Source organism: Serratia sp. HMSC15F11, assembly GCF_001808215.1.
GTDB lineage: Bacteria > Pseudomonadota > Gammaproteobacteria > Enterobacterales > Enterobacteriaceae > Serratia > Serratia nevei.
Genome location: NZ_KV792486.1, coordinates 147071 through 202627, shown reverse-complemented (window position 1 = coordinate 202627; position 55557 = coordinate 147071). Strand labels below are relative to the sequence as shown.

Genomic DNA, 55557 nt, shown 5'->3' with positions numbered 1-55557 from the left:
TTGAGTGCGTGCACCATGCCGCGCAGATCCTTGCGATCGATCATTGCCTTGTTGGAGCGCATGCGGCCCTTGGTCTGGGCCCACTCCATCGCTTTATTGTTGTGCGGGCGGTACATCGCCATCATCGGCTGGCACAGGCCCATAGCCCGGCCGCCCAGCTCCAGCGACATGAAGTGCACGCCGATCACCAGCACGCCGCGATCGTCGCGCTGCGCCATTTTGAGGTGGTTGATACCGGAGACGTTGAACCAGCGCTTGACGCGTTTATCCGACCAGAACCAGGCCATGCCGGTTTCCAACAGGCCCATGCCGAGGGACTCGAAGTTGCCTACCACCTTACGCTCGCGCTGCGCTTCGTCCATCTCGGGGAAGCACAGCTCGAGGTTGCGACGGGTGATGGTGACGCGGCGCTTGAGAAAACGCATCGAGGTGCGTCCCATCCATACGCCAAGGCGGTTAAGCAGCGGGTAGGGGAGTTGCACCAGCAGGAACAACAAGGCCAGACCGAACCAGGTCAGCCAGTAGCGCGGGTGCAGCAAGGAAAGTTGAAATCTCTTTTGGCGTTTCATAGCAGCTCGTTTATGCGTTAGGGGGTAGCAACCTGTAGCGCATAAAGGATCCACTCGATAGCGATACGACTACTCAGACACCCGGGGAAGGCCAGGGTTTAGTCAGAATTCCATAATTGACTAAACATTTACATTCGAAGGGCGGTTTGCGCTGCTATCAGGCTTCGGAGGGATAGCTGTTGGCCAGCGGAGGCGGCTCTAGGAATGCATATGCTAGCACAGGGTACGGGGTGTGGCGGAAGAGGGGCATGCGAATATTCTCATTCGCGTTGCCCCTAAGTTGAAGATTGGCGCGTTTTATAGGCTGGGAATGATAATCGCGGCGAAGATTGCAGCGATCACCAGCCATTTCAGCAGGTAGTAACCGCGGCGGTTACGCGCTTTCAGACGCTGACCGGCATCGCGCACCGCGTTGACGTATTTGAAAATGCGGTTGATGCCGCCGGTGCGGTCCTGATCGTCGTTCGGCGAGCTGGCCGCCGACATCAGCGTTGAACCGACCCAGTGGTTGACCGCCTGCGCCCAGCGCCATTTCATCGGCCGTTCGACGTCGCAAAACAGAATGATGCGCGTCTGGTCGGTGGCGTTCTGCGCCCAGTGCACGTAGGTTTCGTCGAAGATCACCGCCTCGCCGTCGCGCCAGCTGTGGGGCTCGCCGTCCACTTCGATGAAGCAGCGATCGTCGTTGGGGGTCATCAGCCCCAGGTGATAGCGCACCGAGCCGGCGTAAGGATCGCGGTGTTTACCCAAATGGCTGCCGGGCGGCAGCTCGGCGAACATCGCCGCCTTGACCGACGGGATGCGGTTGAGCAGCTCGACGGTTTTCGGGCACAGCGTCTGCGCCGAAGGGTGACTGTCGCTGTACCATTTCAGATAGAAACGCTTCCAGCCGCGTTTGAAGAAGGTGTTGAAGCCGGCATCGTTGTGCGACTGCGCTTTTTTGATGTGATCCTGCAGGCGCACCGCTTCTTCGCGGATCACCTGCCAGTTGTCGGTCAGCGTCTGCAGCTCCGGGAAGCCTTTTTCGTCGAAATAGGGCTGTTTGGCGGGCAAACGGGAGAAGCCGGTCATAAACATGTTGATCGGCCCCATAAAGGTGGAGTGATCGAACAGTTGGCGGGTAACCTTTTGTTTCTCTTTGCCGCGGGAGTGCGCGTAGAGGAAGCTGACGATGAAAATGCCGATAATGATCGCGGCAACCATAGAATCCATCCCTGCTAATGCTTGTTAAAAATTCATACAAATTATAGTTTTGTGACAGGAAAAATTTAACGTTTTCGTGCTTTTTTACCAGGATTCTCTCGAACGGCATAAAAGAATGAGAAATTTATTTTTAATAAAATTTTATGTCGATTTTTTTGGTTTTAGTCCTATTCTTAAATCGTTCAATGGGCGTTTCATGCCATCTTGTTTCATGACGAATGGCACGTATCTGAGAAAAGAGGGACTTATGAAGAAATCAATCATTGCCTTGTCTGCACTGCTGCTCGCTTCCCCGGTGTTCGCCGCTGAGACCGCGACCGACACCGCCGCTCATGCCAGCAACGAGGTCGTTGCCGAAGCGCACAAAGGGGCGGATACCGCCAAAGAAAAGCTGCACCAGTCTCAGGACAAGGGTGAAGAGCTGAAGCTGAAAGCCAAGCACGCCGCCGAAGGCAAGAGCGACAGCGTCGGCAGCAAAGTGAGCGAGGGCTCGCAAAAGGCCTGGCACTCCACCAAACAGGGTACGGAGAAGGCTTGGGATAAGACCAAGCAAGGGGCGGAAAGTCTCAAGAACAAAGCGACCGAATAAGGTCTCCGCTTTACCCCAAGGGCCGCGCTGCGGCCTTTTTTATTGCCCGCAAACCGGGTATGCCCCAAAAGAAAAAGGCGCCGCCTCTTGCAAGGTTGCGCCTTTTCAACACGTTAACTGACTAGTATCAGTTCATGCCGTATTTTTTCAGCTTCTTACGCAGCGTGCCGCGGTTGATGCCCATCATCAGGGCTGCGCGGGTCTGGTTGCCACGGGTGTATTGCATCACCATGTCCAACAGTGGCTGTTCAACTTCAGCCAGTACCAGCTCATACAGGTCATTTACGTCTTGACCGTTCAGTTGAGCAAAATAGTTCTTCAGTGCTTGTTTAACCGAGTCACGCAGAGGCTTTTGAGTCACCTGATCTTGTGAGTTAACGGTAGAAACGGTCAGTACGTCAGAATTTACGCGTTGTTCGAACATAGTTCTGTCAGCTCTTTTTTTACGCTAAGATTTTCGAAATATGCCTCCAACGCCTCCAGCTGTTCGCTGGCATCCTCTATGGCGTTGAATGTGCGCCGAAACTGGTCATTCGGAGCGTGTTCCTGGAGATACCAGGACACGTGCTTACGAGCAATCCGGAATCCCTTGCCTTGGCCATAGAAGCCGTGCAATTCCCGAATGTGCCCAATCAACAAGCGCTTCACCTCGCCAAGCGGCAGCGGCGGCAGCAGCTCTCCAGTGTCCAGATAATGCTGGATTTCCCGGAAGATCCAGGGTCTCCCCTGAGCAGCGCGGCCTATCATCAGGGCGTCGGCCCCGGTGTAGTCGAGCACTGCTCTGGCTTTATGCGGGTCAGTAATATCCCCATTCGCGATAATCGGAATGGAAACACTCTGCTTAACTGCCCGAATGCTGTCGTATTCCGCGTCGCCGTTAAACAGACAGGCGCGGGTTCGGCCGTGAATCGTCAGGGCCTGAATACCACAGTCTTCGGCCAGTTGGGCAATCTCTACACAGTTACGATGCTCTGGCGCCCAGCCGGTGCGAATCTTCAGCGTTACCGGCACATCCACCGCGTCAACCACCGCGTGGAGGATCCGTTTTACCAGATCCGGGTACTGCAACAAGGCGGACCCGGCAAGCTTCCGGTTCACTTTTTTGGCAGGGCATCCCATATTGATGTCGATGATCTGCGCGCCGCTGGCCACGTTGATACGCGCGGCGGCGGCCATATCATCAGGATCGCATCCGGCAATCTGCACGGAGCGGATCCCTGGTTCATCGCTATGCACCATACGCAGACGCGACTTATCCGTCCGCCACACCTCCGGGTTGGAGGAGAGCATTTCGGATACAGCCATCCCAGCACCCATTGCATGACAGAGGGTTCTGAACGGGCGATCTGTAATACCGGCCATCGGGGCCGCAATCAGGCAATTAGTAAGCTGGTGGTGTCCAATGCGCATAGACAAAGAGTGACCATACTGTGTCCGCAAGGGCGCGTATATTACGCATTTTTGCGCCGAGATGAAAGGCCAAACTTTAACCAATTGGCCCGATATTAGGACGAAAAATGCGCTACGCGGTGATTCATAAAAATATTATATATATTTTACAATAAGTTGACGAAAAGTGCTTATTTTGTGTGCGGCAAAATATTCGCCTTTGCGCAGAATATTATCTGCATTCACCCGCGTTTTTTGCCGAGATAGCCTGTCTGGAAGGCGCATTGTCAGGGCGATCCGTCGTTGAGCGGCGAAAAATTGCATAAAATTTTGTCTCGCCCGCAGGCCGATCGCCAGGCAAAAAAAATCCACCGGCGCAGGGCCGGTGGATGAGGGGGCAATAGACCGTGACGCTTACTTGCGGCGGCCGGTGATGCGACACCACTCTTCACGCTCGGCGACCGGGTCGAGCGTGAACTTCTCTTCGTAGGCTTGCGCAACGCTGCTGGCCTGGCTGGCCAGCACGCCGGACAGCCCCAGATGACCACCGGCCTTCGGCAGGCAACCGATCAGCGGCGCCAGCTCGCGCAGCGGGCCGGCGAGGATGTTGGCGACCACCACGTCAGCCAGCAGGTCTGCCGGCTGGTCTTTCGGCAGATACAGCTCCAGACGCTCTGAAACGCCGTTACGCTGCGCGTTGTCGCGGCTGGCCTGAATGGCCTGGGGATCGATATCGATGCCGATAGCGCGCGCTGCACCCAGCTTCAGGGCGGCGATTGCCAGGATGCCGGAACCGCAACCGAAGTCGATAACGGTTTTGCCGGCCAGATCGAGGCCGTCCAGCCACTGCAGGCACAGCGCCGTGGTCGGGTGGGTACCGGTGCCGAATGCCAGGCCCGGATCGAGCATCACGTTGACTGCGTCGGGATCCGGCACGTCACGCCAGCTCGGGCAGATCCACAAGCGCTCGCCGAAGCGCATCGGGTGGAAGTTGTCCATCCACTCGCGCTCCCAGTCCTTGTCTTCCAGCTGTTCTATCTTGTGACGGAAACCGGCGCCCAGCAGCGGGTGCTGTTCCAGCATCGCCACCACCTCGGCCATATCGGTTTCCGCGTCGTACAGACCGATCACGTCGGTATCGCCCCACAGCAGGGTTTCACCCGGCAAGGGTTCGAACACCGGGTTGTCGTGGGTGTCCTGGAAGGTCACCGACACGGCGCCGCTTTCCACCAGCGCGTCGCTCAGGTCTTCCGCCTGGCTGCCGGTGGTGTTCAGTTTGAGTTGGATCCAAGGCATAGCAATTCTCTTCAAGAGGGTAATGATGACGCCGCCCGGCGCTTTTCGCCGACGACGTTACCGAGATAAAACGCCAACAGGCTGAGCAACAGCGAAGGCACGATAGGGTGCAGCCCCGCCGGCTGCAGGTTGAAGCTGGCCAATAGCGTATAGCATACCGCACCCGACACCATTGAGCTAAGCGCTCCCTGAGCATTGGCGCGTTCCCAATACAGGCCCAGCACCAACGGCCACAGGAACACCGCCTCCAGCCCACCGAAAGCCAGCAGGTTGAGCCAGATGATCATCTCCGGCGGCCGCCAGGCCGCCAGCAGCACCAGCAGGCCAAGGATCAGCGTGGTCAGGCTGGAGAAGCGCTTGATCAACCGCTCGTTGTGGATCTGCTGCGGCCGCACGCCCAGGTAGAGATCCTTGATGATGGTGGCGGAGGATTGCAGCAGCTGGGCGTTGATGGTCGACATGATCGCCGCCATCGGCGCCGCCAAAAAGATCCCGGCGGCGTACGGCGGCAGCACGGTGATCATCAGCGTCGGGATCACCTGATCGGGGATCTTGAGATCCGGCAACACCGCGCGGCCGAGTGCGCCGGCCAGGTGCATGCCGAACATCAGCACCGCCACCACCACGGTGCCGAGCAGAATGCCGCGATGCACAGCCTTGCTGTCCTTGTAGGAAATACAGCGCACGGCGGTGTGCGGCAGGCCGATCACCCCGAAGCACACCAGGATCCAGAACGACGCCATAAACGGCAGGCTGAGGATCTGATCGCCGCCCTGCGGCGACACCAGCGCCGGATCGATCTGCTGCAGCTTGTGCACCGCGCTGTCCAGTCCGCCGGCGGCGTGGATCACCGCCACCAGCAGCAGTACGGTGCCGAGCAGCATCACCAGCCCCTGCATCGCGTCGTTCAGCACGCTGGCGCGGAAGCCGCCGAAGGCGGTGTACAGCGCGATGCTGATGCCGAAGATCAGCAGGCCGGTGTCGTAAGGAATGCCGGCGGCGGTCTCCAGCAGGCGGGCGCCGCCGATAAACTGCACCGTCATGGCGCCGAGAAACGCCACCAGCAGGCTGAGGCTGGCCAGCCACACCAGCAGGCGGCTTTGGTAGCGGCCATACAGCATGTCATTGAGGGTGATGGCGTTGTAGCGCCGCGCCAGGATGGCGAATTTCTTGCCCAGCACCCCGAGCGACAGCCACACCGCCGGCAGCTGAATCATCGCCAGCAGCACCCAGCCCAGGCCATATTTGTAGGCGGCGCCGGGGCCGCCGATAAACGAACTGGCGCTGATGTAGGTGGCGGTCAGGGTCATCGCCAGCACAAAGCCGCCCATCGAACGGTTGCCGAGGAAGTATTCGCTGAGAAAATTCCCGCTCTGGCGGCGGCTGTAGGCGTACACCGACAGGCCGAACACCAGCAGCAGGTAGGCGACCAGCGGCAGGATCACTTCAGTTTGCATCGCGGTCCTCCAGCGAAATGTCGTGGAACACCGTGCGCACCATCAGCCAGCACAGGCCGATGAACAGCAGCGGCACCAGCAGGCAGGCCATTTCGAACCAGTGCGGCAGGCCGGTGACGCCGATAGCGCTGTCCGGCAGGTAGGCCGCCAGCCCCCAGGTCAGCAGGTAGAGCAGCGTCAGCCCCAGCGCCCAACGCGCTTCGCGGTGCGCCTGGATAAAACGTTTGTCCATCCGTGTCTCCCATAGGTTTACGGTGATGGATTCATCAAAGGTAGGGAATTTTACGGCATGACGGCGTTTTGCCAAGCCGTTACTGGCGGCAACGCCAAAGAAAAAGGCCGGTGATTAACCGGCCTTTCGTCAGACGATGCTGCGTGGCTGCCTTAGGTTTCCTGCAGACCCAGCTTCTTCTCCAGATAGTGGATATTGGTGCCACCGTGCTGGAAGTTTTCGTCGTTCATGATCTTCTGCTGCAGCTCAACGTTGGTTTTGATGCCGTCGATGATCAGTTCAGCCAGGGCGTTCTTCATGCGGGCAATCGCCACGTCACGGTTTTCGCCGAAGGTGATCAGTTTGCCGATCATGGAGTCATAGTACGGCGGTACGGTATAACCGGCGTAGATATGAGATTCCCAACGCACGCCGAAACCGCCTGGCGCGTGGAAGCGGGTGATCTTGCCCGGGCTTGGCAGGAAGGTGTTCGGATCTTCGGCGTTGATACGGCATTCTACCGCGTGGCCGTGGATCTTCACTTCTTCCTGTTTGATCGACAGTGGTTGACCGGCAGCGATGCGCAGCTGCTCTTTGATCAGGTCCACGCCGGTGATCATTTCGGTAACCGGGTGCTCTACCTGAATACGGGTGTTCATTTCGATGAAATAGAACTCGCCGTTTTCATACAGGAACTCGAAGGTACCCGCACCGCGGTAGCCGATTTCCACGCAGGCTTTCGAGCAGCGCTCGCCGATGTAACGGCGCATTTCGCTGGTGATGCCCGGTGCCGGCGCTTCTTCGACCACTTTCTGGTGGCGGCGCTGCATGGAGCAGTCGCGCTCGGCCAGATAGATGGCGTTGCCCTGGCCGTCGGCCAATACCTGAATCTCGATGTGGCGCGGATTCTCCAGGTATTTTTCCATGTACACCATGTCGTTGTTGAAAGCCGCTTTGGCTTCCGCTTTCGTCATGTTGATGGACTGCTCAAGGTCTTTGTCGCTGCGCACGACGCGCATGCCGCGACCGCCGCCGCCGCCGGACGCCTTGATGATCACCGGATAACCGATGCGCTTGGCGAAGGCACGGTTTTTATCCATGTCGTCGGTCAGCGGGCCGTCTGAGCCAGGTACGCAAGGCACGCCGGCTTTCTTCATGGCGTTGATCGCGGAAACCTTGTCGCCCATCAGGCGGATGGTTTCGGCTTTCGGGCCGATGAAGATGAAGCCGGAGCGTTCAACCTGCTCGGCGAAGTCGGCGTTCTCGGACAGGAAGCCGTAGCCCGGGTGGATCGCCACGGCGCCGGTGATTTCCGCCGCCGAAATGATGGCCGGGATGTTCAGGTAGCTTTTTACCGATGGCGCAGGACCGATGCAGACGGTCTCGTCGGCCAGCAGCACGTGTTTCAGATCGCGGTCGGCCGCGGAGTGAACCGCAACGGTCTTGATGCCCAGTTCTTTACAGGCACGCAGGATGCGAAGCGCGATCTCGCCGCGGTTGGCGATAACAATTTTATCAAGCATGGGGGCGCCTCGTTATTCGATGACGACCAGCGGCTCGTCATATTCGACCGGCTGGCCGTTTTCCACCAGGATGGCCTTCACGACGCCGGACTTGTCCGCTTCGATCTGGTTCATCATTTTCATGGCTTCAACGATGCACAGGGTATCACCGGCGTTCACTTTCTGGCCCACTTCCACGAAGGCTTTCGCGTCCGGGCTTGGGGTGCGGTAGAAGGTGCCTACCATTGGCGAACGAACGACGTGGCCACTCATGGCCGCCGGTGCCGCCGGGGTTTCTGCCGCAGGTGCGGTAGCAACGGCGGCAGCCAGGGCCGGCTGCTGCTGTGCCGGCATCGCATAGGCCTGTTGCATGACAGGGTAAGCCTGCGCCGGTGCGGCACGGCTGATGCGAACCGATTCTTCGCCTTCAGAGATTTCCAGTTCAGAAATGCCTGATTCTTCAACCAGTTCGATCAGTTTCTTGATTTTACGAATATCCATGAGTGTGATTCCGTACTCTTTTTGTGGAGCAATTAGTGGGTTTTCGACAGACGGTTAACCGCTGCCTGTAAAGCGAAAGCGTAGCCATCCGCGCCGAGGCCGCAAATCACGCCTACCGCCACGTCTGAGAGATAGGAGTGATGGCGGAAAGGTTCGCGGGCGTGCACGTTGGACAGGTGGATCTCGATGAACGGGATCTGCACCGCCAGCAACGCATCGCGCAGCGCCACGCTGGTATGCGTGAACGCCGCCGGGTTTATCAGAATGAAATCGGTGTTGCCGCGCGCCTGATGAATGCGATCGATCAGCTGATGCTCGGCGTTGGATTGCAGATGGCTCAGGGTAATATCCAATGCGGATGCCTGGTTTTCCAATCCGTTAACAATCTCTGTCAGCGTCGTGCTGCCGTACTTCTCCGGCTCACGCGTCCCCAGCAGATTGAGATTGGGGCCGTTCAGAAGCAAAATGTGAAACTTATCCGCCATTGTGCTGGTATCTCCGGCAATAAAACCATCATCGTAGAAAATAACCCGATGTTATCGATTTGTCACCTGTTAAGGGGCCAATTCACCCTGAGAACAGAAACAAGGTCGGGCATTATAACGATATCGTAGCAATTCGCAGCTAAATACTGGTCTTATCAGCGAAGATATTCAACCCCAAATCGACGAACTCGGGGATCCGTGACAGGAATATGAGCGCTGGAACACAGAAAAAGTTCCGGCCGGCGGCGCGTGTTTTTCAACGACAATAACGCGCGCCGCCGCGTGATTCAGCGCCACCAGGCGCGGAATTTCTTGTAACGCAGGCCCAACAGCGCCACCGCCAGCAGCGCGTAGATGAACGGCTGGGGGGAAAACGTTTTGACCGACCACAGGTAGTGGATGGGGGCGAGGATCGCCGCCAGATAGACGAAGTTGTGCAACGTTTGCCATTTGGCGCCCAGTTTGCGCATCGCCCACAGCGTTGAGGTGGCCGCCAGCGCCAGCAGGATCAGCCAGGTAAGGATGCCGAGCGTCAGATAGGGTCGGTTCACCAGCTCGCTGCCCAGCAGGCCGAGGTTGCTCAGCCCCAGCTCCAGCGTGGAGTAGCTTATCAGGTGCAGCGTGCCCCAGGCAAAGCACCACAGCCCCACCAGACGGCGGCAGCGGATCAGGAGCGGCTGGCGGGCGTAGCGCGCCAGCGGGGCGATCATCAGCGTGGCCAGCAGCAGTTTCAGCGTCATCCTGCCGGTAAAATGTTGAATGTCCTTGGACGGATCGGCGCTGAACCAGCCCTGATCTACCGCCAGCACCAACCACAGAAAGGGCAAAAACGCCGCCAGATGCAGGGCGGCTTTCAGCCATTTGATATGAACAGGCGTCAGGCGCACTTAGAAATTCTCCCGCAGATCCATGCCGCGATACAGCGACGCCACCTGATCGGCATAGCCGTTGAACAGCAGCGTCGGTTGGCGTTTGACGTCGAGAATGCCGCCGGAGCCGATGAAGCGCTCGGTGGCCTGCGACCAGCGCGGATGATCGACGTGCGGGTTCACGTTGGCGTAAAAACCGTACTCGTTCGGCGCGGATTGGTTCCAGGTGGTCGGCGGCTGATCGCGCACCAAACGGATATGCACGATCGATTTGATGCCTTTGAAGCCGTATTTCCACGGTGTGATCAGCCGCAGCGGCGCGCCGTTTTGCGGCGGCAGGGTTTTGCCGTACACGCCGACGGTCAGCAACGCCAGCGGGTGCATCGCCTCGTCCAGCCGCAGCCCTTCGACGTAGGGGTACTTCAGGCCGCCACCGATAAAGCGATTTTTCTGGCCGGGCATCTGCTCCGGATCGTACAGCGTCTGGAAGGCCACGTAGCGCGCGTTGCTGTTCGGCTCGGCCAGCTTGAGAAGCTTGCCCAGTTCGAAGCCGATCCACGGCACCACCATCGACCAGGCCTCGACGCAGCGCATGCGGTAAATGCGCTGTTCCAGCGGGAAACGCTTCATCAGATCGTCGATATCCAGCGTTATCGGCTTCGCCACTTCGCCGTCGATGCGCACCTTCCAGCCTTCGGTTTTCAGCCCGCCGGCGTTGGCGGCCGGATCGGCTTTGTCGAGGCCGAATTCATAGAAGTTGTTGTAGCCGGTGACCTTGTCTTCCGGCGTCATTGCCAGCTGCGCCTGCCAGGCGGCCGGCTTGCTGAATTCCAGCGCTTTGCCCGGCGGCGCCTTGGGGCGATCGTTGCCTTTGAACCACGACAGCAGATCCGCCCGTGCGCCGGTAGGCAGCGCCAGCGTAGCGGCGGTGATGCCGAGCGCCTGCAGCACTTTGCGCCGCTGGTGGAACACGCTCTCCGGCGTGACGTCGGCCTCGGTCAATTTCGGGTGTTTGTTCATGCTTATGTTCTCCGCGACTGATTCCCGCCGCCTGCGAGCGGCTAACGGGTCCCCATGAAATAAGCATGGCGCTAAAGCCGGCCGGAAGCGAGGGGACGCGGAAAAATATGAAATTTCGCAGAAGCGGGTGAACCCCCGTTGCCGGGGGGAGAAGGTCAGCGGATTTTCACCAGGGTGCGGCCGGTGATTTGGTTGTTCAGCAGCGCGGCGGCGGTGGCCGGTGCCTGCTCGAGGGTGATTTCATGCGTGGCCTGCTGATAGAAGCTGTCCGGCAGAATACCGGCCAGCCGTTCCCAGGCGGTTTGGCGGCGGTGCAGCGGCGTATGTACCGAATCCACGCCCTGCAGACGCACGTTACGCAGAATGAACGGCATCACGGTGGTCGGCAGCTGATAACCGCCCGCCAGGCCGCAGGCGGCGACGGTGCCGTTATAGTTCATCTGCGCCAGCACCCGCGCCAGCAGTTTGTCGCCGACGGTGTCCACCGCGCCGGCCCACAGCTGTTTCTCCAGCGGGCGCGGCGTGTCGATATAGCCATCGCGCGACATCACCTCTTTGGCGCCGAGCGCTTTCAGGTAGTCGGTATTGCTGTCGCGGCCGCTGATGGCGGTCACCCGATAGCCCAACGCCGCCAGCAGGGCGATGGCGGTGCTGCCCACGCCGCCGCTGGCGCCGGTAACCAGAATATCGCCGTCGTCCGGGTGCACGCCGCCTTCCTCCAGCGCCATCACGCACAGCATGGCGGTAAGGCCGGCGGTGCCGATGATCATCGCCTTGCGTTCATCCAGGCCGTTCGGCAGCGGTACCAGCCATTCGCCCGAGACGCGCGCCTGCTCGGCCAGGCCGCCCCAGTGATGTTCACCCACGCCCCAGCCGGTGAGCACCACGCTTTGCCCCTCTTTGAAGCGATCGTCGCGGCTGTGGCGCACGGTGCCGGCGAAGTCGATGCCCGGCACCATCGGGAAGTTGCGCACGATCTTGCCTTTGCCGGTGATCGCCAGCGCATCCTTATAATTTAGGCTGGACCAGTTGATGTCGACGGTGACATCGCCTTCCGGCAACCGATCGCTGCCGATATCTTTGATTTGAGCCAGAGTTTGGTCGTCTTGTTGTTCCAATAACAGTGCACGCATGTCACTCTTCCTCTCGTTTACACTTTTCTATCAATGGCTGAATCACATTTATTTGACTATATGCATAATAAGCGGCCCAAGTCCTGATAAAGGACAAAAACGGCGCTTGCAGGTTTAATTCTTCAGCAAGGCTTGTTAGGGTTGGACGGCCCCTTTTAGCTAAAGGGTGAACACTCACTTAACCATAGCGGACAAGGCACAGGGATGCGATTTACCACCAAACTCTCTGCATTGATCACTCTGTTGGTCGCGCTGGCGATGTTTTTGATGCTGATGGGATGCTCATACAGCTTCTTTTACGTTACCCAGGATCGCCAGGAGCGTCGCTTTGATTCGCTGGTTACCTCGCTCGATCAGGCCATGTTGCACGAATCGCCGCGCGATCAGGAGAAATGGTTGCCGATCGTCATGCGCCCGCTCGGCATCGTGTCGATCCGCGTAGAGGCCGGCACCAGCCAGTTTCTCAACTATAAATTGCCGACGCTGAAAAAAGAGCCATGGGATGCGCTGAACGGCTATCGTCAGGTCTCGCGCCCCCTGTTGCAACATCCGGGCAGCACGCTGTACATCACTTACCTCGATCCCTTCGCCAGCGACGTGCGCACGTTGCAGTCCACCGCCGCCGTCACGCTGTCGATCGTCGTCATGGTGGTGGTTTTGCTGTTCAGCCTACGCTGGCTGCGTGAGCAGGCCGACGGTGAAGATCGCCTGGAACGCCGCGCGCGGCGCATTCTGAACGGCGAGCGTGAAAACGTCATGCAGGGCGACGTGCGTGAGTGGCCGGCCAACGTCAGCGGCGCGCTCGACCACCTGCTGGCCGATCTGGCGGAAGCGCGGGAAGAGCGCAGCCGGGTCGATACGCTGATCCGCGCCTTCGCCGCGCAGGACGCCAAAACCGGGCTGAATAATCGCCTGTTCTTCGATAATCAATTGACCACTCAGCTGGAAGACGAAGGTTCGCACGGCATCGTGATGATGGTGCGGCTGCCCGATTTCGAGACCCTGCGCGACACGCACGGTAGCGTGGCGGTACAGGAGCTGATGTATTCGCTGGTCAACCTGCTGTCTACCTTCGTGATGCGCTACCCCTCGGCGCTGCTGGCGCGCTATTTCCACAGCGATTTTACCGTGCTGTTGCCGCATCGAACCCTGAAGGAGGCCGACGGCATCGCGTCACAGCTGGTCAACGCCATTGATGCCTTGCCTTCCACGGCGCTGATCGATCGTGAGGCCTTCCTGCACATCGGCATCGTGGCGTACCGCAGCGGGCAAACCACGGAGCAGGTGATCGATTACGCGGAGCAGGCGACGCGCCACGCGACGCTGCAGGGCGAGAACGGCTGGTATGTGTACGACAGCCAGGTGCCGGAAAAGGGGCGCGGCAGCGTCAAGTGGCGCACGTTGCTGGAACAGGTACTGGCGCGCGGCGGCCCGCGGCTGTATCAGAAACCGGCGGTGACCGTGGCAGGCGAGGTACACCATCTTGAGATCATGAGCCGGATTTATGACGGCTCCCAGGAGTTGCTGCCGGCGGAATATATGCCGCTGGTGCAGCAGCTGGGGTTGGCGGAGAGTTACGATCGCCAACAGGTGAGCCGCATCATCCCCTTGCTGGCGCAATGGCCTGAGGAAACGCTGGCGTTTCCGCTGTGCGTCGACTCGATTTTGCAGCGTTCTTTCCAGCGCTGGCTGCGCGATACGCTGTTACAGTGCGAAAAAAGTCAGCGTAGGCGAATTCTGATTGAACTTGCGGAGGCAGATGTGTGTCAACATATCGACCGTTTGCGTCCGGTGCTGAAGTTGCTGTCAGGGCTGGGCTGCCGCCTCGCGGTGTCCAAAGCGGGTTTAACCGTGGTCAGTACGTCCTATATCAAGTCGTTGCAGGTGGAGATCGTCAAGCTCCACCCGGGGCTGGTGCGGAGTATCGATAAGCGGGACGAAAATCAGCTGTTCGTGCAGAGCCTGACGGGCGCCTGCGCGGGCACGCACGCGCAGGTGTTCGCCGCCAGCGTACGCACGCGCAACGAGTGGCAGACGCTGAAAGAGCGTGGTATCCACGGCGGGCAGGGCGACTTTTTCGCATCGCCGGAACCGATCGACGTGGGGCGTAAAAAATATTCACGTCGTTATCGTGTTTAAGCTGATTGCCGGACAAAAATTGACGTAGAATGAGCGCCGGATCCATCTGGGCCATGTCACCCGTCATTTTGGAGTTTTCTCCAATCTGCCTGCGACAACGACGCCTATTTGAGATAGGCTCTTGTCAGCTTTTATCTGGTTGACGTTGGTAGGTGCTTACCATCGGCGGCAATCAGGGAATATGTTAGATTTTATGAGCTGTGTTACGCCGTTTCGTGCGTTGACAGGGTGGTAAACTGAGCCTTTGTTCAGGGAATTCAGGCCTCATCCAATTTCCGTGCATTCGAGCAGAAACAATACAGACTATTTTTCACCGAAGTAGAACGTTTTTGCGCCTTGTCGCTGCTTCGTGTGGTTGGTAAAGTAGGCGGATTTTATTTTCCGCCCCCAGCTTGCAGGATTATCCTTTCGTTATGTTTAAGAAATTTCGTGGCATGTTTTCCAACGACTTGTCCATCGACTTGGGTACCGCCAATACCCTGATTTATGTTAAAGGGCAGGGCATCGTACTGAATGAACCTTCGGTGGTTGCCATTCGCCAGGATCGTGCCGGCTCCCCAAAGAGCGTAGCGGCCGTCGGTCATGACGCCAAACAGATGCTGGGCCGCACCCCCGGCAACATCGCGGCTATTCGCCCGATGAAAGACGGCGTGATCGCCGACTTCTTCGTGACCGAAAAAATGCTGCAGCACTTTATCAAACAGGTTCACAGCAACAGCTTCATGCGCCCAAGCCCGCGCGTGCTGGTCTGTGTACCGGTCGGCGCAACCCAGGTTGAACGCCGCGCTATCCGCGAGTCCGCCCAAGGGGCCGGCGCGCGTGAAGTGTTCCTGATTGAAGAGCCGATGGCGGCGGCGATCGGCGCAGGTCTGCCGGTTTCCGAAGCGACCGGTTCCATGGTGGTGGATATCGGTGGCGGTACCACTGAAGTGGCGGTGATCTCGCTGAACGGCGTGGTGTACTCCTCTTCCGTGCGCATCGGCGGCGACCGCTTCGATGAAGCCATCATCAATTATGTGCGCCGTAACTACGGCTCGCTGATCGGCGAAGCGACCGCCGAGCGCATCAAGCACGAAATCGGTTCTGCCTATCCGGGCGACGAAGTACGCGAAATCGAAGTCCGCGGCCGTAACCTGGCCGAAGGCGTACCGCGCGGCTTTACCCTGAACTCCAATGAAATCCTCGAAGCCCTGCAAGAGCCGCTGACCGGCATCGTCAGCGCGGTGATGGTTGCGCTGGAGCAGTGCCCGCCAGAATTGGCCTCCGACATTTCCGAACGTGGCATGGTCTTGACCGGCGGCGGCGCGCTGCTGCGTAACCTCGATCGCCTGCTGATGGAAGAAACCGGCATTCCGGTCGTGGTGGCGGAAGATCCGTTGACCTGCGTAGCGCGCGGCGGCGGCAAGGCGTTGGAAATGATCGACATGCACGGCGGCGATTTGTTCAGCGAAGAATAGTCAGCCCCTGGAAGGAGGAATCGTATCGGATGAATGCGCACAGCGAAAATCGGGTACGGTTCCTCTTTCTGTTGTCGAGGAACTCGCATAATTTATGAAGCCGATTTTTAGCAGGGGGCCTTCCCTGCAACTGCGACTTTTTTTGGCGGTGATCGCGGCCATTGGCCTGATCGTTGCCGACAGCCGGCTCGGCACGTTCGTGAAGATACGCAACTACATGGACACCGCAGTCAGCCCTTTCTATTTTCTGGCCAACGGGCCACGTAAAGTTTTGGACAGCGTGTCAGAAACGCTGGCCACCCGCCAACAGCTGGAGCTGGAAAACCGAGCTCTGCGGCAGGAACTGCTGCTGAAAAACAGCGATATTCTTCTTCTTGGCCAATTCAAGCAGGAAAACGCCCGCTTGCGCGAGCTGCTGGGTTCTCCGCTGCGCCAGGACGAACATAAGATGGTGACCCAGGTGATCTCCACCGGTTCCGATCCGTATAGCGATCAGGTGGTGATCGACAAAGGGTCGGACAACGGCGTCTATGAAGGCCAGCCGGTGATCAGTGACAAGGGCGTGGTCGGCCAGGTGGTGGCGGTGGCGAAAGTCACCAGCCGCGTGCTGCTGATCTGCGATGCCTCGCACGCGCTGCCGATCCAGGTGCTGCGCAACGATATTCGGGTGATTGCCGCAGGCAGCGGCTGCGCCGACGATCTGCAGCTGGAGCACCTGCCGAACAACACCGATATCCGCGTTGGCGATGTGCTGGTGACCTCCGGCCTCGGCGGCCGCTTCCCGGAAGGCTATCCGGTGGCGGTGGTCTCCTCGGTCAAGGTCGACAACCAGCGCGCTTACACCGTGATTCAGGCGCGGCCGACCGCCGGTCTGCAGCGCTTGCGCTACCTGCTGCTGCTGTGGGGCGCCGATCGCAACGGCGACATGCCGCTGCCGCCGGACGAAGTGCACCGCGTGGCCAATGAGCGCCTGATGCAGATGATGCCGCAGGTGCTGCCGCCTGCCGGTTCGGTCGGGCCGCAGCTGCCGGCACCGGCTACCGGCGTGGCGCCGCAAACCGCCGCTCCGGCGTCTGCCCAGTCTCAAGCTCAGCCTGCTGCGGCGGGAGGGGTGCAATGAACAGCTACCGCAGCCACGGGCGCTGGATAATCTGGCTGTCGTTCCTGGTGGCGTTGGTGCTGCAAATCATGCCGTGGCCGGAGCAAATCTACATGTTCCGGCCTTCCTGGCTGGTGTTGATCCTGATCTACTGGGTGATGGCCTTGCCGCACCGGGTCAACGTCGGCACCGGCTTCGTGCTGGGGCTGATCATGGATCTGATCCTCGGCTCCACGTTGGGCGTGCGCGCGCTGGCGCTGGGCATCATCGCCTACCTGGTGGCGTTCAAATTCCAACTGTTCCGCAATATGGCGCTGTGGCAACAGGCGCTGATCGTCGTGCTGCTGTCGCTGTCGATGGACGTGGTCGTGTTCTGGGCTGAGTTTTTAGTGATCAACGTCTCTTTCCGCCCAGAGGTGTTCTGGAGTAGTGTGGTAAACGGCATTTTGTGGCCGTGGTTGTTCCTGTTGATGCGCAAAATCCGCCGTCAGTTCGCCGTACAGTAAGGGTATCTCAATGACTTCGCTTTATCTGGCCTCCGGCTCCCCGCGTCGACGTGAACTGCTGACCCTGCTGGGCGTATCGTTCGACATTCTGCTGACGCATACCGAAGAGCAGCGCCGGGAAGGCGAAGCCGCCGAAGCCTACGTGCGCCGTTTGGCGCAGGACAAGGCCAAAGCGGGTGTGGCGTTGGCGCAGGAGGATCGGCCGGTGCTGGGCGCCGACACCATCGTGGTGCTCAACGGCCGGGTGCTGGAGAAGCCGCACGACGAAGCCCATGCGGCGGACATGCTGGCGGCTCTGTCGGGCAAACAGCATCAGGTGATGACGGCGGTGGCGATCGCCGATCGCCACGACGTGCGCTGCCAGCTGGTGGTGACCGACGTGACGTTCCGCAGCCTGTCACAACAGGATATCCGCGACTATATTGCTACGGGCGAACCGATGGATAAGGCGGGCGCCTATGGAATTCAGGGAAAGGGTGGTTGTTTCGTCAGAACGATAACCGGGAGTTATCACGCGGTGGTCGGTCTGCCGCTGGTCGAAACACATGAGCTGCTCAGTAATTTTGTCGCATTACGTGATGTAAGAACCGGTTGATGGGCGCTGCCATTATCGACCGGCTCTGAGGAGAAGGCATGACAGCTGAGCTACTGGTTAATATCACACCGTCTGAAACGCGGGTCGCCTATATCGATGGCGGCATTCTGCAAGAGATTCATATCGAACGCGAATCCAAACGCGGCATCGTCGGCAATATCTATAAAGGGCGCGTCAGCCGCGTCCTGCCGGGCATGCAGGCGGCATTCGTCGACATCGGCCTGGACAAGGCCGCCTTCCTGCACGCCTCCGACATCATGCCGCATACCGAATGCGTCGCCGGCGACGAGCGGAAAAACTTCCACGTGCGCGACATCGCCGAGCTGGTGCGCCAGGGGCAAGACCTGATGGTGCAGGTGGTGAAAGATCCGCTCGGTACCAAGGGCGCGCGCCTGACCACCGACATCACGCTGCCTTCGCGCTATCTGGTCTTCATGCCGGGCGCGGCACACGTCGGCGTTTCGCAGCGTATCGACAGCGAAGCCGAGCGCGAGCGCCTGAAATCCATCGTTGCGCCGCACTGCGACGAGCTGGGCGGTTTTATCATCCGCACCGCGGCGGAAGGCATCGGCGAGGAAGAGCTGGCGCAGGACGCCGCGTTCCTTAAACGCCTGTGGACCAAGGTAATGGAGCGCAAGAAGCGCAACCAGACCAAATACAAGCTGTACGGCGAGCTGGCGTTGGCGCAGCGCATCTTGCGCGATTTCGCCGGCGCGGCGCTGGATCGCATTCGCGTCGATTCGCGGCTGACGCACGATCTGCTGGTGGAGTTTACCGGTGAGTACATTCCGGACATTACCAACAAGCTCGAACTCTATACCGGCAGCCAGCCGATTTTCGATCTGTACGATGTGGAAAACGAGATCCAGCGTGCGCTGGAACGCAAGGTGGAGCTGAAGTCCGGCGGCTATCTGATCATCGATCAGACCGAGGCGATGACCACGGTCGACATCAACACCGGCGCCTTCGTCGGCCACCGCAACCTCGACGAAACCATCTTCAATACCAACATCGAGGCGACGCAGGCCATCGCGCGCCAGCTGCGGCTGCGTAACCTGGGCGGCATCATCATCATCGACTTTATCGATATGAACAACGAAGAGCATCGCCGCCGGGTGCTGCACTCGCTGGAGCAGGCGTTGAGTAAAGATCGGGTAAAAACCACGATCAACGGCTTCTCTCAGCTAGGCTTAGTTGAAATGACGCGTAAACGAACGCGTGAAAGCATTGAACATGTGCTCTGTCACGATTGTCCTACTTGCAATGGGCGCGGCACCGTGAAAACGGTGGAAACCGTGTGCTACGAGATCCTGCGCGAGATTGTGCGCGTGCACCATGCTTACGATTCCGATCGCTTCCTGGTGTACGCTTCGGCGGCGGTCGGCGAAGCGCTGAAGAGCGAAGAGTCGCATGCGTTGGCCGAAGTGGAGATCTTCGTCGGCAAACAGGTGAAGGTGCAGATCGAACCGTTGTACAGCCAGGAGCAGTTCGACGTCGTCATGATGTAGCCCGCCCGACATCGTAAGGGCCCGGATGCCGGGCCCGTCAGTGCATAGATATTCCCGTTGCCAGGCAGCGGAGCAAGGAGAACTGCGTGAGGCGACTGCCTGGGATTCTGTTAGCAACAGGCGCCACCCTAATCGTGATTGTGGCGCTGCTGATCAGCGGGCTGCGCCTGATGCTGCCGAAGCTGAACGACTACCGTCCCCAACTGCTGGCGCAGGTGGAGAAGCTGTCCGGCGTGCCCGTGCAGATGGATTTCCTGCAGGGCAGTTGGGAAACGTTCGGCCCACAGCTTGAAGTGCGTAACCTGAGCGTTACGCTGCCCAAAAGCGATGTGCATATTGAACGCGTGACGCTGGCGCTGGACGTGTGGCAATCGCTGCTGCACTGGCGCTGGCAGTTCCGCGATCTGACCTTCTATCAATTCCGGCTCGATCTGAACGCCACGCTGGGCGGCGACCGGCAGGGCGAAGGCCTTGAACCGGGTAAAATCAGCGATCTGATGCTGCGCCAGCTCGACCACTTCGATTTGCGCGACAGCCGTATCTCGTTCCTGACGCCCGCCGGCGCGCGCGCCGAATTCGACATTCCTCAGCTGACCTGGCTCAACGGCCGCGATCGTCACCGCGCCGAGGGGCAGATCAGCCTGTCGACGCTGAACGGCCAACACGGCGTGGTGCAGCTGCGCATGGACCTGCGCGATAATCAGGGCCTGTTGGACACCGGCACGGTTTACCTGCAGGCCGATAACATTGACATGAAACCCTGGTTTACCCGCTGGCTGCGCGCCAACACCGGGCTGGAAAGCGCCGACTTCAGCCTGGCGGCCTGGCTGCAGGTGCAGAACGGCGAGATTGCCGGCGGCCACGCGTTGCTCAAGCAGGGGGCGGCCAACTGGGATACCGGCGCCGCGCAGCACCGGCTGGACGTGGACAATCTGGCGCTGTCGCTGCGCCGCCAGGGCACCGGTTGGGAGCTCGACGTGCCGCAGCTGCGGTTGAGCACCGACGGCCAGGCCTGGCCGCAGGGCACGCTTTCCGCCCTGTGGCTGCCGGAAAATACCGAGTTTATGGGGCCGGCGCAGAATGAAGAGCTGCGGGTGCGCGCGACTAACCTTCAGCTGGAGCGCCTGTCGGCGCTGCTGCCGACCTTCTCGTTCCTCAGCCCGGACGTGCTCGATCGCTGGAACGATCTGCAGCCACAGGGGACGATGGAGGCCTTGGCGCTGGACATTCCGTTGAACCAGCCGGAAAAGAGCCGTTTCCAGGCGCTGTGGCGCGATGTCAGCTGGCAGCGTTGGGAACTGCTGCCGGGCGTCAACCACTTCTCCGGGGCGCTGAGCGGCGGTGTGGAGAACGGCCGCCTGACGCTGGGGCTGGCAGGCAGCACCTTGCCTTACGGCGATATGTTCCGTGCGCCGCTTGAAGTCAGCAGCGCGCGCGGCGCGCTGACCTGGCGTTACAACGATCGGGGTTGGGAGCTGGCGAGCCAGGGGTTGGACGTCAAGGCGAAGTCGCTGTGGGTCAACGGTGATTTCCGCTATCAGCAGCCGGCCAAGGGCGATCCGTGGCTGAACATTCTGGCGGGCATCCGCCTGTATGACGGCGCCGACGCCTGGCGCTATTTCCCGGAACCGCTGATGGGCAAGCATCTGGTGGACTACCTGAGCGGCGCCATTCAGGGCGGCCAGGTGGATAACGCCACGCTGATTTATTCCGGCGATCCGCAGCACTTCCCGTACCGTAAAAACGAGGGGCAGTTTGAAGTCTTCGTGCCGCTGCGCCACGCCACCTTCCAGTTCCAACCGGGCTGGCCGGCGCTGACCGATTTGGCGATCGACCTCGACTTCGCCAACGAGGGGCTGTGGATGCAGGCGCCGCAAACCCGGTTGGGCAAGGTGGCGGGCAAAAATATCAGCGCGGTGATCCCGGATTACCTGAAAGAGCGGCTGCTGATCGACGCCGAGGTGGCGGGCGCGGGCAGCGACGTGCACGACTACTTCATGCAGACGCCGCTGCACGATTCGCTGGGGGCGGCGCTGGATCAGCTGCAGATTGGCGGTGATGTCAGTGGGCGCTTACATCTCGATATTCCCCTGGACGGCGAGCAGGTCAGAGCGACCGGTGAAGTGGCGCTGAACAATAACTCGTTGCTGATCAAGCCGCTGGATAGCGAACTGCAAAAGCTCAGCGGCAAGTTCCGCTTCGACAACGGTAACCTGCAGAGCGACCCGCTGTCGGCCACCTGGTTCGGGCAGCCGGTGGCGGTCAACTTCTCCACGCAGGAAGGCGCTCGCGACTACAAGATTGACGTCGGCCTGAAGGGCGATTGGCAGCCGGGCAAGTTCCCCGGCCTGCCGAAAGAGGCCGCCGATGCGCTCAGCGGCAGCGCGCCCTGGCAGAGCCAGGTGGCCATCACGCTGCCGCATCAGGGCTCGGCCAGCTACGATATCGGCATCGGCGCGGATTTGAAGAAAGTGAGCAGTCACTTACCTTCACCGCTGGACAAAATGCCGGGCGAGGCGTTGCCGGTGAACGTTAAGGTCAAAGGTGGCCTGAACGGCTTCATGTTGACCGGCAGCGCGGGCAAGCAAAACCGCTTCAACAGCGAATGGAACTTCGACAAAAAACAGGTGAATCTGGCGCGTGCCGCCTGGCAAACCAACGGTGGCGGCACGCCGCCGCTGCCGGCCGGCAAGTCGATGACGCTGAACCTGCCGGCGCTGGACGGCGAGCAGTGGCTGGCGCTGCTGGCGCCGGCGCTGAAACAGGGCGGCGGCAGCGGTCAGGTGGGCGGCTTCAGTTTCCCCACTACCGTGGCGCTGACCACGCCGCAGCTGCTGTTGGGCGGCCAGGCCTGGCATAAGCTGACGCTGTCGGCCGAAAAACAGCTGGGCGCCACCGTGGTGAGCGCCAAGAGCGATGAAGTGGACGGCAGCCTGCGGGTGGCCGATCGCGGGCCGTGGCGCGCCGATATCAACTACCTGTATTACAACCCGCAGTTCGCCGAGACGAAAAACGCGGCGGGTACGCCGCCATCGGCCGAGAAAGTTTCCTTCCGCGACTGGCCTTCGCTGATGCTGCGCTGCAAGTCGTGCTGGGTGCTGGGGCAGAACTTCGGCAGGGTCGAGGCGGATCTGAGCAATCGAGGGGATACCCTGACGCTGGATCACGGCCTGATCGACACCGGCAAAGGGCGCATGAGCGCCAGCGGCCTGTGGAAGCAAAATGCGCAGGAAGAGCGCAGCTCGCTGAAAGGCAAGCTGCTCGGCGGCAAAATCGATGAAACCGCGGCCTTCTTCGGCATCACTATCCCGCTGAAAGGTGCGCCTTACGACGTGGACTTCGATCTGTACTGGCACGGCGCGCCGTGGCAGCCGCAGGTCAATACGCTGAGTGGCGCGCTGCAGGTCAAGATGGGCAAGGGGGAGATCGACAGCATGGGCGGCGGCCGCGCCGGTCAGTTGCTGCGATTGGTCAGCTTCGACGCCTTGCTGCGCAAGCTGCAGTTCGATTTCAGCGATACCTTCGGCAAAGGCTTCTACTTTGACTCCATCCGCAGCACTGCCTGGCTGAAAGATGGCATAATGCATACTGATAATCTATTGATCGACGGCCTGGCGGCGGATATCGCCATGAGTGGCCAGATCGATCTGGCGCGCCGCCGCATCGATATGGAGGCGGTGGTGGCGCCGGCGATTTCGGCGACCGTCGGCGTGGCCACGGCGTTTGTCGTCAACCCGATCGTCGGCGCGGCGGTATTTGCCGCCTCGCAGGTGCTGGGGCCGCTGTGGAGCAAGATTTCGCTGATTCGTTACCATATCAGCGGCGATCTCGACCAGCCGAAGATCAATGAGGTACTTCGTAAGGCAAAGGAGGATAAGGCGTCATGAGGAATGCTAACGTTGCGTTGTTGCAGTTGTGCAGTGGCGATCAGGTGCGCGATAACCTGGCCCAGATTGAACAGCAGATCAAACAGCTCAATGCCGGGGTAAAACTGGTCATGACGCCGGAGAACGCGCTGCTGTTCGCCAACTCTGCGGCCTACCGCCAACAGGCGGAAAAACAGGGCGACGGTCCGCTGCAAAACGCGGTGCGCGAGCTGGCGCGCCGCTATGGCGTGTGGTTGCTGGTGGGCTCGATGCCCTTGATCAGCCGCGAAAACCCGGAGCTTATCACCACCAGCAGCCTGTTGTTCGACGAACAGGGCGAGATCCGCGCCCGCTACGACAAGCTGCACATGTTCGATGTGGACATCAACGATGCGCACGGCCACTACCGCGAGTCGGATACCTACCAGCACGGGCAGCACCTGACGGTAGTGGATACGCCGGTCGGGCGTTTGGGTATGACCATATGCTACGATCTGCGCTTCCCCGCGCTGTTCCAGGCGCTGCGGGCGCAAGGGGCCGAACTGATTTCGGTGCCGGCGGCCTTTACCCGGGTCACCGGCGAGGCGCATTGGGAAATTCTGCTGCGTGCCCGGGCGATCGAGAACCAGTGCATGATCCTGGCGCCGGCGCAGGTGGGGCGCCACGGGCCGACCCGCCGCACCTGGGGCCACTCGCTGGCTGTCGACGGCTGGGGCAAGGTGCTGGCCGAGAACGCGGACGCCGTGGCGGCGCTGAAGGTGCGCGTGGACACCGCAAGCCTGAAAAATATTCGTGCGCAGATGCCGGTGCTGCAGCACAACCGATTCCAGACGTCGCTGACGGTGCCGTCTGACAAGTTATCCTCCAATCAAGAGTGAAACCATTATGAGCCTGACGTTTGTCAGTGAGCAGTTACTCGCTACCAACAAGCTGAGTCATCAAGACCTGTACAAGGTATTGGGTCAACTGGCAGAACGCCGTATCGACTACGCCGACCTCTATTTCCAGTCCAGCTATCACGAAGCTTGGGTGATCGAGGACGGCATCATCAAGGATGGCTCTTACAATATCGACCAGGGCGTCGGCGTGCGCGCCGTCAGCGGCGAGAAGACCGGCTTCGCCTATGCCGATCAGATCACCCTGAATGCGCTGCAGCAGAGCGCCCAGGCGGCGCGCAGCATCGTGCGTGAGCAGGGCGACGGGCGGGCGCACACCCTGGGCGAGATCGGTTACCGGGCGCTGTACCCGCTGCTCGATCCGCTGCAAAGCCTGCCGCGCGAAGAGAAAATCGCCCTGCTGCACCGCGTCGACAAGGTGGCGCGTGCCGCCGATGCACGGGTGCAGGAAGTGAACGCCAGCATCACCGGCGTTTACGAGCAGGTGTTGGTGGCGGCTACCGACGGCACGCTGGCGGCGGACGTTCGCCCACTGGTGCGCCTCTCCGTCAGCGTGCTGGTGGAGCAGGATGGCAAGCGTGAGCGCGGTTCCAGCGGCGGCGGCGGCCGTTTCGGCTATGACTACTTCCTGGAAACCGTCGATGGTGAGGTGCGCGCCGATGCTTACGCCAAAGAAGCGGTGCGCATGGCGCTGGTCAACCTTGGCGCAGTGGCGGCGCCGGCCGGCAATATGCCGGTGGTGCTGGGGGCCGGCTGGCCGGGCGTGCTGCTGCACGAGGCGGTGGGCCACGGCCTGGAAGGCGACTTCAACCGGCGTGGCACCTCGGTGTTCAGCGGCCATATGGGCGAGCTGGTGGCTTCCGAGCTATGTACCGTGGTGGATGACGGCACCCTGCAAGGGCGGCGCGGTTCGCTGGCGATCGACGACGAAGGCGTACCGGGCCAGTACAACGTGCTGATCGAAAACGGCGTGCTGAAAGGCTACATGCAGGACAAGCTCAACGCGCGGTTGATGGGCGTCGCGCCGACCGGCAACGGCCGCCGCGAGTCCTACGCGCATCTGCCGATGCCGCGTATGACCAACACCTATATGCTGGCGGGACAATCGACGCCGGAAGAGATCATCGCCAGCGTTGAATACGGTCTGTACGCGCCGAACTTTGGCGGCGGCCAGGTGGACATCACCTCCGGCAAGTTCGTGTTCTCCACCACCGAAGCCTACCTGATCGAGAAGGGCCGCATCACCAAACCGGTGAAAGGGGCGACGCTGATCGGCTCCGGCATTGAGGCGATGCAGCAGATCTCGATGGTCGGCAACGACTTGGCGCTCGATAAAGGCGTGGGCGTGTGTGGCAAGGAAGGCCAGAGCGTGCCGGTAGGCGTCGGCCAACCGACGCTGAAACTGGATACGCTGACCGTCGGTGGCACGGCGTAATCTTTCCTCAAGGGGCCATGCACTGGCCCCTTGTTCATTCCCCATTTTGAGTTTTTTCTCGCCCACGCAAAGAGTGCTGTGCGGCGATGATGCCGAGAAAGATGACGATGGCGTGCTTTGGTGTGTCTACCCAGCGTTGGTTGCTGTTGCTGGGCGTTCTGTCCCTGACGGGCTGCGCCCGTTCCGATGCGCTGTGGGGCGTGGTCGATAAACTCTGCATGGCCAACTATCAGCAAAAACGCAATCCGGCCCCGTGCGAGCAGATTTATATGCCGCAGGGGAAGGCCCTGGGCTTTAGCGTGCTGCAGAACCCGCGTTACCCTTATCACTTTATCCTGGTGCCGACGGCGCCGCTTTCCGGCATTGAAAGCCCGCAGCTGCTGGTTGGAGAACGGACGGACTATTTTGGCTATGCCTGGCTGATGCGTTACCGGCTGGCCGCCGAGTATGGTGGGCCGGTGCCGGACGACAGGCTGGGCATGGCGATCAACTCCGCTTATGGCCGCAGCCAGAACCAATTGCATATTCACCTGACCTGTCTGCGCGAAGATGTACGGCGCCAATTGCAGGCAGAACGCCCCTATATTCAGGAACAATGGCGACCTTTGCCGGATAAGCTGTTGCGCCACACCTACTATGCCCGCCGCGTGATGCAACCGACCGCGATGGGTATCTACCCGATTAAGGATCTTGCAGATTATTTTCATCTGTCGCCGCAGCAGCTGGCGGAGTATGGCGTGGCCGTCGTTCCGACCACGTTTGCCGGCCAACGGGGGTTTATCTTGCTGGCCTCGAAGCGCGGCTGGGACGTGGGCAACCGCGCCTCGGTAGAATCGCTGTTGGATAAAACGTGCGCGATTTTGCCGCGTGAGTCTCAAGACGGCAGGTGAGAGCAACACGCTCTCACCTCACTTTTCCTACCTGAACCGCGCATCCCGAGAAAACAGGAAAGCGGCTTCCCCCTGGCGAGCGTCGGCTTCCGCCTGAGCACCCTGGTAGCGCAAGATCATGATCAGCGTGGCATAGACGTTGGCGTCGATACGGCGCTGCAGATAGGCATTGGCCCACTGCCGATGGCCGGTCAACAGGGCATCATCACGCGTTTGGTTATAGACCAGCAGCGCGTGAGATTGCTCGTCGAAGGTTTTGCGCTCCCGGTAGATCCAGGCGGCCGGCGGCGGCATCTGCTCGATGCTGTCGATGGTAGCCAGCATGGTACGTTCCGATTGGGTGAGCGCCATGCGCCCTTGCCAGGCAAAGACCGCCATCACCAGCACGCCGATGGCCGCCATCGCCACCGGTAGGCTCAGGGCTTTGGCGAACGGCTGCGGGCGCGGCTCGCCGGTTTGGCCGTCCAGCAGCGCCAGCAGCAGCAGAAACACCAGCCAATGCGGCGTAGACAGATAGAAAGGGTATTCCAGCTGGGTGTGTACCAGCATTGGCAGCAGCACCAGAAACAGCCCGATGCGCGCACCGGCCGGCTGCTCGCGATCCCGTTGCCAGGCGCGTTTCAACAGCAGCGCGCCGGCGACGAGGACGATAACGATACCCGCCAGCGCCGGCAGGCCGCCCTCAACCCACCAGAGCAGGATTTCATTGTGCGGGTGCCCGGCGACTTCCAACACTTCTCGCCAGGGCATTGTCTGCAGACGGAAGTGCGCGAAGCTGTATTCAAAGCCGCCGTAGCCCCAGCCCAGCAGTGGTTTGGCCAGGATCATGGCGGCGACGTCATGGAGCATGGTCAGGCGCGCACCGTTGGAGAATTCGTAGTCATGTAAGACGGTACTCGTCTCCAGACCGAAACCGGTGAGCAACACCGTGGTACCGAGCGCCACGCCCAACAGCAGCGCACCGCCGGCCCAGCGGCTCACGGCCGGGTGCTGGCGGGCAAAACGCCACAGCATCAACGCCGCCGCCAGGGCACCGCCCAGCCAGGCGGCGCGCGACTGGATCAGCACCAGCAGGGCGGAGAAAGCGGCCAGCAGCGCGAGCAACGGGAGTTGCCGCCGCTGCGTCTGCGCAGAGAGAGGGGCAAGCAGCAGCCAGAGCGCCAAAGCCAGCCCGGTGGCGATAAAGCTGCCCAGCACGTTCGGTTGCTGGAAGACGCCGTAAACGCGGCTGCCGTTAGGAGATACCCAGGCCAGAGCAGGGGCGAACAGCTGCAGAGCTGCCAGCAACGCCTGAACGCCGACGGCGAACAGCAGGCCGAACAGCAACAGGTTGCGCTGCCGGGCTGTCAGGCGCAGCTGCAGACAGGCGATATAGAACAGCCAACCGCCTAGCAAACCGGCGCAGCGCCACAGGGCATCTTCGCGCCACTCGGGGCGGGTATACAGCAGCGGCAGCGCCAGCACGGCGATGCCGAGCAGCAACAGGCGTGCCGTGGGGGTAAGCGAAAGACGGGTACGGCCAAGGCAAACGGTGAAGGTCACGATCAGCGTGGTCAGTGCCATGACGCTCCAGGCCAGAATATTTTGCGGCAGCGCCAGGCCGCCGCCGCCCATGTTGGGGTGATAGACCGGCAGGAGCACCGCCATCCAGATCAGCAGCAGGGGCAACACGGCGATAGCCGGTGCGTTAACGGGGGCTTTATCGGTCATGGTTAACTCGCCATGTCTCGATATCGTTCATTGAATGCATTTTTTGAGGATTCCCTATCCTTATCCTGGGGTTTAAATTCGCTGAAGCTTCAATGCCTAAAATGCTTTATAGGAATTTAAAAGACTTCATATCGAAGTGATAAATACTTTCCCCCTGTGAGCGCGGGGACGGCTTATATAAAAAGGGGAAGCCGTATTCAGCTGCCTGAAAAAAAGGTGTTTTCTTTATTTTAAAAACAGGGGTGTCATTTTCTCAAATTTATCTCGCTCCAGTCAATTTTTAATCCATTGTTTTATTTTTGCATTTAAATCAATTTGTTGTGATTATTTTTTGCGTAATGAAACGCCGTGTGAGCGGCAACTAGCGTCTGGGCAAACAGCTGACGGAGCCAATGAGATAAGCATTTTTTTGTTAAATCATTGTTGCTAATGGCGGTGCGGCGGGCGTTATTTTATTTATCGCTGTTCATTATCTTATTTCACATTTTCTTTATCACGCCATTTTTTATTTTTATTAAGACTATTCTTGTTGCTATGGTTTTTTTTGAATTTTATTAAATTAAATTTTTTTAAGATTGTTCTGTGCTCTTGTAAATAACGGAGCGATGGTCTGCCTATCCCTGTTGCCATCATGCCAGACGGACCAACGCGCCTGTAAAAGCGCGTTAATCCATGTTTCACAGATCTCACTCCATTTCGCCAATCCGCTCCAGCGCATCTACCACCAGATCCCAGAATTTATCCTGATCCAGCTTGACCGCCACCTGGGTGTGGCAGTCCGGCGGCGGCGGCGCGCGGAAGTCCGCGACCGTCATGCCCAGCGTCAGGGTGCCGGTCAGTTCGATATCCACCGGCGCTTTGCGCACCGTCATCACGCTCGGATCGATCACGTAGGCGACTGCGCAAGGATCGTGTACCGGCGGGGCACTGAAGCCCTGCGCCTGTTGGTACATACGGCCAAAGAATGCCAGCAGTTCGCCGACGAAGGCGGCCGGCCGGGTACCGAGGGTGGCGATGCGCTCGCAGACTGCCGGCGTGGCCAAAGCCTGGTGGGTGAGATCCAGCCCGACCATGGTCAGCGGCCATTTTTCGTTAAACACGATGTGCGCCGCCTCAGGATCGATTTTGATATTGAACTCCGCCACCGCGCTCCAGTTGCCCACGTGGTAGCCGCCGCCCATCAGCACCACTTCCTTGACCCGCTCGGCAATGCGCGGCTCTTTGCGCACTGCCATGGCGATATTGGTCAGGCCGCCGGTCGGCACCAGCGTCACGCTGCCGGGCGGGTGAGCCATCACGGTATCGATGATCAGATCCACCGCGTGGCGCGAGTCCAGCTGCAGGTGGGGTTCCGGCAGCACCGGGCCATCGAGGCCGGAATCGCCGTGAATGTCGGGTGCCACTTCGATATTGCGCACCAGCGGGCGCGGGCAGCCGGCGGCGAAGGGCACGCCGGTGATATTGGCGATGCGTGCCACCGCCAGCGCGTTGCGCGTCACTTTGTCCAGCGTCTGATTGCCCACCACGGTGGTGACCGCCAGCAGGTCGATCTGCGGATTGCCCCAGGCCAGCAGCAGGGCGATGGCGTCGTCATGCCCCGGGTCACAGTCCAGTATGATTTTTTTCATGGTTATTCCTGATGCAGGGAGAGGTTCCCGCAGCATAACGCAGTGCGGCGGCGTGGGATAATGCCGATGGTGCTTTTGTTAGCGGCATCAAAGCCTTGCCACTTTTTCGATGTAATGAAACGTAAATCCTCATCGCCGGGCTTTACCCTGGAGTTTACTCCAGGGTTTACAGTGAGCTTCAGCGTCAATGTACAGAGGAGAGACGGGATGAGCTTACTGAAAAGGTTGTTGGGTCAAGGCGGTGTTAACGGCGGTCATCAGCGCGCGGGTCACCGCGGCGGGCATCATGGCAACCGCTATAACCAGCATGGCGAGCCGGGGTCGCAGTGTTCGGAATGCCAGGCGGTGAATAAACCGGGCGCACGTTATTGTCATCGCTGCGGTCAGCCATTTGCCGCGGTGAGCGCCACCTGCGGCCAGTGCGCCGCGCCGTTGCCGCCGGGCAGCCGCTTTTGCCCGCAGTGCGGCGGCGGTGTACCGTGAACCGGGGCGGTTGGACAGCCGCGCTGCTGCTGGGTGCCATGGCGCTATGGACGCTGCTGGCCTGGGGCGTGGCCGGCGTGCTGGCCTGGCTCCCGGCGTTGGCGGAGGCAGCCGGGAATGCATCGTTGCCGGTGAACGGTGCGCTGAGCCTGGTGCCGCAGACGGTGCTGGACGCCTGGCTGCCGTGGCTGAAACAGCTGGGCAGCGGGCTGGCGAGCTATTTTCCTCTGCTGCTGAACTGGGCCGGCTACGCCGTCTGGCTGCTATGGGGCCTCGGCATGCTGGCGCTGATGCTGCTGGGCGCGCTGGCGCACCGCTATTTGAGCGCCGCTCAGCGATAGCCCTGATAGACCGCCGCCACGCGTTCGAAATAGTCGGTTAGGTAGTTGATACACACCTGCACCTTCAGCGGCAGTTTGTCCTTCTCGGTATAGAGCGCGTAGATCGGCCGCGGATCCGAATGGTAGCTTTTGAACAGGATCTCGATCTCGCCGCGCTTGATCTCTTCGATCACCCACATCAGCGGGGCGTAGGCGATGCCGGCGCCGTTTTTCAGCCAACGGATCATGGTGGAGGAGTCGTTGGTGACGAAGCGCCCCTGCGGTGAAATGCGCGTGGTGATGCCCTCCGGCGACATCAGTTCAAATTCGCTGTCGGGGCGCACGCTGTACTCCAGCCAGGAAAAGTTGACCATGTCGCTCGGCTTCTGCGGCGTGCCGTGCTGGCTGAGGTAGCTTTTGGCGGCGCACACCACCATCGGCATCTGCCCCAGGCGACGGGAGAACAGGCTGGAGTCCTGCAGCGCGCCGGTGCGGATCACCAGATCCAATCCATCAGTGATCAGGTCCGGAGCAGGAATGCCGGTCACCAGGTTGACCGTCAGGCCCGGGTACTCTTTCATCATCTCGGCGGTCATGTTCGCCAGCACGTTTTGCGCCATGGTGGATGAACTGCCGATGCGCAGCGTGCCGGCAGGCGTATTGTTAAACGCATACAGCTGCTCATGCACTTCGCTGACTTCCTGCAGCATGCGTCGGCAGCCCTGATAGTAGATTTTGCCGGCCTCGGTCAGGCCGATGCTGCGCGTGCTGCGGTTCAACAGCTTGACCTGCAGCTCATTTTCCAGTTTCGAGACGGTTTGGCTGATCGATGAAACGCTCATGTCGAGTTGGCGCGCGGCCGCGGTAAACGACCCGAACTCAACCACTTTGGCGAATACCGACATCCGTTTTAATCTTTCCATTATTCACTCTGGCTTAAAAGTGATTTAGATCACAGATTGTTGATGCCTTGATAGTAAGCAGGCTAATATAACGTGGTCGGGTGAATAGACCTTACCAACGTGCGAGAGCGATCGGCGACGTAATCCTGCCGCTCCTCCGGCACCCTCGCAATCCCTGTCGTGGATGTCTGCCCCAAAGTTTAACCTTTTTTCGGGTTCGTGACCTGGACAAGCTGTCCGGTCAAGATTTGTGGCGCACGCACGCTAAAATGTAAAGAGAATGTGAATGGCGAGATGTGTCTTTCCCCGGCGTAGTGAACAATAAGGAAAAAGTGATGAGTTTGCTTCCGGTTATGGTCATCTTCGGACTGTCGTTTCCGCCGGTGTTTTTCGAGCTGCTGGTGTCGCTGGCGCTGTTTTTTCTCTTGCGCCGCCTGCTGCAGCCGACGGGGATTTACGATTTTGTCTGGCATCCGGCGCTGTTTAACACCGCGCTGTATTGCTGCTTGTTTTATCTGATTTCATGTCTTTTTGTTTGAGGTCGCTGTGAAAAATTTTTCGATAAAAATAACCCGAATCGCGATCACTTTGATTCTTGTGCTGCTGGGTATCGCCGCGGTATTTAAGGCTTGGGTGTTCTACACCGAGTCGCCGTGGACGCGTGACGCCAAGTTTACCGCCGACGTGGTGGCGATCGCGCCGGACGTCAGCGGCCTGCTGACCGACGTGCCGGTGGTGGACAACCAGCTGGTGAAGAAAGGGCAGGTGCTGTTCGTGGTCGATCGGCCGCGCTATGAGCAGGCGCTGGCGGAAGCCGGCGCCGACGTCGCCTACTATCAAGCGCTGGCGGCGGAAAAACGGCGTGAGGCCGGCCGCCGCGTGAAGCTGGGCGTGCAGGCGATGTCGCAGGAAGAAATCGACCAGTCGAACAACTCGCTGCAGACCGTGCAACACCAGCTGGCGAAGGCCGTGGCGGCGCGCGAGCTGGCGCAGCTGGATCTGGAGCGCACCACGGTGCGCGCCCCGGCCGATGGCTGGATCACCAACCTCAACGTCCACGCCGGGGAATACATCACCCGTGGATCGGTCGCGGTGGCGCTGGTGAAGAAAGATTCCTTCTACATCCTGGCGTACCTGGAAGAAACCAAGCTGAACGGCCTGAATAAGGGCGACCGTGCGGAGATCACCCCGCTCGGCAGCAACCGCATCATGCACGGCACCGTCGACAGCGTGGCGGCGGCGGTGAACAACAGCAGCAGCACAGTCAACAACAAAGGGCTGGCCTCGATCGACAGCAACCTGGAGTGGGTGCGTCTGGCGCAGCGTGTGCCGGTGAAGATCCTGCTGGACGCCAAGGACCAACAGCATCCGTACCCGGCCGGCACTACCGCCACCGTGGTGATCGTCGGCAAGAACGATCGCAATGCCGACAGCGGTTCGCCCTTTGTGCGCCTGATGCACCGGCTGCGTGAGTTCGGCTAATGAACAGCCCAACCTTTATCCGGCTGAGATTTGCCTTCAAACTCAGCTTCGCGATTGTGTTTGCGCTGTTCGTCGGCTTTCATCTCAATCTGGAAACCCCGCGCTGGTCGGCGATGACCGCCGCCATCGTCGCCGCCGGCCCGGCCTTTGCCGCCGGCGGCGAACCCTTCTCCGGCGCCATCCGCCACCGCGGCTGGCTGCGCATCATCGGCACCTTTATCGGCTGCTTCGTCGGCCTGATCATTATCATCACCACCGCCCGTGCGCCGGTGGTGATGCTGCTGCTGTGCTGTATCTGGGCCGGTTTCTGCACCTGGCTCTCTTCGCTGATCAAGGTGGAGAACTCCTACGCCTGGGGCCTGGCCGGTTATACCGCGCTGATCATCATCGTGACGGTCGCCACCAGCGAGGCCCATCTGCTGGAAGCGCCGCAGTTCGCCATCGAGCGTTGCAGCGAGATCGTGCTGGGGATCGTCAGCGCCGTATTGGCGGATCTGCTGTTCTCGCCGCGTTCGATCAAGCAGGACATCGATCGAGCGGTGGATCAGCTGTTGGTGGATCAATATCGCCTGATGCAGATGTGCATCAGTAACGCCGACAAAGAAGACATCGACCGCGCCTGGAGCAATCTGGTGAAGAGCACCACGGCGCTGGACGGCATGCGCAACAACCTGATGATGGAGTCCTCGCGCTGGCAGAAGGTCAACCGCCGGGTGAAGGCGCTGCATACCCTGTCGCTGACGCTGATCACCCAGGCTTGCGAAACCTATCTGATCCTGCTGAATCACCCGGACGCGCTGCAAGCGAGCCTGCGGGAGCAGCTGATGGTGCCGGCGGAAAACCCGCAGGAGATCCACAAGCGCATGAAGCTGTTGCGCCAGGTGCTGACCACGCATCGCTCCGAGGAAACTCTGCCGACCCTCACCGGCTGGGTCGGCGCGGCGACGCGCTACCTGCTGCTGTCGAAGGGCGTACACACCAACGGCAGCATCAGCGCGGTGGAAGAAGGCGTGTTGAGCAATGAAACCGTGGTCAAGCCGACCTCGGCAGAAGGGCACCACGCGATGATCAACGGCCTGCGCACCTTTGTGGCGACGGCGTTCGGCAGCCTGCTGTGGCTGTGGACCGGCTGGACGTCCGGCAGCGGTTTTATGGTGATCATCGCGGTGATCACCTCGCTGGCGATGCGCACCCCGGCGCCGCGCATGGTGGCGATGGATTTCGTGCTGGGCATGCTGGCGGCGATCCCGGTCGGTTCCCTGTTCTTCATGGTGATCCTGCCGGCGACGCAGCAGAGCATTTTGCTGTTGTGTCTCAGCCTCGGCCTGTTGGCGTTTTTCATCGGCATCGAGGTGCAGAAGCGGCGGCTCGGTTCGCTGGGGCTGCTGGCGGGGACGATCAACATTCTGGTGCTGAGCAACCCGATGGAGTTCAACGTCACCCAGTTTCTCGACGGGGCGCTCGGCCAGTTCCTCGGCAGCTGCGTCGGGCTGATGGTGCTGCTGCTGATCCGCGACAATTCACGCGAACGCACCGGCCGCACGCTGCTCAACCAGTTCGTCAGCAGCGCGGTGTCGGCGTTGACTACCAAGGCGGCGCGCCGTCGGCAGAACCACCTGCCGGCGCTGTATCAACAGCTTAACCAGCTGCTGATGATGTTCCCGAACGACATCGCCAAGTACCGTCTGGCGCTGAACCTGATCATCGCCCACCAGCGTATGCAGCGGGCGGAAATTCCGGTCAGCGAAGAGCTGTCGGCCTTTCACCGCCAGATCCGCAGCACCGCCGATCGGGTGGTCTCGGCCAAGAACGACGTCAAGCGCGCCTATTACTACGATCGCTTGCTGGGTGAAATGAACGAGTACCAGCAAAAGCTGGTGGACAACCAGGCGCCGCTCAGCGTCACCGGGCCGGTGAAACGCCTGGCCGACATGCTGCATCGCTATCGCCACGCCTTGATCGATTGATGCGTTCCCTTCTGTTGCGCCGCGTTGTGCGGCGCCTTCCCTGACTATACTGAAAGCAGCGCCTGGTACGGCGGCCGTCTCATAAGAGGCGGCCCGTTTTCAGAGAGACTCCGAGTGCCAGAACGGCTGGAAAGTGGCATCATTGTCATGAATGGATGAAACCTTAGCCGCCGCGAAAACGTTACTTGCCGGTCATCTTAGTTTCATCCTGGTCGACTATATACCTAACTAGCCTGGGGGAGCTGCGGCGCCTTCGGCGGCATAATTTCAGGGAATGTCATGAACAAGCGGATTCTGGTGGCGATTGTCATCGCCGTGATCATCGCCGTCTTCAGCGCGCTGCGCGGCAACGAGCACCGTGCGATCGGCGGCAACCCGGCGGTGGTGCCGGCGGGGCAGCAGCAGAGCATCGATCGGCTCACGCAGCAGCAAACGGTGGTGAGTTACCTGCAGCAGCATCAGCGGCTGCCGGATTATTACGTCACCAAGAAGCAGGCGCGCGAGCAGGGCTGGGATCCGCGTTCAGGCAACCTCTGTGCGGTATTGCCGGGCAAGGCGATTGGCGGCGATCGATTCTCTAACCGTGAAGGGCAATTGCCGACCGCCGGCGGCCGGGTCTGGCGCGAAGCGGACATCAATTATCAGTGTGGCCGGCGCGGCGCCGATCGCCTGCTGTATTCGAGCGACGGTCTGATCTTCGTCACGCGCGACCATTACAAAAACTTCATTCGTGTGGAGTGAGTTTGATGGCAAAAGTAGAGTTTGATTTTGAACAGATCCAGGATGTGCCGACCTTCTACCGCGATTTCGCGCACAAGTTTGCGCTGGACGAGGGGTTCGGCGCCAACCTCGACGCGCTGTGGGACGTGGTGACCGGCGATATCGGCCTGCCGGTGGAAATCGAATTCACCCACCTGAATGCCCGCAGCAAGCGCCGTTTCGGCGCGATCATTCTGCTGTTTGAAGAGGCGGAAGAAGAGCTGGAAGGCAGCCTGCGCTTCAATATCCGCGAAAGCAGCGGCGAGCCGGCCCATCACCGGGGATGAAACGGATTCATCCCGGGATGGCGGCGGCGCTTAGTCAGCCGCTTCGGCCAGTTCGCGCAGGTATTGGAAGATCTGGCGGTAAGCCTTAGGCGGCTTGTTGGCGGCCTTCTCTTTCTGCGCGTTGCGCACCAGTGAACGCAGCTGTTGGCGATCGGCGGCCGGATACAGATCCAGGATAGACGGAATGACGTCATCGCCTTCTTCCACCAGGCGGTCGCGCAGCGCTTCCAGTTTATGGAACAGCGAAACCTGCTGGTTGTGGCGGTTTTTCAGCTTGTCGAGCGCGGTCTGGATCGGCTCGATATCGCGGGCGCGCAGCATCTTGCCGATCAGCTGCAGCTGACGGCGGCGGCCCTCTTTCTTGATCTTTTGCGCCAGCTCGATGGCGGCACGCAGATCTTCGTCCAACGGAATGCGGTCCAGCGCGTTTTTGCCCAGATCGACCATTTCGGCCCCCAGGTCTTTCAGCGCTTCGGCATCACGTTTAATCTCACTTTTACTGACCCAGATAATCTCGTCATCGTCCTCGTTTTCATTCTCCGGGACATCGTCGAGCCAGTCTTCAGGCTGTTTGTTCATGGTAGGCTCCGTTAAAAAGAGGCTAATCCTAACAGGTTGCCGGCTTTATGCGAAATTCAACGCGGTTCCTGTTAGACTCAACGGCAGAGATCTCAGGATTTTTGCGCGCCGCCCCGCGTGCACAACTACGCCGCTCCGGCACTTTTCTCAACGATTTTCTGATTAATTATGGCAGATTGATGAAAGTAGTCACTCAAGTTGCAGAACAGCGCAAGGCGCTGGAACAGGCCGTCTCTCAGGCGCTGGAGCTGGCCCGCGCCGGTTCCGACGCGGCGGAAGTCGCGGTCACCAAATCGACCGGCATCAGCGTCAGTACCCGCTTCGGCGAGGTGGAAAACGTCGAGTTCAACAGCGATGGAGCGCTGGGCATCACCGTGTATCACCGTCAGCGCAAAGGCAGCGCCTCTTCCACCGATCTCAGCCCGGACGCCATCGCCCGCACCGTGCAGGCGGCGTTGGATATCGCGCGCTACACCTCTGAAGATCCCTGCGCCGGCCCGGCGGAGAAAGATCTGCTGGCGTTCGAGGCGCCGGATCTCGATCTGTTCCACCCGATCGAGCTGGACGCCGATCGCGGCATCGAGCTGGCGGCGCGCGCCGAGCAGGCTTCGCTGGCGGCGGACAAGCGCATCACCAACACCGAAGGCGGCAGCTTCAACAGCCACTACGGCATCAAGGTGTTCGGCAACAGCCACGGCATGCTGCAAAGCTACTGTTCCAGCCGCCACTCGCTGTCCAGCTGCGTCATTGCGGAGCAGGACGGCGATATGGAGCGAGATTACGCTTACACCATCGGCCGTGCGATGGGCGATTTGCAAAGCCCCGAGTGGGTGGGGCAGGAGTGCGCCCGCCGCACGCTGGCGCGCCTCGCGCCGCGCAAACTGTCGACCATGAAGGCGCCGGTGCTGTTCGCCTCCGAGGTAGCCACCGGGCTGTTCGGCCATCTGGTAGGCGCCATCAGCGGCAGCAGCGTTTACCGCAAGTCGACCTTCCTGTTGGACTCGCTCGGCCAGCAGATTCTGCCGGCGTGGCTGACCGTCGAGGAGCATCCGCACCTGCTGAAAGGGCTGGCGTCGACGCCGTTCGACAGCGAGGGCGTGCGCACCCAGCGGCGCGATATCGTCAAGGACGGCGTGCTGCAAACCTGGCTGATGACCAGCTACTCGGCGCGCAAGCTGGGCCTGCACAGCACCGGCCATGCCGGCGGCATCCATAACTGGCGCATTGCTGGGCAGGGCGCGGACTTCGCCGGCATGTTGAAACAGCTTGGCACCGGCCTGGTGGTGACCGAGCTGATGGGCCAGGGCGTCAGCGGCGTTACCGGCGATTACTCGCGCGGCGCCGCCGGCTTCTGGGTGGAAAACGGCGAGATCCAATACCCGGTCAGCGAGATCACCATCGCCGGCAACCTGAAAGACATGTTGCGCAATATCGTCAGCGTCGGCAGCGATATCGAAACCCGCAGCAATATCCAGTGCGGTTCGGTGCTGCTGCCGGAAATGAAGATCGCCGGTCAATGATCCTCTGCGCGGCCGGCGCCCGTCGGCCGCGCGTTATCCCGTCTCAACCTTGCTTACAAATCTCCGGTTTCGGTTTTGCCCGGCCTTGCCTATGGTAACGGTGGGTTAATTAAAACAATAAATGGAAGGTGAGCAAACATGCAGAATACCCTGAAAGCGCTGGCGGCGTTGACGCTGCTGGCGGCCAGTTCGCTGGCGGCCGCCGCCGATCTGGGCGACGATATGGACACCCTGGCGGAAAACTACAAAACGGTGCTGAATACCGATTCCGCCGCTACCCTCACACAGAGCCTGCAAAACATGCGCGCCGCCGCGCAGGACGCCAAACAGGGCACTCCGCCGAAGCTGGAGGACAAAGCCGCCGACAGTCCGGAAATGAAAGATTTCCGCCACGGGCTGGATACCCTGATCGGCCAGATCGATCAGGCGCTGGCGCTGGCCAATCAGGGCAAAGTCGCCGAAGCGAAGCAGCTGGCGCAGGGCTTCAAGCAAACCCGCGACGCCAACCACAAGAAATTCCGCTAACCCGTCAACCGTCGCGCCCGTCTTCCGTCAGATAGGAGGAGGGCGCTTGCCCCAGCACGCGGCGAAACATGGTTGAAAACGCCGCGCTGCTGTCATATCCCATTTCCATCGCCACCTGCGTTACGCTGCGCCCTTCGGCCAGCAGCGCCAGCGCCAGCACCACGCAGGCGCGCTGGCGCCATTGCGAAAACGGCAGGCCGGTCTGCGCGCGAAAGAAGCGGCTGAAGGTGCGAATGCTCATGTACAGACGAGGGGCCCACCGCTGCGCGGAGTCGTGAGCGTCGGGGTGCTGCAAAAAGGCGTGGCACAGCTCGCCCAGCCGAGGATCGGCGGGCAGCGGGATGTGCAACGGCAAGGGTTGCAGCCGGGCCAGCTCATGCAGCAGCAGCGTTGCCAGCGCTCCGTCGCGCCCGTCTTGCTCATACTCCAGCGGCATATCCACCGCCGCCATCAACAGCTGGCGCATCAGCGGGGTGACGCTGACCACCTGGCAGACCTGCGGCTGTTCAGCGGACAACGCACCCGGTTCGAGGTACAGGCTGCGGGTGGTGACACCGACCATCCTCACCGCGTGCGGCATCTGCGGCGGCAGCCACACCGCATGCTGCGGCGGGACGACCCAATTGCCTTGCTGTGTAAAAACATGCATGACGCCGGTGGCGCCGTACAGCAACTGCGCGCGCCGGTGGCTGTGCATCGGCAGCAGATGGCCCGGCGGGTAGTCGGTGCCGATGGCGATCACCGCGCGCGCTACGTGATCGATGTCGTCAATGCGGACGTTGCGCATGGGCCTCCTTTGGCGGGCAGATTGGCCGAAACGCAATGATAGTTGGCCTTTCATATAAAGCAAGCCAGTGGGTCGCGCCTTACCATCCAGTTTTCGCACCGCGATAGGACAGTTGAATATGAAAAAAGTAACGTTTAAGGACGGGCGTGCCTTTAGGGCGCATTTGCCGCCGGTGGGGCCGTTCTGCGACTTCGTGCGGGCGCACGGCCATGATTGAAACCTTGATTGTGCTGGGTGCCGGTTTTCTGACCGGCATCACCACCATTCTGTTCGGCTTCGGCGGCGGCTTTGTGGTGGTGCCTTTCGTCTATCACCTGATCTCCGCGTCGGGCGAGCAGCCCGGCCAGGCGATGCATATCGCGGTGGCGACCTCGACGGCGGTGATGATCCTCAACGCGAGTTACGCCACGCTGACCAACTGGCGCAGCGGCAACCTGCTGCGTGAAACCATCGTGCCGCTGATCTTTTTCATCGGCATCGGCGCGGCGCTGGGCGCGTTCGCCTCTTCGCTGCTGGCGGACGGCGTGATCCGCGGGCTGTTTGTGGTCTATATGGCAGTGACCATCGCCGACTGCCTGTTCCGCCGGGGTTTTTTGATCAAACCGGCGCGCGCCGAACTGTCCACCGTCACGCTGTGGGGCGGCGGGCCGCTGATCGGCGGCATCGCCACCCTGCTGGGGGTGGGCGGCAGCGTGATGACCGTGCCGCTGCTGCGTCGCCATGGTTATGACATGAAGTATTGCGTCAGCGCCGCCAACCCGCTGTCGATCCCGGTGGCGGTGATCGGGGCGCTGATGTATATCGTGTTGGGGTGGCACGAGATGAGCGGGCCGCAGTATCTGGGCTACGTCAATCTCAACATTCTGGGGTTGCTGGTGGTCGCGGGGATTGCGGGGATCGTGTTTGCCAGGCGCTGCTTGCCTAAGGTGAGCGATGCGCTGCATGCCAAAATCTACGTGCTGCTGCTGATCGCCGTGCTGATCGCTATCTGCATTTGAGACATAAAGGGCGGCCGGATGCCGCCCTGAAAACCGCTTAACGGTGGTATTCGCCCGCCGCTTCCGGCTGGTACAGCAATTCCAGCACTTCAATCCGCGCTTCTTCACCGTTCGGCAATTGCCAGGAGATCTGCTTGCCGACGTGCATGCCGAGCAGCGCTGCGCCCAGCGGCGCCATCACCGACAGCTGATCGTGGCTGTCTTTCAGCGATGCCGGGTAAACCAGCGTGCGCACGTGCTCTTCATCGGTGTGCAGATCGCGAAAACGCACGCGGCTGTTCATGGTCACCACGTTGGCCGGCATTTTCTCCGGCGGCAGGATTTCCGCGCGATCCAACTCGTCGTTCAGCGCGGCGGCGACGTCGGTGTTGGCGAAGGCCGGTTGTTCCAATAGCGCATCCAGGCGTTCCGCATCCAGCTCATTAATAGTAATGATGGGTTTGGTCATTCCACTCTCCAGTCAAATCAAAGGGCGCCAGTCTTTGCGCCCATAAATTCGGAAAAACAACACAAAGCAACACCCCCGCGCCAGAGGAGCGGGGGTGTGGGTAATGTCGATTTGTCCCATTGATAGTAGGCGGTTGGGGCGAGAAAAGAAAGAGATCCCGATCACGAAGGCTTTTATCGTCAATCGTGGCAAAAGAAACGGTTAGCCCGGTTATGTTTTTGTTATCTCATTGACTTTTTCGCCGCCGCGTCGTTTTGCGAAATGGATCCCCACGCGTCATTCGATTTCCACTTCGAACTGGAAAAAACCGGTCTACACAGAAAATCCTACCGGGGGTAGGGTAAAGACATCACAGAAAGCGGGTTATTCAGGTGATGCGCTTTACGGCTTACTGATTAATGTAGGATCTAGGGGTACTGAAAAGTGAATGATGGATCTGCTTCGATAAAAGAAATTGAAAAATCCGATGTCAGCGAAGCCGGAGCGATCGCTGCTCGGGTGTTGGCGGATATTACCGCGATGCTGAATGCTGAAAATATTTATACCAATGCGGTGCAGCAACAGATGCTGGAATCGCATATTCGCGCCATGGTGCTGCGTTCAATAACCGGTGAGCCGTTGCCGGAGGTGGATAAATCGTTGTTCGACGAAATCTCTGCCGAATCCATGCAAATGGCGGAGCGCGTGGTGAATCAGTTTGGCACATTGCCTATCGAAGAAGCCTATTTGCTGTCAGTGCACTTCGAAGTGGCGAAAGATAATAACGCATAGCGGTTAACGCATCGATTTCAATCAGGAGAATATACCATGGGTCAAATTATCGTAGTGATCGGCGATCGTCTGGGCAAAGGGCAAAAAGTTGGCCAAGGCGTTGAAAGCGCAGGCGGAAAAGCGGTGGTCATCCCCAGCGTCGCGGCGGACATGAAGCTGGGCGACGTCATGAAAGCGGAAAACGCGCAGCTGGGCATCTCTTTTTGCGGCAGCGGCGGCGCCGGCGCGATTACCGCGCAAACCAAACACGGCTACAAGGCTAAATATGGCATGCGTTCGGTGGAAGAGGGCGTGACGGCAATTAACGAAGGCTACAACGTGCTGGGCTTCGGCTTTATGGATAAAGAAGAGCTGGGCCAGAAACTGGTGGAAGCTTACGTCAAAAAACATGGCAATCCATAATGAAAGAGCAATATACCACATCGGTAAAGGTGGAGGGTAAAGGCGACAGCAAAGCGAAAGCTTTTGCTTCCGCCTTGGCTAATGTGCAGGGCGCGGTATTAAAGTCCACCAACAATATTCTGCTGCGTATCGAACCGCAGGACGTCAGCGTAGTGAAAGCGGAAGAGAAAATAACTAAAGAGAAATTTCTTTTCTTCTTTTTGCCGCGTGAAAGAAAGAGCTATGCCGTTTCTCTGGAAATAACCGTGAACGTAACCATTATCAATACCGAGAAGGTTGTCTTCGTCACGAAATAAAAACGTTAGCATAAATGAAAGGGTATACTGATGTTTTTAATCATCTTATTTAAATCGATTATTATCGGTGGGCTGGTGGGGGTCGGCGTAGGGGCCGGCGCCGCGCGCATGTTCCACGCACCGACAACACAGGGCATGGGGGCGTTTCGCACCCTGGGCGAGCTGAATTCCTGCGAGGGCGATCCGGCTTCCCACTTCTCATTCGGTCTGGGCTTCTTCTTCAACGCCTGGGCGTCTTCCGTGGCGGCGGGTTCCTTCACGCAGGACGTCGACCACCGCATCATCCCGCACTGGGGCGCGGCGGCCCTGATGGTCAAGAACCGCAATCTGGCGCAAACGCTGCACGATCCGAAAAAAATGGCTATTGCCTGCGGCATCATCGGCATGCTGGTGGTGGCGTTCCTCAATACCACCGCTTCCGCCGTGCCTGCCGCGCTGCAGGTCACCGCGATCAAGGTGCTGGTGCCGGCGGCCAACCTGCTGGTGAACACCGTGATGCCGGTGATCTTCTGGCTGGCGGCGATCGACGCCGGGCGCCGTTCCGGCTTCTGGGGCACCATCTTCGGCGGCCTGGCGCAGCTGATCATGGGCAACGCCGTACCGGGCCTGGTGCTGGGCATTCTGATCGGCAAAGGCGTGGAAGAGAGTGGCTGGAACAAGATCACCAAGATCATGATGGCGGTGATCGTGCTGCTGTTCGTGCTGAGCGGCTTCTTCCGCGGCTTCGACATGAAAGTTCTCGAGTCCTTCAGCCTCGGCGTGCCGGGCTGGCTGGACGCCATTCACAACACCCTGAGCGGTAAATAAGGAGCGGGATGATGGAAGAGCAAACCCAAAAAGGCTTCTGGTACGCCGACTGGTCATTCCCGATTTTTGTTGGCCTGCTGTCCTCCGGCGTGTTCGCCGGGACGCACATGTACTACCTGTACGGCATCGGCGCCTTTAACGAAGTGGCGTTCGTTTCCATGCTGCGGGCGGGGATGGATACCGGCGTGTATGGCGCGGTGGCGGCGTTCGGCGCCAGCTTCCTGTTCGCGCGCATCATCGAAGGCTCGCTGGTGGGTATCCTGGACATCGGTGGCGCGATCCAGACCGGCGTCGGGCTGGGCGTACCGGCGTTGCTGCTGGGGGCCGGCATCGTGTTCCCGGTCGCCAACTTCGCCGCTTCGCTGGCCACCGGCCTGATCATCGGCCTGGCGATCGGTTACGTGATCATCCTGGCGCGCAAATTCACCATCAATCAGAGCAACTCCACCTACGGGGCGGACGTGATGATGGGCGCGGGCAACTCGTCGGGCCGCTTCCTCGGGCCGTTGATCATCCTGTCGGCGATGACCGCCTCGATCCCGATCGGCATCGGTTCGCTGCTCGGCGCGCTGCTGTTCTATATCTGGGGTAAACCGATCACCGGCGGAGCGATCCTCGGCGCGATGATCCTGGGGGCGATCTTCCCGGTAGCCATTTCTTAAGAGGCCTGCGCCAGGCGCCGCCCGATGCTGCGGCGGCGCCCGGGCTAACAGGAGCAATGCGGTATGTATGACTTAGTAATCAGAGGCGCCAGACTGGCGGACGACACGCTGATCGATCTGGCGGTGAAAGACGGCAAAATAGCCTCGGTCGGGCGGTTGGCGGCGGACGTCAGCGCCGTTCGCCAGCTGGATCTGGCGGGCAACTGCCGCCTGAGCGCCGGTTGGATCGATGCGCACGTGCACTGCTATCCCGACTCGCCGATTTACCATGACGAGCCGGATCGGGTTGGCGTCGCCAGCGGCGTTACCAGCGTGGTCGATGCCGGCAGCACCGGCGCCGACGATATCGACGCCTTTTATCAGCTGACGCGCAGCGCCAAAACCAACGTTTTCGCCTTCCTCAACATCTCGCGCATCGGCCTGCTGCGGCAGAACGAGCTGGCGGAGTTGACGGACATCGACAAGCACGAGGCCGGCCAGGCCATCGCCAACCATCCCGGTTTTATCATCGGCATCAAGGCGCGCATGAGCAGCAGCGTGGTGGGCAAGAACGGCACCCGGCCGCTGGTGTTGGCCAAAGAGATCCAGCGGGAAAACCGCCAGCTGCCGCTGATGGTGCATATCGGCAACAACCCGCCGAATCTGGACGAGATCGCCGATCTGCTGACCCGTGGCGACATCATCACCCACTGCTACAACGGTAAACCGAACCGCATTCTGACGCCGGCGGGCACGCTGCGCGAGTCGATCCAGCGCGCGCTGCGGCGCGGCGTGTTGCTCGACGTGGGGCACGGCACCGCCAGCTTCAGCTTCGAGGTGGCGCGCCAGGCGATCAAGCTGGGCATTTTGCCGCATACCATCAGCTCCGATATTTACTGCCGCAACCGCATGAACGGGCCGGTGCACAGTCTGGCGACGGTGATGTCCAAATTTTTCAGCGTCGGCCTGACGCTGCCGCAGGTGATCGCCTGCGTGACGGAGAACGCCGCGTCGGCGCTGCAGCTGAGCGGCAAAGGGCGGTTGGAGCCGGGCTATGACGCCGATTTCACGCTGTTTGAACTGCGCCGCGAACCGCAGGTGTTCGCCGACGCCGAAGGGCAAACCGCCGCGGGCGAACAGCTGTTGGTGCCGCTGGCCGCGGTGGTGGCCGGGGAAATCCTATTAACCGAACAAGGGGAGGCAGCCCATGTCTTCGATTTATGAAAAATACGGTTTGAAGCAGGTGATCAACACCTCCGGCCGCATGACCATTCTTGGCGTTTCCACGCCGCGCCAGGACGTGATCGACGCCGTTGACTACGGCCTGAGTCACTATTTCGAAATCAAGGATCTGGTCAACAAGACCGGCGCCTACATCGCCGATCTGCTCAATGTGGAGGACGCGGTGATCGTTTCCTGCGCCTCGGCGGGCATCGCCCAGTCGGTGGCGGCAGCGATCGTCAAAGATAACGCCAATCTGCTGGTGAACCTGCACTCGGCGCCGATCGCCGTGCCGCGCGAGATCGTGTTGCCGCGCGGTCACAACGTCAACTTCGGCGCGCCGGTGGACACCATGGTGGCACTGGGCGGCGGCAAGGTGGTGGAGGCGGGCTACGCCAACGAATGTTCGCCGGAGCAGATTGAAGCCTGCATCACGCCGCAGACGGCGGCGATCCTGTACGTCAAATCGCACCACTGCGTGCAGAAAAGCATTTTGTCCGTCGAACAGGCGGCGGTAGTGGCGCGCAAGCATAATCTGCCGCTGATCGTCGACGCCGCGGCGGAAGAAGATCTGATGTGTTACTACCAGATGGGGGCCGATCTGGTGATCTACAGCGGCGCCAAAGCCATCGAGGGGCCGACCAGCGGTCTCGTGATCGGCAAAAAACAGTACGTCGAGTGGGTGAAGCTGCAGTCCGGCGGCATCGGCCGGGCGATGAAGGTCGGCAAAGAGGGCATCCTCGGCCTGACGCAGGCGATTGAAAGCTATCTGACGCTTGAGAAAACCACCGGGCAACAGATGGTGGAGCGGATGACGCCGTTCCTCGACGGCCTCAATACCCTGACCGGCGTCAGCGCCAAGACCGTCTGGGACAGCGCCGGCCGCGATATCGCCCGCGCCGAGATCGCCTTCGATGAAGCGGTGCTGGGGCGGTCGACCTATGACATCGTCCAGGCGCTGAAAACCGGCGATATTGCCATCTACTTCCGCGGTTACAAGGCCAACGAGGGCAAGATTGAGGTCGACGTGCGCAGCGTCGACGAGCAACAGCTGATGACCGTCTTTAGCTGTATCAAAAACCTGTTTACGGAGAAACAAGCATGAAGCTGCAGCCTAACTACTATCGCGACCGCGTCTGCCTGAACGTGTTGGCCGGCTCCAAAGCCAACGCGCAGGACATCTACGCCGCGGCGGAAGGCCATGTGCTGGTGGGCGTGCTCTCCAAGAACTACCCGGACGTCGACAGTGCGGTGACCGACATGCTGCGCTATGCGCGCCTGATTGAAAACGCGCTGTCGGTCGGCCTGGGTGCCGGCGATCCGAAACAGTCGGCGATGGTCAGCCTGATCGCTCAGCAGGTGCAGCCGCAGCACGTTAACCAGGTGTTTACCGGCGTCGGCGCCAGCCGCGCGCTGCTGGGCCAGAACGACAGCGTGGTCAACGGCCTGGTATCGCCGACCGGCCGCGTCGGCTGGGTGAAGATTTCTACCGGCCCCTTGAGTGCCGCAGCGCCTGACGGCATCGTGCCGGTGGAAACCGTCATCGCCTTGCTGAAGGACATGGGCGGTAGCTCGATCAAGTATTTCCCGATGGGCGGCCTGAAGTGCAAGGACGAATACCAGTACGTAGCCAAGGCCTGCGCCGAGCATGACTTTATGCTGGAGCCGACCGGCGGCATCGATCTGGAGAACTACGAGCCGATCGTCGAGATTGCACTGGCGGCCGGCGTGAAACGCGTGATCCCGCATATCTACAGCTCGATCATCGACGCCGCCAGCGGCGACACGCGTCCGCAGGACGTGAAAACCCTGCTGGCGATGACCAAAAAGCTGGTGGGCTGAACGCGTAATGGGATGAGGTAAGCGCTGGGAGGCGAAGGTTTTCCCCTGGCGCGGCATGTCGCGCCGTTACCTATAGCCTATAGCTTTCAAGTTGCAGCTAGGCGGCAAGCGCAGGAGCCCCAGGAGCTTACTTAAGTAAGTGACTGGGGTGAGTGCGGGCAGCCAACAACGCTGCGGCTTGAAAGATGACGGATATATACTGAGGATTACTATGCGAAACTGGCAGGCCCCAACCCGACGCACCGCGTTGTTCCTGGCGCTGCTGGCCGTGACCGGCCCGGCGCTGCATGCTGAGGATGCAATGAATTCCACGTCATCTCATTTCGCCTATATCGGCACCTACAATCCCAACGGCGAAGGCGTTTACCGGGTGCAGGTCGATCCGGCCAGCGGCGCGCTGAGCCACACTACGCTGGTCAGCAAAGTGCCGAATCCGGCGCAGTTGACGCTGGGCGCCGATGGCAAGACGCTGTATGTCGCCAGCGAAGTGGCCGATTTCAACGGCGGCAAACACGGCGGCATCACCGCTTATCGGGTCAATCCGGCCGACGGCGGCCTGACGCAGCTCAACCAGGTGGATTCGCAGGGGGCGGGGCCGGTGTATCTCTCATCGACGCCGGACGGGCGGTATCTGCTGGTGGCCAACTACGTCAGCGGCAGCGTGGCGGCTTTCCCGATCGAAGCGGACGGCAGCCTGGGCGCCGCCAGCTCGGTGCAGCAACAGCAGGGCCCGGCGGGCGCGGCCAAACCGGCGGCGGCGGTGAACGGCAGCTTCGCCATCAGCGATCACAATGGTCCGCATGCCCATATGATCGCCAGCGATCCGAGCGGTAAGTTCGCGTTCTCCACCGATCTGGGGTTGGATCGCATCTACCAATGGCGCTTTGACGCCGCGAGCGGCCGGCTGACGCCGAACGATCCGCCGTGGATCGCCGCCTCTTCCGCCGGCGCGGGGCCGCGTCACTTTGTGTTCCATCCGGACGGCGAAACCGTGCTGCTGGTGAACGAAGAGGCCTCGACGTTGACCAGCTACCGTTTTGATCGCCAAAAAGGTACTCTGAAACAACTGCATGCGGTTTCCGCGCTGCCCGCCGAGTATCAGGGCACCAGCTTCGCTTCGGGGCTGGCGCTCAGTAAGAACGGCGACACGCTGTACGTCGCCAACCGGCTGCACAACAGCATTGCCCAGTTCAGCGTGGGCGCCGGCGGTGAGTTGAGGCCGGTGGCTGAAACCTGGACGCGTGGCGATTACCCGCGTTCGCTGGCGCTGAGCCCGGATGGCCGCTATCTGTATGCGTTGAACCAGCGCAGCGATAACGTTACCCGCTTCAGCGTAAACCCGACGGACGGCAAACTCAGCTTTGTGGGCGGCTATCTGCCGATCGGCAGCCCCTCGCAAATGGCGTTCCTGCCGCCGCCGAAGTAACCCGTGGCCCGCCCGGTTCACCGGGCGGGTTGCCTGATTGACGGACACAGAATGGTGCGATTTCCTTACCCGCGTTTGGCTTACTTGTTCGATGCTTTGCAAACCGAGACTTTGCCGCAGGATGAGCTGGCGAAGCGTTTCGCCGTGTCCACCCGCACGGTGCGGGCGGACATCACCGCGCTGAACGAGATTCTGGACAAATACGGCGCGCGTTTCGTGCATAGCCGCGGGGCCGGCTATCGCCTGCAGGTCGATAACGCCTCGCTGTTCAGCGCTCTGCAGCATCAGGAGCGCCGCAAGCACGCCACCCCGCGCAGCGCGCAGGAGCGGGTGCATTATCTGCTGGTGCGTTTTTTGACCTCAGCCTTCTCCCTTAAACTGGAAGATTTGGCCGACGAGTGGTTCGTCAGCCGCGGTACGTTGCAAAACGACATGGCTGAGGTGAGAGAGCGTCTGGCGCACTATCAATTGACGATCGAAACCAAGCCGCGCTACGGTATGAAGCTGTTCGGCGCTGAGATGGCGATCCGCGCCTGTCTCACCGATCTGCTGTTCCAGCTGCAGCTGGCCGACGCCGAGAACCCGCTGCTCAACAACGAGATCCTGCTGCAGCCGCAGGTAGCGGCGTTCGCCGGATTGCTGCACCCGCTGCTGTCGCAATATGCCATTCGCCTGACGGACGAGGGCGAGCAGTACCTGATCTTCTACTGCGCGGTGGCGCTGCGGCGCATCAACGACGGCTATCCGCTGCCGGACTTCGAGGTGGAAGACGGCGACGACGCGGTGCGTCAGGTGTCGACCCGCCTGGCGGCGGAGCTGCGTTCGGCCTCCGGCAAAGAGATCTCGATGGCCGAAGAGGCCTATTTGCGGGTCAACATTGCCGCGCGGCGCGTGCAGGACGTGCAGCCGACCGAGATCAACGCCGACGATGAAGAAGCGCTGGTGGACTACATCCTGTCCTACATCAACGCACACTATAACTACAACCTGCAGGGCGACGAGCAGCTGCGGGCCGATCTGCTCACCCATATCAAGACCATGATTACGCGGGTGAAATACCAGATCAATATCCCCAATCCGCTGCTGGCCAACATCAAGCAGCACTATCCGATGGCTTACGACGTGACGCTGGCGGCGGTCTCCAGCTGGGGTAAATACACCCCCTATACCCTGAGCGAGAACGAAATTGGCTATCTGGTGCTGCACATCGGCGTGGGGCTGGAGCGGCATTACAACATCGGTTATGAACGCCACCCGCAGGTGATGCTGGTGTGCGATACCGGCAACTCGACGGTGCGCATGATCCAGGCGCAGATTGCGCGCAAGTATCCGCAGCTGGTGATGACGCGCATCGTCTCACTGCGCGATTACGAGATGCTTGCACATATCGACGAAGACTTCGTGATTTCCAACGCCCGCATCGGCGAAAAGAACAAGCCTGTGGTGGTGATGTCGCCGTTCCCGACCGATTACCAGCTGGAGCAACTGGGCAAGCTGGTGCTGGTGGATCGCACCCGACCGTACATGCTGGAGAAGTTCTTCGACGCCGAGCATTTCATGGTGCTCAACGAGCCGTTGACGCAGGCGGAGCTGTTCAGCCGGGTGTGCGGCCAGCTGGAGCAGGAGGGGTACGTCGGCGCGGACTTCTATCCGTCGCTGGTCGAACGCGAAGCGATCGTTTCCACGCTGCTGGGCGAGGGCATCGCGCTGCCGCACTCGCTGGGGCTGCTGGCCAAAAAGACCGTGGTGGTGACGCTGCTGGCGCCGCAGGGCGTCGCCTGGGGAGAAGGCGAGGTCGCGCACGTGATTTTCCTGCTGGCGATCAGCAAGAGCGACTATGAAGAGGCGATGGCGATCTACGAGCTGTTCGTCACCTTCGTGCGTGAACGCTCAATGAGCCGCCTGTTGGGCAGCGACAGCTTCGACAGCTTTAAAGCGGTAGCGCTGGACTGCCTGAGCCGGAGTTGAGGGGCATGTGAGTGATTGGGCGCAGAAGCGCCCTCAGTGACTAATCTTCATCAAACCCGGAGTTGAACAGCTCGACCACCGCCGCCAGCGCGTTGACTTCGTCGGGGCCGGTCGCTTCGACTTCGATATGCCGGCCCTGGGCGGAGTCCAGCATCAGCAGCGCGATGACGCTGCTGGCTTCGGCTTCGGTGCCGCTTTCGTTGCGCAGCATCACCTCGGCGTCGAAGCTTTGCACCAGCTCGAACAGTTTCATCGCCGGGCGCGCGTGCATGCCCAGCTTGTTTTTGATTTCAACCGTCTGTTTGACCGTCATGGTTTGCGCTTTTCCAGCGTGCGGTGGCGCGACTGCACGTTCTTGCCGCGCGAGCGGAAGTAATCGGCCAGCTGTTCCGCCACGTACACCGAGCGGTGTTTACCGCCGGTACAGCCAATGGCGACCGTCAGGTAGCTGCGGTTGTTGGTTTCCAGCATCGGCAGCCATTGCTCCAGGTAGCTGCGGGTCTGGTAGATGAAGTTGTGCACTTCGGTATGACGATCGAGGAACGACGCGACCGGCTTGTCCAGACCGGTCATCGGCCGCAGCTTCGGATCCCAGTGCGGGTTAGGCAGGAAACGCACGTCGAACACGTAGTCGGCGTCGATCGGAATGCCGTGCTTGAAGCCGAAGGATTCGAACACCATGGTCAGCTCGCGCTCACGCTTACCCAGCAGGCGGGTGCGCAGCATCTCGGCCAGTTCGTGCACCGACATTTCCGAGGTGTCGATAATCAGGTCAGCCCGCGAGCGCAGCGGTTCGAGCAGATCGCTCTCTTCGTCGATGGCGCTTTCCAGCGACAGGTTTTTGCTGGAGAGCGGATGCAGGCGGCGGGTGTCGCTGTAACGGCGGATCAGCGTGTTGCGATCGGCGTCGAGGAACAGCAGCTGCGGCGAGAAGCTGTCCGGCAGCTGAGTCATCGCGTATTCGAACACTTCCGGCGATTCCGGCATGTTGCGCACGTCGATGCTGACCGCCGCGGAGATATTGCGTTCCGCCAGCGTGTTGGCGAGCTGCGGCAGCAGCACCACCGGCAGGTTGTCAACGCAGTAAAAACCCATGTCTTCCAGCGCCCGCAAGGCGACGGATTTTCCGGAACCGGAACGGCCGCTGACAATCATCAGCACCATGTGGCAACTCCCCTGGCATCGCGGCGGCGTTCATCGCCACCGGTGGAAACTTTGTTATTCCGGCCGCAGCCGGATCCGTCATCGTGAAACAGTAGCGTTATCCGGGCTGGAAGTCACGCCGGCCGGGCCTCACTCGGTGATGATTTGGTAAAGCTCTTCGTCGCTCTGCGCGGCGCGCAGGCGGCGGCATACGGTTTTGTCAGCCAGGCGTTTGGCGACCAGCGACAGGGTATGCAAATGGGTTTTGCACTGATCGGCAGGCACCAGCAGCGCGAACAGCAGATCGACCGGCTGGTTGTCGATGGCGTCGAAAGCGATGGGTTGGTCGAGACGGATAAACACGCCAACGGCCCGCAGTGTGTCCTCTTCCAGTTTGCCGTGGGGAATGGCGATACCGTTGCCGATACCGGTGCTGCCCATGCGCTCCCGGGTGAGAACCGCGTCAAACACCACCTGCGAAGGCAGATTGAGCTGTTTGGCGGCCAGTTCGCTGATAATTTCCAAAGCCCGCTTCTTGCTGGTGCAGTGTACCGAGCTTTTGGTGCACTCGATGTTTAACACCGAGCTTAATTGCATATATTCGTTGTTCATCTCATCTTCACTTAAACCCGCGCTGCCGGGCGTACCCGGCAAGGCGGTTTTTCGTCGGTTTTAACCCTGATTACCGTTCGGCGCGCCACCCATGCGGGTCACGCGCCGAAGGGCGAGGCTGCGACGGAGGCAACCTCACGGAATGGGTTAGGGTGTCAGTGTTGCTTCAATTTGTCTTTATGTTTGTTCAATTGGCGCGCCAATTTGTCGATCAGCGTATCAATTGCGGCATACATATTCTCGTCTTCCGAGGTGGCGTGCAACTCGCCTCCATTCACGTGCACCGTTGCTTCCGCAATTTGCTGCACTTTTTCCACACTTAATACAACATACACCTGATTGATGCGATCAAAATACTGTTCGAGTTTGGCGAACTTGTTGTTCACGAACTCGCGCAACGGATCGGTGATTTCGATGTGGTGTCCGGTAATGTTGAGCTGCATAGTGTCTTCCTTCTCAATAGAGGTCAAACCAACTGTTTACGCTGGTTCGACGGCGGGATGGACAAAGACTCTCGGTACTTGGCGACGGTGCGCCGCGCCACGATGATCCCCTGATCGGAAAGCAGGGTGGCCAGCTTGCTGTCGCTGAGTGGTTTGGCGGGGTTTTCCGCCGCAATCAATTTCTTCACCAACGCGCGGATCGCCGTCGAGGAGGCTTCGCCGCCGCTGTCGGTATTCACGTGGCTGGAGAAGAAATATTTCAATTCGAAAATGCCGCGCGGGCTGTGCAGAAACTTCTGCGTGGTGACGCGCGAGATCGTCGATTCATGCATCTCCACGGCCTGGGCGATATCCGCCAACACCATGGGTTTCATAAACTCTTCGCCTTGCTCGAAGAACGCCTGCTGTTGGCTGACGATGCAGCGGGTGACCTTCAGCAGCGTCTCGTTGCGGCTCTCCAGGCTTTTAATCAGCCACTTGGCTTCCTGCAGGTTGCTGCGGATGAACTGGCCGTCGGCTTCGCTGCGGGCGTTGTTGCCCAGCGCGGCGTACTGCTGATTGATCTTCAATCGCGGTATGCTGTCGCCGTTGAGCTCGACCGTCCACGTGTTCTGCGTCTTGCGCACCAGCACGTCCGGAATTACGTACTCCGATTCGCCGGTATTGATCGACTGCCCCGGGCGCGGATCGAGCGACTGAATCAGCAGCATCGCTTCTTTCAGTGTATCTTCTTTTAGCCGGGTTGATCGCATCAGGCTGCGAAAGTCGTGGTTGGCCAACAGATCCAGATGGTCGCTGATGATCAGCCGCGCTTCGGCCAGATAAGGGGTGTCTTTAGCGTATTGGGAGAGCTGCACCAGCAGGCAATCGCGCAGATCGCGCGCGGCGACGCCGATCGGATCGAAACGCTGCACGCGCTTCAACACCGCCTCGACTTCCTCGAGGGTCACGTTCTCATCGCCCAGGCTTTCCAGAATGTCTTCCAGCGGCACGGTGAGATAACCGGTGTCGTCCACCGCGTCGACGATGGAGGTGGCGATGGCGGCGTCGGTATCGGAGAACGGCGTCAGATCCACCTGCCACATCAGGTAATCCTGCAGCGTTTGGGTAGTCTCGCCCTGATAGACCGGCAGCTCGTCGTCGCTGTAGTCGGTGCCGGTGCCGGACGGCGTGCCGGCGGTGTAGATCTCATCCCAGGTGGCGTCCAGCGGCAGCTCTTCCGGCATGTCTTTCTGTTCCAGCGCCTCGCGGGTATCGAGTCCCTCGGTCTCCTGGATTTCTTTGGCGTCGATTTCGTCGTGCAGATCGGTCTGTTCAAGCAGCGGATTGCTCTCCAGCGCCAGCTGGATCTCTTGCTGAAGCTCAAGCGTGGACAACTGCAGCAGGCGGATCGCCTGCTGGAGCTGAGGAGTCATGGCCAGCTGTTGGCTGAGCCTGAGTTGCAAACCTTGCTTCATAGTCTTCTGTCTACTTCCGTTAACGGTGTCGCCCCGCAGGGCGCGCCGGCGCTCAGAGGCGGAACTCTTCGCCCAGATAAACGCGTTTTACCTGCTCGTCGGCCAGAATAGCATCCGGCGTGCCGTGGGCAATCAGTTTGCCCTGGCTGACGATGTAGGCGCGTTCACATACGTCCAGCGTCTCGCGCACGTTGTGGTCGGTGATCAGCACGCCCAGGCCGCTGTCACGCAGGTGCTCGATGATTTTTTTGATGTCGATAACGGAAATCGGATCCACCCCGGCGAAGGGTTCGTCCAGCAGAATGAATTTCGGGTTGGCCGCCAGCGCGCGGGCGATTTCGACGCGGCGGCGTTCACCGCCGGACAGCGCCTGGCCGAGGCTGTCGCGCAGATGGGAGATGTGGAACTCTTCCATCAGCTCTTTGGCGCGGTCTTCGCGTTGTTCGCTGGTGAGGTCGGGGCGAATCTCCAGCACCGCCATCAGGTTGTCGTACACGCTCAGGCGGCGGAAGATCGACGCTTCCTGCGGCAGGTAACCGATGCCGCGGCGCGCGCGGGCGTGCAGCGGCAGCAGGCTGATGTCTTCTTCGTCGATCACGATGCGCCCGGCGTCGCGCGGCACGATGCCGACCACCATGTAGAAGGTGGTGGTTTTACCGGCGCCGTTCGGCCCGAGCAGGCCGACGATCTCGCCGGATTTCACTTTCAGGCTGACGTCTTCGACAACTTTACGGCCCTTGTAGGCTTTCGCCAGGTTTTCTGCGATGAGTGTTGCCATAAGTGATTAGTTACTCTTTTTTTGCCCGTTTTTGTCTTGCAACTGCGACGGTACCAGAACCGTTGTCACGCGTTTGCCTTTATCGCTGAACGCCTGCATTTGCTGCTGTTGCACCAGATAGGTGATGCGATCGCCTTTCACGTTGCTGTCGAGCTGCTCCAGATAGGCGTTGCCCGTCAGGGTCACCAGCTGGGTCGCCACGTCGTAACGCACTTTCTGCGCGTGGCCTTTGACCGGCTTGCCGCTGTCCTGCATCTGGTAGAAGGTTACCGGGTTGCCGAACGCTTCAATATAGGTCTTATTCTGATCTCCGCCCGGACGGGTGACCACCACCTTGTCGGCGCGAATATCGATGGTGCCTTGCTTGATCACCACGTTGTCGGTGAAGGTACTGACGTTGCTTTGCATGTCCAACGACTGCTTGAGCGAGTCGATGCTCACCGGCTGGCTGGAGTCGGATTTCAGCGCCAGAGCGGGGGCGCTGGCGGCCAAAACTAAGCTGCCGAGCAACAGGTTACGGAGTTGGTTTTTGGTTCTGAATTTCATAGTTGGTCTTAACCTTATCAATCAGCTCAGCGGTTTTGGTCCGCAGGTTCCCACGCATTTTCATGCCGTTAGAGGTAAAATTGGTCCCGTAAAGCGTGACTTCGTCATCGGAGGTGACGTCCTGGGTGACCAGGTTTACCTGAGCGTTGTCCGTCTTAATTTTTTCCAGCTGTGAGGTGGTGGTCAGGCTGTTT

At 60.2% G+C, this 55557-nt stretch carries 59 protein-coding genes (1 of these 59 running past the window's edge); 31 read left to right on the top strand and 28 right to left on the bottom strand.

Going from position 1 to position 55557, the window contains the following annotated elements; all coding sequences use genetic code 11:
* Positions 1-569, bottom strand: partial view of a kdo(2)-lipid IV(A) palmitoleoyltransferase gene (lpxP, locus tag HMPREF3138_RS17880; RefSeq protein ID WP_038879756.1) — the 5' portion only. Its footprint begins 352 nt before the window's first position; the window shows 569 of its 921 coding nt (coding positions 1-569); its start codon is at positions 567-569; its stop codon lies off the left edge, out of view.
* 297 nt (positions 570-866) lie between these two features.
* Positions 867-1772, bottom strand: a complete 906-nt coding sequence (gene lpxO / locus HMPREF3138_RS17875; protein WP_038879755.1) for a lipid A hydroxylase LpxO — start codon at positions 1770-1772, stop codon at positions 867-869.
* Between the two features lie 247 nt (positions 1773-2019).
* Between lpxO and HMPREF3138_RS17870 the strand changes: the two genes are divergently transcribed.
* Complete coding sequence (locus HMPREF3138_RS17870; protein ID WP_016930249.1) at positions 2020-2361, top strand: hypothetical protein; 342 nt, start codon at positions 2020-2022, stop codon at positions 2359-2361.
* A 127-nt stretch (positions 2362-2488) separates the two neighbouring features.
* On the opposite strand, the gene fis is transcribed toward HMPREF3138_RS17870, so the two are convergent.
* The 11 genes from fis to HMPREF3138_RS17815 form a co-directional block, all read right to left on the bottom strand.
* A complete protein-coding gene (gene fis / locus HMPREF3138_RS17865) occupies positions 2489-2785 on the bottom strand; it encodes a DNA-binding transcriptional regulator Fis (protein ID WP_000462905.1) in 297 nt (98 codons plus the stop codon).
* Positions 2767-3771, bottom strand: coding sequence for a tRNA dihydrouridine synthase DusB (gene dusB, locus HMPREF3138_RS17860; RefSeq protein ID WP_004936856.1), 1005 nt, complete (start codon positions 3769-3771; stop codon positions 2767-2769). Before dusB ends, fis begins: the two co-directional genes overlap by 19 nt.
* Positions 3772-4164: 393 nt before the next feature.
* Positions 4165-5046 (bottom strand): 50S ribosomal protein L11 methyltransferase, encoded by an 882-nt coding sequence (gene prmA, locus HMPREF3138_RS17855; RefSeq protein WP_033636181.1) that lies wholly within the window; start codon positions 5044-5046, stop codon positions 4165-4167.
* A gap of 11 nt (positions 5047-5057) precedes the next feature.
* A complete protein-coding gene (gene panF, locus HMPREF3138_RS17850; RefSeq protein WP_038879752.1) occupies positions 5058-6503 on the bottom strand; it encodes a sodium/pantothenate symporter in 1446 nt (481 codons plus the stop codon).
* The gene (locus tag HMPREF3138_RS17845) at positions 6493-6735 is read right to left on the bottom strand and encodes a YhdT family protein (protein ID WP_038879749.1); all 243 of its coding nucleotides are present in this window, start codon (positions 6733-6735) and stop codon (positions 6493-6495) included. Before HMPREF3138_RS17845 ends, panF begins: the two co-directional genes overlap by 11 nt.
* 152 nt (positions 6736-6887) lie before the next feature.
* The gene (gene accC / locus HMPREF3138_RS17840) at positions 6888-8237 is read right to left on the bottom strand and encodes an acetyl-CoA carboxylase biotin carboxylase subunit (protein WP_004936886.1); all 1350 of its coding nucleotides are present in this window, start codon (positions 8235-8237) and stop codon (positions 6888-6890) included.
* A 12-nt stretch (positions 8238-8249) separates the two neighbouring features.
* Positions 8250-8717: an acetyl-CoA carboxylase biotin carboxyl carrier protein gene (gene accB, locus HMPREF3138_RS17835; RefSeq protein WP_038879746.1), complete on the bottom strand. Its 468-nt coding sequence runs from the start codon at positions 8715-8717 to the stop codon at positions 8250-8252.
* A 32-nt stretch (positions 8718-8749) separates the two neighbouring features.
* Complete coding sequence (gene aroQ / locus HMPREF3138_RS17830) at positions 8750-9202, bottom strand: type II 3-dehydroquinate dehydratase (protein WP_004936891.1); 453 nt, start codon at positions 9200-9202, stop codon at positions 8750-8752.
* 287 nt (positions 9203-9489) lie between these two features.
* Entirely contained in the window at positions 9490-10089 is a 600-nt protein-coding gene (gene msrQ, locus HMPREF3138_RS17825) for a protein-methionine-sulfoxide reductase heme-binding subunit MsrQ (RefSeq protein WP_004936895.1), read from the bottom strand.
* Positions 10090-11091 (bottom strand): protein-methionine-sulfoxide reductase catalytic subunit MsrP, encoded by a 1002-nt coding sequence (gene msrP, locus HMPREF3138_RS17820; protein ID WP_038879742.1) that lies wholly within the window; start codon positions 11089-11091, stop codon positions 10090-10092.
* Positions 11092-11246: 155 nt separating this feature from the next.
* Positions 11247-12224 (bottom strand): acrylyl-CoA reductase (NADPH), encoded by a 978-nt coding sequence (locus HMPREF3138_RS17815; protein ID WP_038879739.1) that lies wholly within the window; start codon positions 12222-12224, stop codon positions 11247-11249.
* Positions 12225-12428: 204 nt separating this feature from the next.
* On the opposite strand from HMPREF3138_RS17815, the gene csrD reads away from it, so the two are divergent.
* The 10 genes from csrD to HMPREF3138_RS17765 all read left to right on the top strand — a co-directional run bounded on the left by csrD (position 12429) and on the right by HMPREF3138_RS17765 (position 26615).
* Entirely contained in the window at positions 12429-14363 is a 1935-nt protein-coding gene (gene csrD, locus HMPREF3138_RS17810; RefSeq protein ID WP_038879736.1) for an RNase E specificity factor CsrD, read from the top strand.
* 413 nt (positions 14364-14776) lie between these two features.
* The gene (gene mreB / locus HMPREF3138_RS17805; protein WP_003855260.1) at positions 14777-15820 is read left to right on the top strand and encodes a rod shape-determining protein MreB; all 1044 of its coding nucleotides are present in this window, start codon (positions 14777-14779) and stop codon (positions 15818-15820) included.
* 94 nt (positions 15821-15914) lie between these two features.
* Positions 15915-16940 (top strand): rod shape-determining protein MreC, encoded by a 1026-nt coding sequence (gene mreC / locus HMPREF3138_RS17800; protein WP_070559199.1) that lies wholly within the window; start codon positions 15915-15917, stop codon positions 16938-16940.
* Entirely contained in the window at positions 16937-17425 is a 489-nt protein-coding gene (gene mreD / locus HMPREF3138_RS17795) for a rod shape-determining protein MreD (protein ID WP_004936918.1), read from the top strand. Before mreC ends, mreD begins: the two co-directional genes overlap by 4 nt.
* Positions 17426-17435: 10 nt before the next feature.
* Entirely contained in the window at positions 17436-18020 is a 585-nt protein-coding gene (locus HMPREF3138_RS17790) for a Maf family protein (protein WP_038879727.1), read from the top strand.
* A gap of 38 nt (positions 18021-18058) precedes the next feature.
* Entirely contained in the window at positions 18059-19528 is a 1470-nt protein-coding gene (gene rng / locus HMPREF3138_RS17785) for a ribonuclease G (protein WP_025304418.1), read from the top strand.
* An 86-nt stretch (positions 19529-19614) separates the two neighbouring features.
* On the top strand, positions 19615-23415 hold the full coding sequence (gene yhdP, locus HMPREF3138_RS17780; protein WP_038879723.1) for an AsmA2 domain-containing protein YhdP: 3801 nt from the start codon (positions 19615-19617) through the stop codon (positions 23413-23415).
* Positions 23412-24272, top strand: coding sequence for a deaminated glutathione amidase (gene nit1, locus HMPREF3138_RS17775; protein ID WP_038879720.1), 861 nt, complete (start codon positions 23412-23414; stop codon positions 24270-24272). Before yhdP ends, nit1 begins: the two co-directional genes overlap by 4 nt.
* A gap of 7 nt (positions 24273-24279) precedes the next feature.
* Complete coding sequence (tldD, locus tag HMPREF3138_RS17770) at positions 24280-25725, top strand: metalloprotease TldD (RefSeq protein WP_038879717.1); 1446 nt, start codon at positions 24280-24282, stop codon at positions 25723-25725.
* A gap of 107 nt (positions 25726-25832) precedes the next feature.
* Positions 25833-26615 carry a CDP-diacylglycerol diphosphatase gene (locus HMPREF3138_RS17765; protein ID WP_038879798.1) on the top strand — a complete coding sequence of 261 codons (783 nt, stop codon included), beginning with the start codon at positions 25833-25835 and terminating at the stop codon, positions 26613-26615.
* 27 nt (positions 26616-26642) lie between these two features.
* On the opposite strand, the gene HMPREF3138_RS17760 is transcribed toward HMPREF3138_RS17765, so the two are convergent.
* The 3 genes from HMPREF3138_RS17760 to HMPREF3138_RS17755 all read right to left on the bottom strand — a co-directional run bounded on the left by HMPREF3138_RS17760 (position 26643) and on the right by HMPREF3138_RS17755 (position 29953).
* Positions 26643-28325 carry a PglL family O-oligosaccharyltransferase gene (locus HMPREF3138_RS17760; protein WP_038879714.1) on the bottom strand — a complete coding sequence of 561 codons (1683 nt, stop codon included), beginning with the start codon at positions 28323-28325 and terminating at the stop codon, positions 26643-26645.
* Positions 28326-28799: 474 nt separating this feature from the next.
* A complete protein-coding gene (locus HMPREF3138_RS26435; protein WP_139108043.1) occupies positions 28800-29006 on the bottom strand; it encodes a hypothetical protein in 207 nt (68 codons plus the stop codon).
* A 5-nt stretch (positions 29007-29011) separates the two neighbouring features.
* On the bottom strand, positions 29012-29953 hold the full coding sequence (locus tag HMPREF3138_RS17755) for a uridine-preferring nucleoside hydrolase UriH (protein WP_038879711.1): 942 nt from the start codon (positions 29951-29953) through the stop codon (positions 29012-29014).
* Positions 29954-30160: 207 nt separating this feature from the next.
* Here HMPREF3138_RS17755 and HMPREF3138_RS17750 point away from each other — a divergent pair, with 207 nt between their 5' ends.
* Entirely contained in the window at positions 30161-30436 is a 276-nt protein-coding gene (locus tag HMPREF3138_RS17750; protein ID WP_038879708.1) for a zinc ribbon domain-containing protein, read from the top strand.
* Positions 30433-30777, top strand: a complete 345-nt coding sequence (locus HMPREF3138_RS17745; RefSeq protein ID WP_038879702.1) for a hypothetical protein — start codon at positions 30433-30435, stop codon at positions 30775-30777. Before HMPREF3138_RS17750 ends, HMPREF3138_RS17745 begins: the two co-directional genes overlap by 4 nt.
* Here HMPREF3138_RS17745 and aaeR read toward each other — a convergent pair.
* Positions 30768-31679: an HTH-type transcriptional activator AaeR gene (gene aaeR, locus HMPREF3138_RS17740; RefSeq protein WP_004936950.1), complete on the bottom strand. Its 912-nt coding sequence runs from the start codon at positions 31677-31679 to the stop codon at positions 30768-30770. The genes HMPREF3138_RS17745 and aaeR overlap by 10 nt on opposite strands.
* A 314-nt stretch (positions 31680-31993) precedes the next feature.
* Between aaeR and aaeX the strand changes: the two genes are divergently transcribed.
* The 5 genes from aaeX (at position 31994) to HMPREF3138_RS17715 (ending at position 36153) form a co-directional block, all read left to right on the top strand.
* Positions 31994-32197, top strand: coding sequence for a p-hydroxybenzoic acid efflux pump operon protein AaeX (gene aaeX / locus HMPREF3138_RS17735; RefSeq protein WP_004936952.1), 204 nt, complete (start codon positions 31994-31996; stop codon positions 32195-32197).
* A 7-nt stretch (positions 32198-32204) separates the two neighbouring features.
* Positions 32205-33140 carry a p-hydroxybenzoic acid efflux pump subunit AaeA gene (gene aaeA / locus HMPREF3138_RS17730; RefSeq protein WP_038879699.1) on the top strand — a complete coding sequence of 312 codons (936 nt, stop codon included), beginning with the start codon at positions 32205-32207 and terminating at the stop codon, positions 33138-33140.
* Positions 33140-35107, top strand: coding sequence for a p-hydroxybenzoic acid efflux pump subunit AaeB (aaeB, locus tag HMPREF3138_RS17725; protein WP_038879696.1), 1968 nt, complete (start codon positions 33140-33142; stop codon positions 35105-35107). Before aaeA ends, aaeB begins: the two co-directional genes overlap by 1 nt.
* Before the next feature lie 279 nt (positions 35108-35386).
* Positions 35387-35848 carry a ribonuclease gene (locus tag HMPREF3138_RS17720; protein ID WP_038879693.1) on the top strand — a complete coding sequence of 154 codons (462 nt, stop codon included), beginning with the start codon at positions 35387-35389 and terminating at the stop codon, positions 35846-35848.
* A 5-nt stretch (positions 35849-35853) separates the two neighbouring features.
* Positions 35854-36153: a barstar family protein gene (locus HMPREF3138_RS17715; RefSeq protein WP_004936963.1), complete on the top strand. Its 300-nt coding sequence runs from the start codon at positions 35854-35856 to the stop codon at positions 36151-36153.
* A gap of 30 nt (positions 36154-36183) precedes the next feature.
* Here HMPREF3138_RS17715 and yjgA read toward each other — a convergent pair whose 3' ends face one another.
* Positions 36184-36732 (bottom strand): ribosome biogenesis factor YjgA, encoded by a 549-nt coding sequence (gene yjgA, locus HMPREF3138_RS17710; RefSeq protein ID WP_004936968.1) that lies wholly within the window; start codon positions 36730-36732, stop codon positions 36184-36186.
* Positions 36733-36911: 179 nt separating this feature from the next.
* Here yjgA and pmbA point away from each other — a divergent pair, with 179 nt between their 5' ends.
* Entirely contained in the window at positions 36912-38252 is a 1341-nt protein-coding gene (gene pmbA / locus HMPREF3138_RS17705) for a metalloprotease PmbA (protein ID WP_038879690.1), read from the top strand.
* Between the two features lie 138 nt (positions 38253-38390).
* Positions 38391-38777 carry a cytochrome b562 gene (gene cybC / locus HMPREF3138_RS17700; RefSeq protein ID WP_038879687.1) on the top strand — a complete coding sequence of 129 codons (387 nt, stop codon included), beginning with the start codon at positions 38391-38393 and terminating at the stop codon, positions 38775-38777.
* A gap of 4 nt (positions 38778-38781) precedes the next feature.
* Here cybC and HMPREF3138_RS17695 read toward each other — a convergent pair whose 3' ends face one another.
* The gene (locus HMPREF3138_RS17695) at positions 38782-39564 is read right to left on the bottom strand and encodes an AraC family transcriptional regulator (protein ID WP_038879684.1); all 783 of its coding nucleotides are present in this window, start codon (positions 39562-39564) and stop codon (positions 38782-38784) included.
* Positions 39565-39773: 209 nt separating this feature from the next.
* Between HMPREF3138_RS17695 and HMPREF3138_RS17690 the strand changes: the two genes are divergently transcribed.
* Positions 39774-40562, top strand: coding sequence for a sulfite exporter TauE/SafE family protein (locus tag HMPREF3138_RS17690; RefSeq protein ID WP_038879680.1), 789 nt, complete (start codon positions 39774-39776; stop codon positions 40560-40562).
* 37 nt (positions 40563-40599) lie between these two features.
* On the opposite strand, the gene rnk is transcribed toward HMPREF3138_RS17690, so the two are convergent.
* On the bottom strand, positions 40600-41010 hold the full coding sequence (gene rnk, locus HMPREF3138_RS17685; RefSeq protein ID WP_004936993.1) for a nucleoside diphosphate kinase regulator: 411 nt from the start codon (positions 41008-41010) through the stop codon (positions 40600-40602).
* A gap of 444 nt (positions 41011-41454) precedes the next feature.
* Here rnk and HMPREF3138_RS17680 point away from each other — a divergent pair, with 444 nt between their 5' ends.
* The 10 genes from HMPREF3138_RS17680 to HMPREF3138_RS17635 all read left to right on the top strand — a co-directional run bounded on the left by HMPREF3138_RS17680 (position 41455) and on the right by HMPREF3138_RS17635 (position 50384).
* Positions 41455-41781 carry a glycine dehydrogenase gene (locus HMPREF3138_RS17680; protein ID WP_371326907.1) on the top strand — a complete coding sequence of 109 codons (327 nt, stop codon included), beginning with the start codon at positions 41455-41457 and terminating at the stop codon, positions 41779-41781.
* Positions 41782-41817: 36 nt separating this feature from the next.
* The gene (locus HMPREF3138_RS17675; RefSeq protein ID WP_038879674.1) at positions 41818-42183 is read left to right on the top strand and encodes an SFCGS family glycine-rich protein; all 366 of its coding nucleotides are present in this window, start codon (positions 41818-41820) and stop codon (positions 42181-42183) included.
* Positions 42183-42479, top strand: a complete 297-nt coding sequence (locus HMPREF3138_RS17670; protein WP_004937003.1) for a DUF4312 family protein — start codon at positions 42183-42185, stop codon at positions 42477-42479. Before HMPREF3138_RS17675 ends, HMPREF3138_RS17670 begins: the two co-directional genes overlap by 1 nt.
* A 30-nt stretch (positions 42480-42509) precedes the next feature.
* Entirely contained in the window at positions 42510-43286 is a 777-nt protein-coding gene (locus HMPREF3138_RS17665; protein ID WP_004937006.1) for a DUF4311 domain-containing protein, read from the top strand.
* Positions 43287-43297: 11 nt separating this feature from the next.
* Positions 43298-43948, top strand: a complete 651-nt coding sequence (locus HMPREF3138_RS17660; protein WP_004937013.1) for a DUF4310 family protein — start codon at positions 43298-43300, stop codon at positions 43946-43948.
* A 63-nt stretch (positions 43949-44011) separates the two neighbouring features.
* Positions 44012-45151: an amidohydrolase/deacetylase family metallohydrolase gene (locus HMPREF3138_RS17655; RefSeq protein WP_038879671.1), complete on the top strand. Its 1140-nt coding sequence runs from the start codon at positions 44012-44014 to the stop codon at positions 45149-45151.
* Positions 45135-46253 carry a DgaE family pyridoxal phosphate-dependent ammonia lyase gene (locus HMPREF3138_RS17650; RefSeq protein WP_038879668.1) on the top strand — a complete coding sequence of 373 codons (1119 nt, stop codon included), beginning with the start codon at positions 45135-45137 and terminating at the stop codon, positions 46251-46253. The genes HMPREF3138_RS17655 and HMPREF3138_RS17650 overlap by 17 nt, the downstream gene beginning before the upstream one ends.
* Positions 46250-46990: a 2-dehydro-3-deoxy-phosphogluconate aldolase gene (locus tag HMPREF3138_RS17645; protein WP_038879666.1), complete on the top strand. Its 741-nt coding sequence runs from the start codon at positions 46250-46252 to the stop codon at positions 46988-46990. The genes HMPREF3138_RS17650 and HMPREF3138_RS17645 overlap by 4 nt, the downstream gene beginning before the upstream one ends.
* 211 nt (positions 46991-47201) lie before the next feature.
* Positions 47202-48416, top strand: coding sequence for a lactonase family protein (locus HMPREF3138_RS17640; protein WP_038879663.1), 1215 nt, complete (start codon positions 47202-47204; stop codon positions 48414-48416).
* 51 nt (positions 48417-48467) lie between these two features.
* A complete protein-coding gene (locus tag HMPREF3138_RS17635) occupies positions 48468-50384 on the top strand; it encodes a BglG family transcription antiterminator (RefSeq protein ID WP_038879659.1) in 1917 nt (638 codons plus the stop codon).
* Between the two features lie 40 nt (positions 50385-50424).
* Here HMPREF3138_RS17635 and npr read toward each other — a convergent pair whose 3' ends face one another.
* From npr to lptC, 8 genes are all read right to left on the bottom strand, one after another.
* The gene (gene npr, locus HMPREF3138_RS17630) at positions 50425-50697 is read right to left on the bottom strand and encodes a PTS phosphocarrier protein NPr (RefSeq protein WP_004937034.1); all 273 of its coding nucleotides are present in this window, start codon (positions 50695-50697) and stop codon (positions 50425-50427) included.
* Complete coding sequence (gene rapZ / locus HMPREF3138_RS17625) at positions 50694-51548, bottom strand: RNase adapter RapZ (RefSeq protein WP_038879657.1); 855 nt, start codon at positions 51546-51548, stop codon at positions 50694-50696. Before rapZ ends, npr begins: the two co-directional genes overlap by 4 nt.
* 129 nt (positions 51549-51677) lie before the next feature.
* Positions 51678-52139: a PTS IIA-like nitrogen regulatory protein PtsN gene (ptsN, locus tag HMPREF3138_RS17620; RefSeq protein WP_016930212.1), complete on the bottom strand. Its 462-nt coding sequence runs from the start codon at positions 52137-52139 to the stop codon at positions 51678-51680.
* Between the two features lie 155 nt (positions 52140-52294).
* Positions 52295-52582 carry a ribosome hibernation promoting factor gene (hpf, locus tag HMPREF3138_RS17615; RefSeq protein ID WP_004937038.1) on the bottom strand — a complete coding sequence of 96 codons (288 nt, stop codon included), beginning with the start codon at positions 52580-52582 and terminating at the stop codon, positions 52295-52297.
* 23 nt (positions 52583-52605) lie between these two features.
* Positions 52606-54039 carry an RNA polymerase factor sigma-54 gene (rpoN, locus tag HMPREF3138_RS17610; RefSeq protein ID WP_038879655.1) on the bottom strand — a complete coding sequence of 478 codons (1434 nt, stop codon included), beginning with the start codon at positions 54037-54039 and terminating at the stop codon, positions 52606-52608.
* 52 nt (positions 54040-54091) lie between these two features.
* Entirely contained in the window at positions 54092-54817 is a 726-nt protein-coding gene (lptB, locus tag HMPREF3138_RS17605; protein ID WP_004937040.1) for an LPS export ABC transporter ATP-binding protein, read from the bottom strand.
* Positions 54818-54823: 6 nt separating this feature from the next.
* Positions 54824-55363 carry a lipopolysaccharide ABC transporter substrate-binding protein LptA gene (lptA, locus tag HMPREF3138_RS17600; RefSeq protein ID WP_025304377.1) on the bottom strand — a complete coding sequence of 180 codons (540 nt, stop codon included), beginning with the start codon at positions 55361-55363 and terminating at the stop codon, positions 54824-54826.
* The coding region (lptC, locus tag HMPREF3138_RS27215; protein ID WP_246828735.1) for an LPS export ABC transporter periplasmic protein LptC at positions 55332-55557 on the bottom strand (226 nt) is incomplete at its 5' end. The genes lptC and lptA, both read right to left, overlap by 32 nt.

Excerpts from the sequence above, each read along its gene's own strand:
- lpxO (WP_038879755.1), bottom strand. The coding sequence starts at position 1,772 with ATGGTTGCCGCGATCATTATCGGCATTTTCATCGTCAGCTTCCTCTAC.
- HMPREF3138_RS17870 (WP_016930249.1), top strand. The coding sequence starts at position 2,020 with ATGAAGAAATCAATCATTGCCTTGTCTGCACTGCTGCTCGCTTCCCCG.
- fis (WP_000462905.1), bottom strand. The coding sequence starts at position 2,785 with ATGTTCGAACAACGCGTAAATTCTGACGTACTGACCGTTTCTACCGTT.
- dusB (WP_004936856.1), bottom strand. The coding sequence starts at position 3,771 with ATGCGCATTGGACACCACCAGCTTACTAATTGCCTGATTGCGGCCCCG.
- prmA (WP_033636181.1), bottom strand. The coding sequence starts at position 5,046 with ATGCCTTGGATCCAACTCAAACTGAACACCACCGGCAGCCAGGCGGAA.
- panF (WP_038879752.1), bottom strand. The coding sequence starts at position 6,503 with ATGCAAACTGAAGTGATCCTGCCGCTGGTCGCCTACCTGCTGCTGGTG.
- HMPREF3138_RS17845 (WP_038879749.1), bottom strand. The coding sequence starts at position 6,735 with ATGGACAAACGTTTTATCCAGGCGCACCGCGAAGCGCGTTGGGCGCTG.
- accC (WP_004936886.1), bottom strand. The coding sequence starts at position 8,237 with ATGCTTGATAAAATTGTTATCGCCAACCGCGGCGAGATCGCGCTTCGC.
- accB (WP_038879746.1), bottom strand. The coding sequence starts at position 8,717 with ATGGATATTCGTAAAATCAAGAAACTGATCGAACTGGTTGAAGAATCA.
- aroQ (WP_004936891.1), bottom strand. The coding sequence starts at position 9,202 with ATGGCGGATAAGTTTCACATTTTGCTTCTGAACGGCCCCAATCTCAAT.
- msrP (WP_038879742.1), bottom strand. The coding sequence starts at position 11,091 with ATGAACAAACACCCGAAATTGACCGAGGCCGACGTCACGCCGGAGAGC.
- HMPREF3138_RS17815 (WP_038879739.1), bottom strand. The coding sequence starts at position 12,224 with ATGCGTGCACTGTTATTGGAACAACAAGACGACCAAACTCTGGCTCAA.
- csrD (WP_038879736.1), top strand. The coding sequence starts at position 12,429 with ATGCGATTTACCACCAAACTCTCTGCATTGATCACTCTGTTGGTCGCG.
- mreB (WP_003855260.1), top strand. The coding sequence starts at position 14,777 with ATGTTTAAGAAATTTCGTGGCATGTTTTCCAACGACTTGTCCATCGAC.
- mreC (WP_070559199.1), top strand. The coding sequence starts at position 15,915 with ATGAAGCCGATTTTTAGCAGGGGGCCTTCCCTGCAACTGCGACTTTTT.
- mreD (WP_004936918.1), top strand. The coding sequence starts at position 16,937 with ATGAACAGCTACCGCAGCCACGGGCGCTGGATAATCTGGCTGTCGTTC.
- HMPREF3138_RS17790 (WP_038879727.1), top strand. The coding sequence starts at position 17,436 with ATGACTTCGCTTTATCTGGCCTCCGGCTCCCCGCGTCGACGTGAACTG.
- rng (WP_025304418.1), top strand. The coding sequence starts at position 18,059 with ATGACAGCTGAGCTACTGGTTAATATCACACCGTCTGAAACGCGGGTC.
- nit1 (WP_038879720.1), top strand. The coding sequence starts at position 23,412 with ATGAGGAATGCTAACGTTGCGTTGTTGCAGTTGTGCAGTGGCGATCAG.
- tldD (WP_038879717.1), top strand. The coding sequence starts at position 24,280 with ATGAGCCTGACGTTTGTCAGTGAGCAGTTACTCGCTACCAACAAGCTG.
- HMPREF3138_RS17765 (WP_038879798.1), top strand. The coding sequence starts at position 25,833 with ATGGCGTGCTTTGGTGTGTCTACCCAGCGTTGGTTGCTGTTGCTGGGC.
- HMPREF3138_RS17760 (WP_038879714.1), bottom strand. The coding sequence starts at position 28,325 with ATGACCGATAAAGCCCCCGTTAACGCACCGGCTATCGCCGTGTTGCCC.
- HMPREF3138_RS17755 (WP_038879711.1), bottom strand. The coding sequence starts at position 29,953 with ATGAAAAAAATCATACTGGACTGTGACCCGGGGCATGACGACGCCATC.
- HMPREF3138_RS17750 (WP_038879708.1), top strand. The coding sequence starts at position 30,161 with ATGAGCTTACTGAAAAGGTTGTTGGGTCAAGGCGGTGTTAACGGCGGT.
- aaeR (WP_004936950.1), bottom strand. The coding sequence starts at position 31,679 with ATGGAAAGATTAAAACGGATGTCGGTATTCGCCAAAGTGGTTGAGTTC.
- aaeX (WP_004936952.1), top strand. The coding sequence starts at position 31,994 with ATGAGTTTGCTTCCGGTTATGGTCATCTTCGGACTGTCGTTTCCGCCG.
- aaeB (WP_038879696.1), top strand. The coding sequence starts at position 33,140 with ATGAACAGCCCAACCTTTATCCGGCTGAGATTTGCCTTCAAACTCAGC.
- HMPREF3138_RS17720 (WP_038879693.1), top strand. The coding sequence starts at position 35,387 with ATGAACAAGCGGATTCTGGTGGCGATTGTCATCGCCGTGATCATCGCC.
- HMPREF3138_RS17715 (WP_004936963.1), top strand. The coding sequence starts at position 35,854 with ATGGCAAAAGTAGAGTTTGATTTTGAACAGATCCAGGATGTGCCGACC.
- yjgA (WP_004936968.1), bottom strand. The coding sequence starts at position 36,732 with ATGAACAAACAGCCTGAAGACTGGCTCGACGATGTCCCGGAGAATGAA.
- pmbA (WP_038879690.1), top strand. The coding sequence starts at position 36,912 with ATGAAAGTAGTCACTCAAGTTGCAGAACAGCGCAAGGCGCTGGAACAG.
- cybC (WP_038879687.1), top strand. The coding sequence starts at position 38,391 with ATGCAGAATACCCTGAAAGCGCTGGCGGCGTTGACGCTGCTGGCGGCC.
- HMPREF3138_RS17695 (WP_038879684.1), bottom strand. The coding sequence starts at position 39,564 with ATGCGCAACGTCCGCATTGACGACATCGATCACGTAGCGCGCGCGGTG.
- HMPREF3138_RS17690 (WP_038879680.1), top strand. The coding sequence starts at position 39,774 with ATGATTGAAACCTTGATTGTGCTGGGTGCCGGTTTTCTGACCGGCATC.
- rnk (WP_004936993.1), bottom strand. The coding sequence starts at position 41,010 with ATGACCAAACCCATCATTACTATTAATGAGCTGGATGCGGAACGCCTG.
- HMPREF3138_RS17675 (WP_038879674.1), top strand. The coding sequence starts at position 41,818 with ATGGGTCAAATTATCGTAGTGATCGGCGATCGTCTGGGCAAAGGGCAA.
- HMPREF3138_RS17670 (WP_004937003.1), top strand. The coding sequence starts at position 42,183 with ATGAAAGAGCAATATACCACATCGGTAAAGGTGGAGGGTAAAGGCGAC.
- HMPREF3138_RS17665 (WP_004937006.1), top strand. The coding sequence starts at position 42,510 with ATGTTTTTAATCATCTTATTTAAATCGATTATTATCGGTGGGCTGGTG.
- HMPREF3138_RS17660 (WP_004937013.1), top strand. The coding sequence starts at position 43,298 with ATGGAAGAGCAAACCCAAAAAGGCTTCTGGTACGCCGACTGGTCATTC.
- HMPREF3138_RS17655 (WP_038879671.1), top strand. The coding sequence starts at position 44,012 with ATGTATGACTTAGTAATCAGAGGCGCCAGACTGGCGGACGACACGCTG.
- HMPREF3138_RS17650 (WP_038879668.1), top strand. The coding sequence starts at position 45,135 with ATGTCTTCGATTTATGAAAAATACGGTTTGAAGCAGGTGATCAACACC.
- HMPREF3138_RS17645 (WP_038879666.1), top strand. The coding sequence starts at position 46,250 with ATGAAGCTGCAGCCTAACTACTATCGCGACCGCGTCTGCCTGAACGTG.
- HMPREF3138_RS17640 (WP_038879663.1), top strand. The coding sequence starts at position 47,202 with ATGCGAAACTGGCAGGCCCCAACCCGACGCACCGCGTTGTTCCTGGCG.
- HMPREF3138_RS17635 (WP_038879659.1), top strand. The coding sequence starts at position 48,468 with ATGGTGCGATTTCCTTACCCGCGTTTGGCTTACTTGTTCGATGCTTTG.
- npr (WP_004937034.1), bottom strand. The coding sequence starts at position 50,697 with ATGACGGTCAAACAGACGGTTGAAATCAAAAACAAGCTGGGCATGCAC.
- rapZ (WP_038879657.1), bottom strand. The coding sequence starts at position 51,548 with ATGGTGCTGATGATTGTCAGCGGCCGTTCCGGTTCCGGAAAATCCGTC.
- ptsN (WP_016930212.1), bottom strand. The coding sequence starts at position 52,139 with ATGAACAACGAATATATGCAATTAAGCTCGGTGTTAAACATCGAGTGC.
- hpf (WP_004937038.1), bottom strand. The coding sequence starts at position 52,582 with ATGCAGCTCAACATTACCGGACACCACATCGAAATCACCGATCCGTTG.
- rpoN (WP_038879655.1), bottom strand. The coding sequence starts at position 54,039 with ATGAAGCAAGGTTTGCAACTCAGGCTCAGCCAACAGCTGGCCATGACT.
- lptB (WP_004937040.1), bottom strand. The coding sequence starts at position 54,817 with ATGGCAACACTCATCGCAGAAAACCTGGCGAAAGCCTACAAGGGCCGT.
- lptA (WP_025304377.1), bottom strand. The coding sequence starts at position 55,363 with ATGAAATTCAGAACCAAAAACCAACTCCGTAACCTGTTGCTCGGCAGC.